This is a genomic window from Serratia sp. CY55921, assembly GCF_052167655.1.
GTDB classification, from domain to species: Bacteria; Pseudomonadota; Gammaproteobacteria; order Enterobacterales; family Enterobacteriaceae; genus Serratia; species Serratia ureilytica.
Genome location: NZ_JBJNMU010000002.1, coordinates 450784 through 505869, shown reverse-complemented (window position 1 = coordinate 505869; position 55086 = coordinate 450784). Strand labels below are relative to the sequence as shown.

Here is a 55086-nt window from a genome sequence, read left to right as displayed (position 1 = left end):
ATCGCCGCGCGAATGGCGCAGCCGGGATCGGTATCGTGGCGGCAGTCGCGGAATTTGCAACCGCCTAAATAATCACGGAATTCGACAAAACCGCGGGTGATTTGTTCCGGCTCCAGGTGCCACAGGCCAAACTCGCGCACCCCTGGGGAGTCGATCACGTCGCCGCCGTGCTGGAAATGGTACAGCCGCGCGGCGGTGGTGGTATGTTGCCCGAGGCCCGAGACGTCGGAAACCTGATTTACCAGAATTTGCTCTTCAGACGGCGGCAGCAGCGCGTTCAGCAAGCTGGACTTGCCGACCCCGGACTGACCGGCGAAGATGCTGATGCGCCCGGCCAGCGCCTGTTCGAACTCCGCCATGCCTTCCCGCGTTTGGCTGGAGACTTCCAGCACCCGGTAGCCAATCTTGCGATAGATATCCATCATGCCGTCGACCAGCTTGCGCGCTTCGGCGTCCAGCAGGTCAATTTTGTTGAGCACGATCAGCGGCTCGACTTCGAGCGTTTCGCAGGCCACCAGATAACGGTCGATGATGTTCAGTGACAGCTCGGGCAGGATCGCCGACACGATGACGATCTGATTGATATTGGCGGCGATCGGCTTCACGCCGTCATAGAAGTCCGGGCGCGTCAGCACCGAGGTGCGTTCGTGCACCGCTTCCACAATGCCTTTTACCCCTTCATGGGCGCCCAGGCCGGGGCGCCACACCACGCGATCGCCGGTCACCAGCGAACGCAGCGTGCGGCGGATGTTGCAGCGGTGCTGAGTGCCATCCGGCGCCTCAACGTCGGCGTGCATGCCGAAACGGCTGATGACGACGCCTTCCTGCGGCTCGCCCAGCTGGGAATCATCCGGTTCCGGTTTGTTATCGGCGCGCTTCAGACGGCGCTGATGGTTCGCCTGCACGCGGCGTTGCTGACCTTTGGACAGTTTGTTCTTACTCACTGCGCCTCACTTGAATCGGTTTTATACCTTTACGTATACGCACAGCCGCGGCGGGGGACTTGCCCCGGGCGCAGCCTTGAACCCGTCAGGGTATATGTCGCCCATGGCGACCAAAAAGACTATGATACACGCTATTTTATATTAAATAACCGTTGTTAGCCGCCGGCTGCGGCGTGTCGCCATCGGCGGCGGCCGTCGTCTCGTCCGCACAGCGTTTTTCTCTCGGCTTTTAGGCAGGAAACATCATGACAGCAAACGAAAATAACCTGATTTGGATCGATTTGGAGATGACCGGGCTGGATCCCGAGCGTGACCGCATTATCGAGATCGCCACGCTGGTCACCGACGCCAATCTGAACATCCTGGCGGAAGGGCCGGTGATCGCCGTGCACCAATCCGACGAGCAGCTGGCCTTGATGGACGAGTGGAACGTGCGCACCCATACCGGCAGCGGGCTGGTGGAGCGGGTGAAAGCCAGCCGGCAGGACGATCGCGCCGCCGAGCTGGAAACCATCGCCTTCCTGCAGCAATGGGTGCCGGCCGGCAAATCACCGATCTGCGGCAACAGCGTGGGCCAGGATCGCCGTTTCCTGTTCCGCTACATGCCGGAGCTGGAGGCCTACTTCCATTACCGCTACCTGGACGTCAGCACGCTGAAAGAACTGGCGCGCCGTTGGAAGCCGGAAATTCTCGGCGGCTTTAAGAAGCAGGGCACCCATCAGGCGCTGGATGACATCCGCGAATCGGTGGCCGAACTGGCTTATTACCGCGAACATTTCATTCAGCTTTAAGGCGATGGCGGCCTCTGCGGGGAAAAAACGCCGTTTTTAGCCGCTTAATTCGCCAATCTGGCGCTTTAATCGGCAATCAAACAAAAATCGCGTTTTTTTGCTTTCAGGGGCTTGCGACAAAAAGGATTTCTCGTATAATGCGCACCCCGTACCGATGAAGAATTTCGTAACGTTCCACCATCGATACGCCGGGCGGGAATAGCTCAGTTGGTAGAGCACGACCTTGCCAAGGTCGGGGTCGCGAGTTCGAGTCTCGTTTCCCGCTCCAAATTCAACAATGTCGCGATGCGGCATGATGAATAAATAAAGCAGTATCAAGCAGTACCTATGCGACGCGGGAATAGCTCAGTTGGTAGAGCGCAACCTTGCCAAGGTTGAGGTCGCGAGTTCGAGCCTCGTTTCCCGCTCCAAAAATTCAAAGGTCACGCCAGTGTTTGGTGACCGGATGCCAAAAGCATCTCAATGCGGGAATAGCTCAGTTGGTAGAGCACGACCTTGCCAAGGTCGGGGTCGCGAGTTCGAGTCTCGTTTCCCGCTCCAATTTTCTCTTCGTTTCAAACTCAAATCCAACGCCTTCTCCGGCGCGGGTTTTTGTCCCGTTTTACACACCTGCTAAAAACGTTGTGAACAGAGTTATCCACAGCCTCTGTACATAAACCCGCCAGCCTGAAAAATCAACGTCATACAAATTAAATATTTATATATTTGATTTATAAGCTTATTTATTTATCCCAAAACGTTATGCCGATCACTTGCTCTTTTTGTTGCAGTTGAAAGACAACGTGTTTTTATTTTTATGCACAAATCCACAGAGTGAGATTTCGGGCGATACGCCCGCGCGGCGCACCCCGTCAGGCATCCCTTGGCAAACCTTTTTCCACAGCCCGTATCAACCGTTTTTTCTGCGCCGTTTGCACCTCGATGCCCTGTGCTTCACGACGAGCGAGCTGTTGCGCCAGTGCCCAGTGGATATGTTCGTCCAGCATGGCGTCCTGGCCCAAACGCGTGCGCAGCGCGAGCACGATGCTGTCCTCATAAGGCGCATTGCCCAGCGCCACGGCGATATTGCGCAGCCAGCGCAGGTGACCGATGCGGCGTATCGCCGAGCCTTCGGTGATGCGCAGGAATTTTTCTTCCGTCCAACTGAACAGATCGATCAGCTGCGGCGCATGCAGCGCGGCACGCGGGCTGAAATCGTCTTCGTCGGTGAGTTGCGAAAATCGGTTCCACGGGCAGATCAGCTGGCAGTCGTCGCAGCCGTAGATACGGTTGCCGAGCAGCGGCCGGAATTCCTCCGGGATCGCGCCTTCCAGTTCGATGGTCAGATAGGAAATGCAGCGCCGGGCATCGACGGTGTAGGGCGCGACGATGGCCCCGGTCGGGCAAGTGGTGATGCAGGCGACGCAGCGGCCGCACTGCTCTTCCTGCGGCTGATCCACCGGCAGCGGCAGGTCGATCAGCAGTTCGCCGAGGAAAAACCAGGATCCGGCTTCGCGGTTAAGAATTAGTGAGTGTTTACCAACCCAGCCGATGCCCGCCTTGGCGGCCAGCGCGCGCTCCATGACCGGCGCCGAGTCGACAAAGGGGCGGAAATTCAGTTCGCCGCAGTAGGCCTGGATCTGATCGCCCAACTTTTTCAGGCGCTGACGCAACAGCTTGTGATAATCGCGCCCCAGCGCATAGCGGCTGACGTAGCCCAATTGCGGGTTCTGCAGGGTGCTGGCGAACGCCGCCTTGGCCGGCAGATAGTTCATGCGCACGCTGATCACCCGCAGCGTGCCTGGCAACAGCTCGTGAGGGCGTGCGCGCAGCATGCCGTGGCGCGCCATCCACTCCATCTCGCCGTGGTACTGTTTGTCGAGCCAGGCCTGCAGCTTCGGCTCCTCCAGGCTGAGATCGGTATCGCAGATGCCAACCTGCTGGAATCCTAGCGATTGCCCCCATTGCTTGATATGTTGGGCGAGTTGATGGAGATCGAGGGGGTGCGTCATGACGGGCCACAGTGAAAAAGCATACGCTGACAGTTTACCACACTCTGTCTGGCCTGCGGATTGGATCCGTCGTTCGGAACCTGCGGCGGCGGCCTCGCTCGGTCTTTCTCTTTACGATTTAATGCTGCGCGCCGGTCAGGCGACCTACGTACTGGCGCGCGACACTTATCCCTCCTGCAACCACTGGCTGGTGCTCTGTGGCCACGGCAACAACGGCGGCGACGGCTATGTGGTGGCGCGTTTGGCGAAGGCGGCGGGCGTGCAGGTGACGGTGATCGCCTGCGAAGGCGCACGCCCTTTGCCGCCGGAGGCCGCAGCGGCCCGCGAGGCCTGGCTGGCCGCTGGCGGCGATATTCTGCCGGCGAACAGCCGCTGGCCGGCGTCCGTCTCTCTTATTATCGACGGTCTGTTAGGCACCGGCCTGGGCAGTGCGCCGCGCGCGCCTTACGATGCGCTGATCGAGGCCGCCAACCGCCATTCGGCGCCGGTGGTGGCGCTCGATATTCCGTCCGGGCTGCTGGCGGAAAGCGGCGCGGCGCCGGGCGCGGTCGTGCGTGCCGCGCATACCGTCACGTTCATTGGCCTCAAGCCGGGTTTGCTGACCGGGCAGGCGCGCGACTGGGTCGGGCAACTTCATCAGAATACGCTAGGCTTATCGGATTGGTTGGCGAAGCAACCGGAACAGATTCAGCGGCTTACCGCCGAGGCGTTGCCGCGCTGGCTGCATCCGCGGCGCCCCTGCGCCCATAAGGGCGAGCATGGCCGTCTGCTGCTGGTGGGCGGCGACCGCGGATTCGGCGGCGCCATTCGCATGGCGGCGGAAGCGGCGCTGCGCAGCGGGGCTGGATTGGTGCGAGTGCTTACTCACATTGAGCACGTCGCGCCGCTGCTGGCGGCCAGGCCGGAGTTGATGGCGCAGGCGCTGGACGAGACGACCTTGCGGCAGGCGATGCAATGGGCGGACGTGCTGGTGATTGGCCCGGGGCTGGGCCAGGCTGAGTGGGGCAAAAACGCCTTGAACGTGCTGCAAACCAGCGATAAACCGGCCTTGTGGGACGCCGATGCGCTGAACTTGCTGGCATTAAATCCCGAGAAACGGCAGAATCGCGTGATGACTCCGCATCCCGGAGAGGCGGCGCGGCTGTTGAGCTGCAGCACTGCCGACATCGAGAGTGATCGCTTACTTGCCGTGCGTAACCTGACGGCGCGCTACGGCGGCGTGGCGGTGCTGAAAGGCGCCGGCACGCTGATCGCCGATGAGCAGGGCCAGATGGCGATCGCCGACGTCGGCAACGCCGGCATGGCCTCCGGCGGCATGGGCGATGTGCTGTCGGGCATCATCGGCGGTTTGCTGGCGCAAAAGCTCTCGCTGTATGATGCCGCCTGTGCGGGCTGCGTCGTACACGGCGCGGCCGGCGATCGCGTAGCGGAAAGACAAGGAACAAGAGGCATGTTGGCGACCGATTTACTGCCGGACATCCTTCATTTCGTTAACCCTGAGTGGGCAAAATAGACTTTATCGAATGAAAGAACTCGTTTTACCTCTGCCGGACGAGGCAGCGACTGTCGCTTTGGGCACCACTTTGGCCAAGGCCTGCGATCGCGCCAGCGTCATCTATCTCTACGGCGACCTGGGCGCCGGTAAAACCACCTTCAGCCGTGGCTTCCTGCAGGCGTTGGGGCATCAGGGCAATGTCAAAAGCCCGACCTACACGCTGGTGGAGCCCTATGCCTTGCAGCCCTTGGCGGTATATCACTTCGATCTGTATCGCCTGGCCGATCCGGAAGAGCTTGAATTTATGGGCATTCGCGATTACTTCGCGCAAGACGCCATCTGCCTGGTCGAATGGCCGCAGCAGGGCACCGGCGTGCTGCCGGAGCCGGATCTGGCGCTGCACCTCAGCTATCAGGGCGAGGGGCGAGAGGCGAAGATCGAGGCGATTTCTGCTTACGGCAGCCAGCTGTTAGACCGTATTCATGGATCACAGGGATGATGCTGCAATGACGCATGCGTTGAAAAAATTTGCGGTCATCATGCTGATCGCCGTGCTGGGGCCGCTCGGCGCGTTGAACGCGCTGGCGGCGTCCTCGCTGTCCGATATCAAAGTGTCCAACGCCCAGCGCGAAGCGACGGTGTCGGTGAGCTTCAATGGCCCGCCGGACTACGCGTTTTTCCCGCTGCACGGCCCGGAGCGCGTGGTGCTGGACGTCAACCAGAAAGGCAAGGTCGGCGGGCTGCCGCTCAATTTCAGCGGCCAAAACCTGGTGAAAAGCATTCGCTCCAGCGCGCCGAAAGACGCTCAGAGCGTGCGCCTGGTGTTTGATCTGACTCAGCGCGCTAAAACCCGCGTCTCCACCCGCCAGAACGGCGGCGTGCACACCGTGGTATTCACCCTTACGGCCGAAGGCGGCGTCAATACCGTGGCGCGTAAAGCGCCGGTCCAAACGCCTGCGCCGGTCGCCGTCAGCCAACCGCCGCGTCAGGCGCCGGTCGCGGTGCGTGAAGCGCCGGAGCCGCCGCTGCGCAAAGCGCCGACGGGATCGAATCCCTTTACCAATAAACAGAGCGTTGTCGCGGGCACCGCCACTGAGGTGACGCCGCGCAGCAGCCGCGTTTCCGCCGGTTCCGGCGATCGGGTGGTGGTGGCTATCGACGCCGGCCACGGCGGCCAGGATCCGGGCGCCATCGGCCCGAGCGGGTTGAAGGAGAAGAATGTCACTATCGCCATCGCGCGTCGCCTGCAGGCGATGCTGGACGCCGATCCGCAGTTCAAGCCGGTGCTGACACGTAACGGCGACTATTTTATTTCGGTGATGGGGCGTTCCGACGTTGCGCGTAAACAGGGCGCCAACGTGCTGGTCTCCATCCACGCCGACGCCGCGCCAAACCGCAGCGCCAGCGGGGCTTCCGTCTGGGTGCTGTCCAATCGCCGCGCCAACAGCGAAATGGCCGGTTGGCTCGAACAGCATGAGAAGCAGTCCGAGCTGCTCGGCGGCGCCGGCGACTTGCTGGCCAACAGCCAGGCCGATCCTTATCTGAGCCAGGCGGTGCTGGATCTGCAGTTCGGCCACTCGCAGCGCGTTGGCTACGATGTGGCGGTGAAGGTGCTGCAGCAGCTGCAGAGCGTCGGATCGTTGCATAAACGCCGGCCGGAACACGCCAGCCTGGGCGTGCTGCGTTCGCCGGATATTCCATCGCTGCTGGTGGAAACAGGATTTATCAGTAATAGCACGGAGGAGCGGCTGCTGGGCAGTAGCGCGTATCAGGAGAAGATTGCCAAGGCCATTCATAACGGCCTGCGCAGCTACTTCCTGGCGCATCCGCTGCAAGCCGACCCAAAGGTGGAAAACCGACCGCTGGACGTCGCAGCGGCGGTTAACACCTCAACACCAGACGTGCGCCAGCCTGAGCCTATCGTCAGCTCGGCCGGCGCGAGCCGCAGCGTAAGCGGCAAGACCCAGATCCACGTGGTGAAACGGGCGGAGACGCTGTCCGGCATCGCCGACAGCTACGGCACGACCATGGCGGCGCTGCGGGATCTGAACAAACTGAAGAAAGACGGCGTGTGGGTCGGGCAACGCCTGAAGGTGCCGGCGGGGAAAACCGCCGCCGTCACCGCCGTCGCCAAAGCGAAAACGCCGGCGAAGAAGCCGTCTAAACATAAAGTGGCCCGCGGGGACACGCTGTCCTCCATCGCTTCTCGCTACGGGGTCAGCGTCGGCGATTTGAAACGGGTCAATAATCTGAAGTCGGACGTCGCGCCGCTGGATCGGACGCTGACCATTCCGCAGGCCTAGCGCCACCGCTACAGGAGTCAGCATGCCTATCCAGGTGTTACCGCCACAGCTCGCCAACCAGATCGCCGCCGGAGAGGTGGTCGAACGCCCCGCGTCGGTCGTCAAAGAGCTGGTGGAAAACAGCCTGGACGCCGGTGCGACGCGCATCGATATCGATATCGAACGCGGCGGCGCCAAGTTGATCCGCATTCGCGACAACGGCTGCGGCATCGGCAAGGACGATCTGGCGCTGGCGCTGGCGCGGCACGCCACCAGTAAAATCAGCACGCTCGACGACCTGGAAGCGATCGTCAGCCTCGGTTTTCGCGGCGAAGCGCTGGCCAGCATCAGCTCGGTTTCCCGTTTGGCCCTGACGTCGCGCACCGCAGACCAGAGCGAAGCGTGGCAAGCCTATGCCGAAGGGCGCGAACAGGCGGTGACGGTCAAACCCGCCGCGCACCCGGTCGGCAGCACGCTGGAAGTGCTGGATCTGTTTTACAACACCCCGGCGCGCCGCAAATTCATGCGCACCGAGAAAACCGAATTCGGCCATATCGATGAAGTGGTGCGGCGCATCGCGCTGGCGCGCTTCGATGTGGCGATCAACCTCAGCCACAACGGCAAACTGATCCGCCAATATCGGGCGGCGAAGGAAGAAAGCCAGCACGAGCGCCGTTTGGGCAGCATCTGCGGCCCGGCGTTTTTGCAGCATGCGCTGAACATCGACTGGCAGCATGGCGATCTGAGCATCCGCGGTTGGGTGGCGGATCCGGACGGGGCGCGCCAGCTGGGTGAAATGCAGTATTGCTACGTCAACAGCCGCATGATGCGCGATCGCTTGATCAACCACGCCATTCGTCAGGCCTATCAGGATCAGCTGAAAGACGATCAGCAGCCCGCTTACGTGTTGTATCTGGAGGTGGATCCGCACCAGGTGGACGTCAACGTTCATCCCGCCAAGCACGAGGTGCGTTTCCATCAGGCGCGGCTGGTGCACGATTTTATCTACCAGGCGGTGACCACGGTGCTGCAACAGGCCGGGCAGACGCCGTCGCTGCCGCTGGCGGAAGCGCCTGACGAGGCGCCTGCGCCGGTCTGGCAGCAGGAAAACCGCGTCGCCGCCGGCGGCAACCATTTTTCACAGCCGGCGCCGCGTCGCGAAACGCCGCCACCGGCCGGCGCTGCCCGCGAGCGCGCGCCGCAGCCCGGTTGGCAAACGGCGGGCGGTTACCAGAAACGCGAAGGCGAGCTGTACGGCAAACTGATGCGGCCTGCCGCCGAGCCGCAGGCTGAGGCCGCGCCGGAAGCCCCGAGTCGGCCGCCGCTGTTCCCACCGGTGAAAGCCGCCGTGGAAACGCCGTTGGCGAGCGGGCAACACAGCTTTGGCCGGGTGCTTATGATCCATCCGCCGTGCTACGCGCTGATTGAACAGCGCCAGCAGCCGGCGTTGCTCAACCTGACGGTGGCCGAGCGCTGGCTGCGCCAGGCGCAGCTCAATCCGCCGACGGAAGGGCTGCGGCCGCAGCCGCTGCTGATCCCAGTCAAGCTGACGTTGGACAAGAACGAAGCGGCGGCCATCGCGCGGCATCAGGCGCTGCTGACGATGATGGGGCTGGATTTGCAGACGGATCACGGCCGTGTGACGCTGCGCGCAGTGCCTTTACCATTACGCCAACAAAATTTACAAAAACTGATACCCGAACTGTTAGGCTATCTGGCCGAGCATCAGGAGATGTCGCCCGCGGTGTTGGCCACCTGGCTCGCTCGCCGTCTCGGCAGCGAACATGAACAGTGGAACACCTCGCAAGCGATACAATTGCTGACCGACGTTGAACGACTTTGCCCGCAGCTGGTCAAATCGCCACCGAGCGGACTTTTACAACCCGTTGATTTACAGGCCGCACTGGCGGCCCTCAAGCATGACTGAAACTGAAATGACATCACGTCCCCCGGCTATTTTCATTATGGGGCCGACCGCCTCGGGCAAGACCGCGCTGGCGATCGCGCTGCGCGAGCGCCTGCCGGTGGAACTGATCAGCGTCGATTCCGCGCTGATTTATCGCGGCATGGATATCGGCACCGCCAAGCCGAGCGCCGAAGAATTGGCGCAGGCGCCGCATCGGCTGATCGATATTCGCGATCCCGCCGAAGCTTACTCGGCTGCGGAGTTCCGCGCCGATGCGCTGAAAGAGATGGCCGATATCACCGCCGCCGGCCGCATTCCGCTGTTGGTGGGCGGCACCATGTTGTATTTCAAGGCGTTGCTGGAAGGATTGTCGCCGTTGCCGTCCGCCGATCCCGCGGTGCGCGAGCGCATCGAACGGCAAGCGGCGGAGCAGGGCTGGGAGGCGTTGCACCGTCAGTTACAGGCGATCGATCCGGTCGCGGCAGTGAGAATTCATCCGAATGATCCGCAGAGACTGTCCAGAGCACTGGAAGTTTTTTTTATTTCGGGTAAAACTTTAACGGAACTGACTAAAATTTCGGGTGAATCGTTACCGTATCAAGTTCACCAATTTGCGATAGCGCCGACCAGCCGTGAGTTGATCCATCAACGCATCGAGCTGCGGTACCATCAAATGTTGGCGGCGGGTTTTGAGACGGAAGCGCGTGCACTTTTCGCACGGGGTGATTTGCATACGGACTTGCCCTCCATTCGCTGTGTCGGTTACCGCCAGATGTGGTCATACTTGTCTGGTGAAATTAGTTACGATGAGATGGTTTATCGTGGTATTTGCGCAACACGTCAGTTGGCTAAACGCCAGATGACCTGGTTACGGGGTTGGGAGTCGGTCCATTGGTTGGACAGTGAAAAGCCGGGAGAGGCTTTGGACTCGGTGACACAGGTTGTTAGTGCATAGGTTGGGTGATTGTGTACAATTGCTGAGTATTCAGCGCGCAAATTTTTTACGTCGTTTATTTTAGAGCCGACAGGTTCTTAGTTACAAACAACAAGCAAATAAGGAAAAGATAGAATGGCTAAGGGGCAATCTTTGCAAGATCCGTTCCTGAACGCATTGCGTCGTGAACGTGTTCCGGTTTCTATTTATTTGGTGAATGGTATTAAGCTGCAAGGCCAGATTGAGTCTTTTGACCAGTTTGTCATCCTGTTGAAGAACACGGTTAGCCAGATGGTGTACAAGCACGCTATCTCTACCGTTGTCCCGTCACGCCCGGTCTCGCATCACAGCAACAATCCGAGCGGCGGTTCAAGCAACTATCACCATGGTAACAATCCGTCTGCGCAGCAACAGCCGCAGCAGGAAAGCGATGACGCTGAATAAAGCGCGTTGCAAGTCAACCATGACGGGGAGCATAAGCAGCCGCGTGCTGTTTATGTCCCCCAAACTCACGGTGAGTGTCCGTTTGAGAGGTTGCACGCTTGTTTGACCGTTATGAAGCCGGTGAGCAGGCCGTACTGGTTCATATCTATTTCTCGCAAGACAAAGATACGGAAGATCTCAGCGAGTTCGAATCGCTGGTCTCCTCAGCCGGTGTCGAAGCTTTGCAAGTGGTGACTGGTAGCCGCAAAGCCCCGCATCCGAAGTACTTTGTCGGCGAAGGAAAGGCCGAAGAAATTGCAGATGCGGTGAAAGCCAGCGGCGCGTCTGTTGTCCTGTTTGATCATTCCCTTTCCCCGGCGCAGGAAAGAAACCTCGAGCGCCTGTGCGAATGCCGGGTGATCGATCGCACCGGGCTGATTTTAGACATTTTCGCCCAGCGTGCCCGCACCCATGAAGGTAAGCTGCAGGTGGAGCTGGCGCAGCTGCGTCACATCGCCACGCGTCTGGTACGCGGCTGGACGCACCTGGAGCGGCAAAAAGGGGGGATAGGCCTGCGCGGGCCGGGGGAAACCCAGCTTGAGACCGACCGTCGCCTGTTACGCGATCGCATCAGCTTGATTCTGCGCCGCCTGGAGCGGGTAGAGAAGCAGCGTGAACAAGGCCGACGTGCGCGGACCCGCGCCGATGTGCCGACCGTATCGCTGGTGGGCTATACCAACGCCGGCAAATCCACCCTGTTTAACCGAATAACGTCTGCCGAGGTGTATGCGGCGGACCAGCTATTTGCCACCCTGGATCCTACGTTGCGGCGCATTGATGTGCCGGACGTGGGGGATACCGTGTTGGCGGATACCGTAGGCTTTATCCGGCACCTGCCGCACGATCTGGTGGCCGCCTTCAAGGCGACGCTGCAGGAGACGCGCCAGGCCTCTTTGCTGCTGCACGTCATCGACGCGGCGGATCCGCGCGTCGACGAGAACATCGACGCGGTGAACACCGTGCTGGCGGAGATAGACTCGGATGAAATCCCTACACTGTTAGTGATGAACAAAATAGATATGCTGGACGATTTTGTGCCGCGTATCGACCGCAACGATGAAAACCTGCCGATCCGGGTGTGGCTGTCCGCCGCCAGCGGAGAGGGTATTCCGTTGCTGTATCAGGCGTTGACGGAGCGCTTATCGGGGGAGATCGCGCATTACGAATTGCGCTTACCGCCACGGGCAGGCCGTCTTCGCAGCCGTTTTTACCAGCTTCAGGCGATTGAAAAAGAGTGGAACGAAGAGGACGGCAGCATTGGCGTGGTGGTGCGAATGCCGATCGTCGAATGGCGTCGTCTCTGCAAGCAAGAACAGGACCTGATTGACTTTATCGTATGATCATATCCTGTTACATTTATGCTTCGCGAAAGCCTGAAGTACCCAATCACAGAATATGGAGCTAAAACATGGCGTGGAATCAGCCCGGTAATAACGGACAGGACCGCGACCCGTGGGGGAGCAGCAATAACAATGGCGGCAACTCTGGCGGTAACAACAAAGGCGGTCGTGATCAAGGGCCACCTGATTTGGATGATATCTTCCGCAAACTGAGCAAGAAATTGAGCGGTTTTGGCGGGGGCAAAGGCTCCAACAGCAATAGCGGCGGCACCGGGGCCTCCGGTCCGGGCTTCAGCGGCCGCATTATCGGTATCGCGGCGGTTGCCGTGGTGGTGATCTGGGCCGCCAGCGGCTTCTACACCATCAAGGAAGCCGAGCGCGGCGTTGTGACGCGTTTCGGTAAGTTCAGCCACCTGGTGCAGCCGGGCCTGAACTGGAAGCCGACCTTCATCGACGACGTGCGTCCGGTGAACGTGGAGTCCGTGCGTGAGCTGGCGGCGTCCGGCGTGATGCTGACCTCCGATGAAAACGTGGTGCGCGTGGAAATGAACGTGCAGTACCGCGTGACCAACCCGGAAGCGTACCTGTTCAGCGTCGTCAATGCCGACGACAGCCTGAGCCAGGCGACCGACAGCGCCCTGCGCGGCGTGATCGGCAAATACTCGATGGATCGCATCCTGACCGAAGGCCGTACCGTGGTGCGTAACGATACGCAGCGCATGCTGGAAGAGACCATTCGTCCTTACAACATGGGCATCACGCTGCTGGACGTCAACTTCCAGGCGGCGCGTCCGCCGGAAGAGGTGAAGGCGTCGTTCGACGATGCGATCGCCGCGCGTGAGAACGAGCAGCAATACATCCGTGAAGCGGAAGCTTACGCCAACGAAGTTCAGCCGCGTGCGAACGGCCAGGCGCAGCGTCTGCTGGAAGACTCCAAGGCTTATAAAGACCGCACCGTCCTGGAAGCTCAGGGTGAGGTGGCGCGCTTTGCCAAGCTGTTGCCGGAATACAAGTCCGCCCCGCAGATCACCCGCGAGCGTCTGTATATCGAAACCATGGAAAAAGTGCTGGGCCATACCCGTAAGGTGTTGGTGAGCGACAAAGGCAACAACCTGATGGTGCTGCCGCTGGATCAGATGCTGCGCGGCCAAGGCGCGGCGACGGAGAGCGGCAACAAGGATACCAGCCTGATTCGCCTCAATCCGAATCCAGCACCGGCTGCCAACAGCAGCACCCCGCGCACCAGCAGCGGATCGGTTATGGATCAGCGCCGGGCGAATGCGCAGCGTGACGACACCACTCGCGTAGGGAGAGAGTAATCAATGCGTAAGTCTTTTGTAGTTATTGTCCTCGCGGTGCTGGTGGTGCTGTACGCTTCGCTGTTCGTGGTGCAGGAAGGCCAGCGCGGCATTGTGCTGCGCTTCGGCAAAGTGCTGCGCGACGGCGAAAACAAGCCGCTGGTGTATGCGCCGGGTCTGCACCTCAAGATCCCGTTCATTGAGACCGTGAAGAACCTGGATGCGCGTATCCAGACCATGGACAACCAGGCCGATCGCTTCGTGACCAGCGAGAAGAAAGACCTGATCGTTGACTCCTATCTGAAGTGGCGCATCAGCGACTTCAGCCGCTACTATCTGGCGACCGGCGGCGGCGACGTCTCCCAGGCCGAAGTGCTGCTGAAGCGTAAGTTCAGCGACCGTCTGCGTTCCGAAATCGGCCGCCTGGACGTGAAAGACATCGTGACCGACTCGCGCGGCAAGCTGATGTCTGACGTGCGTGACGCGCTGAACACCGGCACCGTGGGTGACGGCGAAGAAGTGGCGACCACCGAAGCCGATGACGCTATCGCCTCTGCGGCGGCGCGCGTTGAGCGGGAAACCACCGGCAAACAGCCGCAGGTGAACCCGAACAGCATGGCGGCGTTGGGCATCGAAGTGATCGACGTGCGTATCAAGCAGATCAACCTGCCGGCCGAAGTCTCCGACGCCATCTACCAGCGTATGCGCGCCGAGCGTGAAGCGGTAGCCCGTCGCCTGCGCTCGCAGGGCCAGGAAGAAGCCGAGAAACTGCGCGCCAGCGCGGACTACGAAGTGACCCGTACCCTGGCGGAAGCCGAGCGTCAGGCGCGTATCACCCGTGGTGAAGGCGATGCTGAAGCAGCCAAGCTGTTCGCCAATGCGTTCAGCCAGGATCCGGACTTCTATGCCTTTATCCGCAGCCTGCGTGCCTATGAAGCCAGCTTCAAGGACAACCAGGACGTGCTGGTACTGAGCCCGGACAGCGATTTCTTCCGCTACATGAAGTCGCCTGATACCCTGCGCAAATAAGCGCGGCAGGCAATCTGATCGAGGGCCCGTTTTCGCGGGCCCTTTCTCGTTTTTGGGGGATGCATGAACTCAACGATTTGGCTGGCGCTCGGGCTGGTCCTGGTGCTGGAAGGATTGGGGCCGATGCTGTTTCCGCAGGCCTGGCGCAAAATGATTGTGGCGATGTCGCAGTTGCCGGACGCGACGCTGCGGCGATTTGGCGGTGGAATAGTGGTTGCGGGCTGCGTGATCTACTACATGTTGAGCGGCCGCACGGGTCTTTAAAGTCTAGCCCAAAATTTATGCAATCGTATGCTAAAAGTGCTGAAAATCGAAAATTACGGTGGTAGAATCCATTTTTAAGCAATCGGTGATTTTGAAAAATGGGTAAGAACGTCGTCGTACTGGGCACCCAATGGGGTGACGAAGGTAAAGGCAAGGTTGTAGACCTGCTGACTGAACGGGCTCAATATGTTGTGCGCTACCAAGGTGGCCATAACGCTGGCCACACTCTGGTAATCAACGGTGAAAAAACCGTTCTTCATTTAATTCCTTCAGGCATTCTGCGTGAAAACGTCACCAGCATCATCGGCAACGGTGTTGTTCTGGCGCCGGACGCGTTGATGAAAGAAATGGGTGAACTCGAAGCGCGTGGCATCCCGGTACGCGAACGTCTGTTACTCTCTGAAGCTTGCCCGTTGATCCTGCCTTACCACGTTGCGTTGGATAACGCGCGTGAGAAAGCGCGCGGCGCGAAAGCGATCGGCACCACCGGTCGCGGCATCGGCCCGGCTTACGAAGATAAAGTGGCTCGTCGCGGTCTGCGCGTCGGCGATCTGTTCAACAAAGAAACCTTCGCCGTTAAGCTGAAAGAGATCGTCGATTACCACAACTTCCAACTGGTCAACTACTACAAAGTTGAAGCCGTCGATTATCAGGCGACGCTGGACTACGTGCTGTCTATCGCCGATATCCTGACCGCGATGGTGGTTGACGTTTCCGAACTGCTGGACGGCGCGCGCAAGCGTGGCGATCTGATCATGTTCGAAGGCGCTCAGGGCACCCTGCTGGATATCGACCACGGTACTTACCCGTACGTGACCTCTTCCAACACCACCGCCGGCGGCGTGGCTACCGGTTCCGGCATCGGCCCGCGTTATGTGGACTACGTGCTGGGCATCGTGAAAGCCTACTCCACTCGCGTGGGTGCAGGCCCGTTCCCAACCGAACTGTTCGATGAAACCGGCGAGTACCTGTGCAAGCAGGGTAACGAGTTCGGCGCCACCACCGGCCGTCGTCGTCGTACCGGCTGGCTGGACGCGGTAGCGGTGCGTCGCGCGGTGCAGATCAACTCCCTGTCCGGCTTCTGCCTGACCAAACTGGACGTCCTGGACGGCCTGAAAGAAGTGAAGATCTGCGTGGGTTACCGCATGCCGGACGGCCGTGAAGTGGACACCACTCCGCTGGCGGCTGAAGGCTGGGAAGGCATTGAGCCTATCTACGAAACCATGCCGGGCTGGAGCGAAACCACCTTTGGCGTGAAAGAGCACAGCAAGCTGCCTCAGGCTGCGCTGAACTACATCAAGCGCATCGAAGAAGTGACCGGCGTACCGGTAGACATCATCTCTACCGGCCCGGATCGCAGCGAAACCATGATCCTGCGCGACCCGTTCGACGCATAATCAGGCTTTGCGGCATTAAACAAACCGGGCGCGTCCCGGTTTGTTTTTATCCTGACTCCCCCCGATTGCGGTTTCACGTCAAAAAATCCTTTCATAAACCCGCCTTAGGGCGCGGGATTCGCTAAATAATTAGCGACGAACTCTCCGGCTGGTTTATTATCCAATGAGTAATCTTTTGAATAGCGCCGAAAAGCGGCGTATCAGACGGGTAAAGTCATACCCAGAGGTAAGATGTGCAGTTAACAAGTTTTACTGATTATGGTCTGCGGGCGTTGATCTACATGGCCTCGTTGCCGCAGGACAAGATGACCAGTATCTCGGAAGTGACCGAGGTGTATGGCGTGTCTCGCAACCATATGGTGAAGATCATCAATCAGTTGAGCCGGGTCGGTTTTGTCACGGCGGTGCGCGGCAAGCATGGCGGCATCCGTTTGGGCAAACCGGCCGAGAGCATTCGCCTCGGCGATGTCGTGCGGGCGCTGGAGCCGCTTGCGCTGGTTAACTGCAGCAGCGAGTTTTGCCACATCACCCCTGCCTGCCGATTGAAGCAGGTGCTCCAACAGGGCGTACAGAATTTCCTTGAAGAGCTGGATAAGCATACGTTGGCCGACATGGTCGAAGACAATCCGCCGCTCTACAAGCTATTGCTTGTCGAATAAAACGACGTTGAGAAGACAAGGCTCAACGTCATCCTGCTGATGACAACGGAGGAACCGCAATGTCACAAGATCCATTCCTGGAACGAGAAGCAGAAAAATACGAATCTCCCATCCCCAGCCGTGAATATATCCTGGCCCATTTGGCGAAACGAGAAACGCCGGCCAGCCGCGAAGAACTGGGCAACGAATTGGGCCTCAGCGGCGAAGAACAGCTGGAAGCGCTGCGCCGCCGCCTGCGCGCCATGGAGCGCGATGGCCAGTTAGTGTTTACCCGCCGCCAGTGCTACGCGCTGCCGGAACGTTTGGACCTGCTGCGCGGCACGGTGATTGGCCACCGCGACGGCTACGGCTTCCTGCGCGTTGAAGGCAGCAAAGACGATCTGTACCTGTCCGCCGAACAGATGAAAATGGCGATCCACGGTGACGTGGTGCTGGCGCAGGCGCTGGGCGCGGATCGCAAAGGGCGTCGCGAAGCGCGCATTGTGCGCGTGCTGGTGCCGAAAACCAGCCAGATCGTCGGCCGCTTCTTCATGGATGCCGGTACCGGCTTCGTAGTACCGGACGACAGCCGTCTGAGCTTCGATATTCTGATCCCGGCGGACAGCGTCAGCGGCGCGCGCATGGGCTACATGGTGGTGGTGGAGCTGACTCAGCGCCCAACCCGCCGCACCAAAGCGGTCGGCAAGATCGTCGAGATCCTCGGCGACAAAATGGGCACCAGCATGGCGGTGGATATCGCGCTGCGCACCCATGAGATCCCGCATACTTGGCCGCCGCAGGTGGAAAAGCAGGTGGCCGATCTCAGCGAACAGGTGCCGGAAGCGGCCAAGAAGGGCCGCGTCGATCTGCGCAAGCTGCCGTTGGTCACCATCGACGGTGAAGACGCGCGCGACTTCGATGATGCCGTGTACTGCGAGAAAAAACGCGGCGGCGGCTGGCGCCTGTGGGTAGCGATCGCCGACGTCAGCTACTATGTGCGTCCACGCACCGCGCTGGACGACGAAGCGCGCAGCCGCGGCAACTCGGTGTATTTCCCGTCGCAGGTGATCCCGATGCTGCCGGAAGTGCTGTCCAACGGGCTGTGCTCCCTGAACCCGCAGGTCGATCGCCTGTGCATGGTGTGCGAGATGACCATCTCCGCCCAGGGGCGCCTGTCCACGGCCAAGTTCTACGAGGCGGTGATGAGCTCCCACGCCCGCCTGACCTACAACAAGGTGTGGCACATTCTGCAGGGCGATCAGGAGCTGCGCGAGCATTACCACCCGCTGGTCAAGCACCTGGAAGAGCTGCACGCCATGTACAAGGTGCTGGATAAGGCGCGCGCCGAGCGCGGCGGCATCGCGTTTGAAACCGAAGAAGCCAAATTCATCTTCAACGCCGAACGCCGCATCGAGCGCGTGGAGCCGACGGTGCGCAACGACGCCCACAAGCTGATCGAAGAGTGCATGATCATGGCCAACGTGGCGGCCGCGCGCTTCGTCGAGAAACGCAACGAGCCGGCGCTGTACCGCGTGCACGATCGTCCGAGCGACGACCACATCTCTGCGCTGCGCAGCGTGCTGAGCGAGCTGGGGCTGACGCTGGGCGGCGGCAACAAGCCGCAGCCGAAGGACTATGCGGTGCTGATGGATGAAGTGTCCGAGCGCCCTGACCACGAAATGCTGCAAACCATGCTGCTGCGCTCGATGAAACAGGCGATTTACGATCCGGAAAACCGCGGTCACTTCGGCCTGGCGCTGGCGTCTTACGGCCACTTCACCTCGCCGATCCGCCGTTATCCGGATCTGGCGCTGCACCGTGCGATCAAATACCAGCTGGCTAAAGAACACGGCGAGCCGAAAGAGCGCTGGACGCCGACCGGCGGCTGGCACAGCGAATTCGAAGAGATGCTGCAGCTGGGCGAACACTGTTCGATGACCGAGCGCCGCGCGGACGAAGCGACGCGCAACGTCGCCGACTGGCTGAAGTGCGACTTCATGCAGGATCACGTCGGTGAAGTGTTCAGCGGCATCATCTCCAGCGTGACCGGCTTCGGCTTCTTCGTGCGCCTGAACGATCTGTTCATCGACGGGCTGGTGCACGTATCAACGCTGGATAATGATTACTATCGCTACGATAATATCGGCCAGCGCCTGATCGGCGAGTCTTCCGGCACGGTCTATCGCCTGGGGGATACGGTGGAGATCCGCGTGGATGCGGTGCATATGGACGAGCGCAAGATCGACTTCGCGCTGGTGTCCAGCACCCGCAAAGCGCGCGGTGAAGGCAAAACCGAGCGCGATCGCGCCAAGAAGGGCGGCCAGCGCACGCTGCGCGACAGCGGCAATGCGGGGCGCGGCAAGCGCCGCGGCGGCAAACCGCCGGCCAACTTCGAGCCGGACAGCGCCTTCCGCAAGCAGGATGACGCCAAGCCCGCGGACAACGTGAAGAAGGCGAAAAAGAAAGCCAAGAAAGCGTCCGACAAAACGCGGAAAATCGCGGCGGCGACCAAAGCCAAACGCGCAGCCAAGAAGAAAGGTGCCGAGCAGGCTTAACCTGCCGCACATCGTTACCATCGGCCGGTTATCGCCGGCCGCACGACTTTAAAAGAGCATAATGAGCGAAATTATTTACGGCATCCACGCCGTCAAAGCCCTGTTAGAGCGCGATCCGCAACGCTTCCTGGAAGTGTTTATCCTGAAAGGCCGCGAAGATCGCCGCCTGCAGCCGCTGATCGCCGAGCTGGAAGCGACCGGCATCGTGATCCAGGTGGCGAACCGCCAATGGCTGGATGACAAGGTTGAAGGCGCGGTGCACCAGGGGATCATCGCCCGGGTGCGCGAAGGGCGTCAGTATCAGGAGAACGATCTGCCGGGCCTGTTGGAGAGCGTGGAAACGCCATTCCTGCTGGTGCTGGACGGCGTGACCGACCCGCATAACCTCGGCGCCTGCCTGCGCAGCGCCGATGCGGCCGGCGTGCACGCGGTGATCGTGCCCCGCGATCGTTCCGCCCAGTTGAACGCCACTGCCAAGAAAGTGGCCTGCGGCGCCGCCGAAAACGTGCCGTTGATCCGCGTGACCAATCTGGCGCGCACGCTGCGTCTGCTGCAAGAGATGAATGTCTGGGTCGTCGGCACCGCTGGCGAAGCCGACCATACGCTGTATCAAAGCAAAATGACCGGCCCGATGGCGCTGGTGATGGGCGCGGAAGGCGAAGGCATGCGCCGCCTGACCCGCGAACACTGCGATGAGCTGATCAGCATCCCGATGGCCGGTACCGTCTCTTCACTGAACGTGTCGGTCGCCACCGGCATCTGCCTGTTCGAAGCGGTGCGCCAGCGCGGCTGATTCTTCTGACGGGGGCGCCGTGCTCCCGTTAATTCCCCCTCTTGTGATCCCGCCTGCGGCAGAAATCTCTGCGCCGACCATACTTACCCCTGACGCTTTTTTCAGGGAGCACTCTCATGGTCTGGACTACGCACACCGTTTTTAACCAACCCAAGCCGCTGGGCAACAGCAACCTGTTTCTCTCCGATACGCCGCTGCGCGAAGCGTTGCAGCGCGAGCAAGGCGGTTGGGACGCCGAGGTATTGGCTTCGCTGGGCCAGCAGCTCGGCACGCAGGAGTCGCTGGAGCTGGGGCGGCTGGCCAACGCCAACCCGCCGGAGCTGCTGCGCTACGATGCCACCGGCCAGCGGCTGGACGACGTTCGCTTTCACCCGGCCTGGCATATCCTGATGCAGGGGCTGATCGCCAACCGGGTGCACAACCTGCCCTGGCAGGAGGATGCGCGCATCGGTTCCTTCGTGGCGCGCGCCGCGCGCTTTATGCTGCATGCGCAGGTCGAGGCCGGCACGCTCTGCCCGGTGACCATGACCTTCGGCGCCACGCCGCTGCTGCTGCAGGCGTTACCGGCCGAGTTTCGCGCCTGGCTGACGCCGCTGCTGTCGGATCGTTATGACGCTCATCTGCTGCCGGGCGGGCAAAAGCGCGGCCTGCTGATCGGCATGGGCATGACAGAGAAGCAGGGCGGCTCCGATGTCTTGAGCAATACCACCACCGCCACGCCGCTCGGCGCGCGCGGGCCGGGCGAAGCCTACCGGCTGGTGGGGCACAAGTGGTTTTTCTCGGTGCCGCAAAGCGATGCGCACCTGGTGCTGGCGCAGGCCGAAGGCGGGCTGTCCTGTTTCTTCCTGCCGCGCATTTTGCCGGACGGCAGCCGCAACGCCATTCGCCTTGAGCGGTTGAAAGACAAGCTGGGCAACCGCTCCAATGCCAGCAGCGAGGTGGAGTTTCAGGACGCCACTGCCTGGCTGCTGGGCGATGAGGGCGACGGGGTGCGGCATATCCTGAAGATGGGCGGCCTGACCCGTTTCGACTGTTCGCTGGGCAGCCACGGCCTGATGCGCCGCGGGCTGTCGGTGGCGCTGTATCATGCGCTGCAGCGGCAGGCGTTCGGCAAGTTGTTGATAGAACAACCGCTGATGCGCCAGGTCTTGGCGCGCATGGCGCTGCGGCTGGAAGGGCATACCGCGTTGCTGTTCCGGCTGGCCCGCGCCTGGGAGAGCCGCAGCAATGAAGGCGAACTGATCTACAGCCGGCTGCTGACCCCGGCGGCCAAATACAGCATTTGCCGTCAGGGCATGCCGTTCATCGCCGAGGCGATGGAGGTGCTGGGCGGCATCGGTTACTGCGAGGAGAGCGAGCTGCCGCGCCTGTACCGTGAAATGCCGGTGAACAGCATCTGGGAGGGCTCCGGCAACATCATGTGTCTGGACGTGTTGCGCAGTCTGCATAAACTGCCGGGCGCGCTCGAGATGTTGCAGTTCGAGCTGCAGCCGGTGCGCGGCCAGAATCGGTTGTTCGATCACGCCTGGCGGCAGTGGCAGCAGCGTGCCCGGCAACCGAGCGAGGAGATGGGGCGGCTGCTGACTCAACAGCTGTTCGACCTGTGCTGCGCCGCGCAGCTGCTGCAGCACGCCAGCCCGCAGATCGCCGACGCCTGGTGCCACCTGACGCTGGATCACCGCGGCGATAGCCTGCTGTCGGCCGAGGCGTGCGAACTGCTGCTGAACCGCGCCATCGGCGGTTAGGGAAAAGGGTGGCGCCCGGCGGCGAAAACCTTTTTAATTCAGCCTCACTCTGACAGGAAAATGCACATGGATATTCTCAGCGCGTTGGCGGCGTTCGCCTCTTACTTCTTCAGCGGCTTCGCCATGATTTTGGTGTTTCTGTTCGTCTATACCCGCATCACCCCGCACGACGAATGGGCGCTGATCAAGGCCGATAATCAATCCGCCGCCTTCGCTTTTATCGGCGCTTGCCTGGGATATGTGATCCCGCTGGCCAGCGCGGCGATCAACTCGATCAGCCTGCTGGATTACCTGCTGTGGGGCGTGGTGGCGCTGGTGGTGCAACTGCTGCTGTTCGCCGCCGTGAAGATCTACATGCCGCGCATCAGCGACAAGATAGAAGCGAATCACCTGGCCGCCGGGATTTTCCTGGGGGGCGTCTCCGTCAGCGGCGGGGTGTTGAATGCGGCTTGCATGAGCTACTAAAGGTATAAGATGGCCGAGGCGCGCCAGCCAAGCGGGTGCGCCTGCTCTTCCATCCGCAGGATGCGGTAATAGCTGGCTCCGTGTTGGTCGGCGGTGCGGGCGATGGCCAGTTCCGCCTCCTGCGGTGAGCCGGGCAAATCGTTGAAGGTGATCTCGGCGATTTCACTGAGCGGCGTCACGCGATCGGCGGGCGCCAGCTCGGCGGACTGTGCGCCGGTGCTGAGCAATCCCATGGAAAGCAAGAGGGAGGTGAGTGCGGTGGAGCGTTTCATGGCGTTCCCCTTCGTCAGATCCTGAATCGACACCCGCAACATGCGGCATGCTGTCCCTCAGTGTGCAACACCCTTCTTCAGCCAGTGCAAAGCCAGTGTAAAGCTGCTTAAAAAATCCCCGCCTTAACGATACAGGATCGCCTGGGAATACCATTGGCCCGGCACGACGGTTTCGCTGTTCATGATGATCACGTAATAACGGGCACCGGCGGCGGTGGCCTTGCGTTGGATCTCCGCTTCCACGTCCATCGGGCTGCCGCGCACCACGGCGGTGACGGTGCCCATTTTCACCAGCTCGGCGGTCTGCGCGCGGACGATCTCCTGCGCCTGAGCGGTGGGGGGCGGCGGCGGTTTCGGCGTAGTGGTCATGATGCCGCAGGCGGAAAGCTGTGCGGCCAGCGTCAGGGTAATGAGTGTGCGGGCAATCGTCATGGTGACCTCGTAAGCGCCGGTGCGATGGCTTCAGTGTAACGCAATATAAGCTGTAACAGATTGAGCTAACGCTGCTTCGCGCAAGTTTGTCATGATGAATGCCAACAGGTGAGTTGAGGATGAACGGATGATCGAAATTCATGACGAGCGGGTTGGCGATATCGCGGTGATCCATGCTGTGCCGGCGGGGCAGTATCATCGGCCGCTGCCGACGGTGTTCTTCTGCCATGGCTATACCTCGTCGAAAGAGGTGTACGCTTATTTCGCCTATGCGCTGGCGCGCGCCGGTTTTCGGGCGGTGTTGCCGGATGCCGATCGGCACGGCGAGCGATTCGACGGCGATGAGGCGCGGCGCCTGGCGTCATTCTGGGAGATCCTGCGCAGCAATATCGATGAATTGCCGCAGATCAACGCGCATTTTGAGCGGCTTGGCCTGATCGCCGACGGCCGCATCGGCGTCGCCGGCGCCTCAATGGGCGGCATGACCGCGCTTGGCGCCTTCGCGCGCTTTCCGTGGATCCGTGCGGCCGCCAGCCTGATGGGTTCCGGCTATTACCGTGCGCTGGCGCAAACGCTGTATCCGCCGTTGGGCGAGACGGGCGAGGCGCTCTCGCCGACGGCGTTTGCGGCGCGCACCGCCGTGCTGGCGGAGTATGAGCTGGAAGGACGTTTGGCGCAGATTGCAGGGCGGCCGCTGCTGCTGTGGCACGGCGAGACGGACGACGTGGTGCCGGCGGCGGACAGCCTGCGTTTGGCGGCTGAACTGCGGCAGCAAGGTGCGGACGGCCGTTTGACATCGCTCGTCGAGCCGGGCGTGAAGCATCGCATCACGCCGCTGGCGCTGTCCGCCACCACCGATTTCTTTCGCCGCGAATTGTAATGCGCCTCCGGGCGCGATGCGTGGAATTGCGGTGCTCTCTGTAGGCTGTTTCGGTCATTGTTTGACGCATGGCGGAGGAGAATGTCAGCGTGAATTCTTTCAGGGGCGGCAAGGAGCGGAGAGCATGATAAAGGGTATCAGCAATACGGCCGAGACAGCGCGCGGGCTGGCGGGAACGATGAAAGCGCGCGCCGATCTTAACTCAATGGCCTTCAGTGAGATGCTGGGGGCAGCCGACGGCAAGGCGCGGCAAAACAAGGCAAATCCGCTGTCGCGCATCACCGCGCATACGGTGCAAAACATGACGGCGCTGTTCGCCTCCGCGCCGAAAGCGGCGGCCGCGCAAACCGCGAAGGCCGGCTCGCTCTCCTTCGAGCAGCGGGCGACGCTGGAGGAAAGCGCCGAACTGCTGCAGGTACGGACAAACTATATGCGGATGGCGCTGCAATTGCACAATCCGGGCAAGGCGTTCAGCGCGCCGACGTTGCTCAAACTGTGATGGGTGAGGAAGTGGAGCGCCCGACAGGCGGCGCTCCGATGCGGACTGAACGGGCTTTCTGATGAAGCCCTGGGGATTTCCCTGGCGTGGCGCGTCTTTTTAACGGTACAGCTCGGCGCTAACGTGCATCGTGCTGTTGTCGCCCGGTTCATGCAGGGCGATGATGCGATAAGAGCTTGCACCGCGTTGATCGGCGATTTTACTGACCTGGCTGCTGGCGTCATCCGGCGAGACCACGTTCTGGTTCAGGGTGACGAAGCCAACGCTCTGGCGTTGATCGGCCTGGTGCGAGGAGATCTCCGTCGCGGCCATCACGTTGGCGGAGAACAGGGCGGCAAGCGCCGTCGCTAGAATGATGCGTTTCATAGTGCCTCTCTTACTTTTTGCCGTTACGGCCTGACAGCGAGTGTCGCTGCGGCAAAAAGTCATTTATCTGCATTGAATAACCTGGAATCTTTTTCGTCGCGCTGTCTGCGGCGGATAAGGTTAATTTTAGTCGGTTGCGGCGGATTAAAAAGCGGGGCGTTTTGATGGCCTTTTTCAAAAAAAATGAAATAGATTTGTGACTCAGCGCTGATTTCATTGAAAGATTTTTGAAACTGATGGATCGGCGTACATAGGTTCACCCGCGAGCAAATCGTGCTATTTCCCATACCCCCTCTCAATAACGCGAATAAAACCCACGCAGTCCTTGAGTTTCCCGCCCTGCGTCAGTATGATTACGCGTCATTTTTCAGCCGCACACTAAACACGTTCCTTGCTTCCATGGGCCGCGGTTGACCCTGACAGGAGGCTGAATAATCCGTAAGGAGCAATTCGATGCGTCATTACGAAATCGTTTTTATGGTCCATCCTGACCAAAGCGAACAGGTTCCGGGCATGATCGAGCGTTACAGTGCTACCATCACTAACGCGCAAGGTCAGATTCACCGTCTGGAAGACTGGGGCCGCCGTCAGCTGGCTTATCCGATCAACAAACTGCACAAAGCTCACTACGTTCTGCTGAACGTTGAAGCGCCGCAGGAAGCGATCGATGAGCTGGAAACTAACTTCCGCTTCAACGACGCCGTTATCCGCAGCATGGTTATGCGCGTTAAGCACGCGGTAACTGAAGCATCTCCGATGGTTAAAGCGAAAGACGAACGTCGTGGCGATCGCCGCGAAGACTTCGCTAACGAAACCGCAGATGATGCAGATGCTGGGGATTCTGAAGAGTAATTGCCGCCGTGACGGCTAATCGTCTGGTTTTGTCGGGCACTGTGTGCAAGGCGCCGGTTCGAAAAGTGAGTCCTTCCGGGATACCGCACTGCCAATTTGTGCTAGAGCACCGTTCGCAGCAGATGGAAGCCGGATTCAGCAGACAAGCATGGTGCCGAATGCCCGTGGTTGTCAGCGGACAACAGTCACAAGCACTAACTCAAAGATTAACGGTCGGCAGTCAGATTACCGTGCAAGGCTTTGTAAGCTGCCATCAAGGGCGCAACGGGCTGAGCAAATTGGTTCTGCATGCCGAGCAGATTGAATTGATAGATTCTGGAGACTAGCCAAATGGCACGTTATTTCCGTCGTCGCAAGTTCTGCCGTTTCACCGCGGAAGGCGTTCAAGAGATTGACTATAAAGACATCGCTACGCTGAAAAACTACATCACCGAAAGTGGTAAAATTGTACCGAGCCGTATCACCGGTACTCGTGCAAAATATCAGCGCCAGCTGGCCCGTGCTATCAAGCGCGCGCGCTACCTGTCTTTGTTGCCGTACACTGATCGTCATCAGTAATCGGCCACTGTCCATTAACGACTTTGAGAGGATAAGGTAATGCAAGTTATTCTGCTTGATAAAGTAGCAAACCTGGGCAGCCTGGGTGATCAAGTTAACGTTAAAGCGGGCTACGCTCGTAACTTCCTGGTACCACAGGGCAAAGCTGTTCCTGCTACCAAGAAAAACGTTGAGTTCTTCGAAGCACGCCGTGCTGAACTGGAAGCCAAACTGGCTGACGTTCTGGCTGCTGCTGAAGCTCGCGCAACCAAGATCAACGAACTGGGTTCAGTGACCATCGCTTCCAAATCTGGCGACGAAGGTAAACTGTTCGGCTCTATCGGCACCCGCGACATCGCTGACGCAGTGACTGCGGCAGGCGTTGAAGTTGCCAAGAGCGAAGTTCGTCTGCCGAACGGCGTTCTGCGTACCACTGGTGAGCACGAAGTGCACTTCCAGGTACACAGCGACGTGTTCGCACAGCTGAATGTAGTAGTGGTTGCAGAAGCGTAATTTACGCTGCTGTTAACCCGGTTAAAACGCCAGCCTCGCGCTGGCGTTTTGCTTTTCTGCGCCCGGCAAAACGCGCTACGCTAGAAGACGGGATGAAAAGGGAGAGCGTGTGATGGCAACGATTACGCTACAGCGGGTTTACGACTTCAGCGCGCCGGCGCCGGCGCATTGCTATCTGATAGACAGGCTATGGCCGCGCGGCATCAGCAAGGAGAGGCTGGCGGGCGTGCAGTGGTTGAAACAGGTGGCGCCGGATGACGAGCTGCGCAAGTGGTTCCATCAGCATACCGACCAGTGGGAAGCCTTCGAGGCGCGTTACCGCCAACAGCTGGCGGCCAACGACGCCTGGCAGCCGCTGGTGGCGCTGTTGCGGCAGGGGGAGGCGCTGACGCTGCTGTATGGCAGCAAAGATACCGCGCACAACCAGGGCGTAGTGCTGCGCGAGTTTCTGCTGGCGCAGCTTTAGCGATTAACGTTCCCGGCGGTAGCTGCCGTCGGCCTGGCGGCGGAACAGCGCCTGGCTGTTGTCCACGGTGGTGACCGATAGCGCGTTAATCACGCCGTTGGCGTCGCGTTCGATGCGCACTTCCTGACCGGCTTTCATGTTGCTCAGCGGCTTGTCGCCGCCTTCCACCTGCGCCATGGCGAACACCTCATTCACCGGCAGATTGTTGTCGCGAAACAGCTGGGCCAGCGTCTGGCCGGGCTGGATCTGATAACGCTGCCAGTTGCCCGCCGGCGTCGGTTCGTTGGCCGGCGTGGCGGCGCCACCGCCGTTTTGCAGCTCAGCCTGCAGCGGCACGCTGGTTTCCTGCTGAGAGACCGGGAACGGCTGTCTTTCGGGCGAGTAGGGCCACAGCAACGCCAGCAGCAGGATGATGCCGAAGATCAGCACCCAGCGGCGGTGAAAGTAGGGCAGTGGTTCCATCCAATGGAAACCGTCCGGCAGATGCCAGACTTTGGCCAGCAGCGCTTTGACCCGCTGCATCTTGTCGTTGGCCGACGGCGGTTCCGATGGCGACTCCGCGTCTTCCTGCGTGGGTGCGGCGCCGGGTTTCAGGCGCTGGCTGATGTTCAGCCAGGTGCGCAGCAGCGGCTGGTAGATGCGGGTGGTTTTCCTTTTCCTGGGCGCGATTCTGCCCATGGTGACCTCTCTTCGACGGCGTAATAATAAGCGCGGCGCGGCAAGCGCGTCGCCTGCCCGATATCCTGCTTTCAGTATAGTCCGCTAACTGATTGAAGTGAAAGGCGGCTGAGCGGCAGGGCCGGGGTTTGCGGCTGCGGGCGTTAACAGAAGGTTATTGTTTCTTTTTCTACGACAAAAGTCATCATTCTCCACACAAGATTTTACCCGGCATTGACGCGCTGTTATGCTGCGCTTTCGACTTTTTACAGACTTAAGGAAAACCCCATGACAACCCCTTCTTTTGACAGCGTTGAAGCGCAAGCAAGTTACGGGATTGGTTTACAGGTCGGCCAGCAGCTGCAAGAGTCCGGGCTGGAAGGTTTGCAACCGGAAGCTTTGCTGGCGGGTCTGCGCGACGCGCTGGAAGGGAATGCCCCGGCGGTTCCGGTAGACGTGGTGCACCGTGCGCTGCGTGAAATCCACGAGCGTGCGGATGCGGTGCGCCGCGAGCGCCAGCAGGCGATGGCCGTTGAAGGCCAGAAATTCCTGGACGACAACGCCAAGCGCGACGACGTGACGCTGACCGAGTCAGGCCTGCAGTTCTCCGTACTGGAGCAGGGCAACGGCCCAATCCCGTCCCGTCAGGATCGCGTGCGTGTGCACTACACCGGCCGTCTGATCAACGGCGACGTGTTCGACAGCTCGGTTGAACGCGGCCAGCCGGCAGAATTCCCGGTCAGCGGCGTGATCCCAGGCTGGATCGAAGCGCTGACCCTGATGCCGGTCGGTTCCAAATGGCAGCTGTATATCCCGCACAACCTGGCCTACGGCGAGCGTGGCGCAGGCGCGTCCATCCCGCCGTTCAGCGCGCTGGTGTTCGACGTCGAGCTGCTGGAAATCCTGTAATCCCACCGAGGATTACTCTGGGCGCCTTCGTGGCGCCCTTATTTTATGCGCCTCGCAGACGGGCGATGAATGGCCGGGCGAGCCGGCCAGTGACAGTGAGTTACTTACCGCTTAAATCGATGCGATAAACCGCGAAGCCGATGCTGTCGCTGCCTGCGGCGCTCATCGGGTATTGGGCGTGCTCTTTGATAAACTTCGTCGCTTTGTCCGAAGGCGAGGTCTCGAAGCGGATATCCAGCGGCTGCTTGCTGCTGAAGTTAGCCAAACGCCAATTGTTGTCCGCCTGCGGGCGCACCGCGCCATGCCGCTGGGTTTCGGCGGTGATGTAGGCCGCCAGCACCGAGCGGTTTTCATCCGGCGAAGCGAAGGCGATATGTTTGTCGCCGGTGCCGGCAAACTTGCCGCCGTAGGCGCGGTAGTTGTTGGTGGCAACCAGGAAGGTGGCGTTCGGATCGATCGGCTTGCCGTTGAAGGTCAGCTGCTTGATGCGCTCCGCCTTAGCGTTGATCAGCTGGCATTCGCCGTCGTAGCGCGCCGGTTGGCTGACGTCGATCTGGTAGTTGACGCCGTCGATCACGTCGAAGTTATAGGTGCGGAAGCCGTCCCAGTTGATCAAGCCTTGCGGCTTGGCGCTGTTGACGTCGATCTGGTTGAACTGGCCGGCGGAGCACTCCAGCCACTCTTTCACCTCTTTGCCGCTGGCCTTCACCACTACCAGCGTATTGGGATAGAGATAGAGATCGGCGGCGTTGCGGAAGGTGAGCTGGCCTTTTTCCACTTCGACGAAGCTGGCGGGGTCGTTCTTGCGGCCGCCGACCTTGAACGGGGCCGCCGCGGACAGCACCGGCAGATCGGCCAGGTCCGGGTCGCCCTGGATGTAATGTTCGACGTAGGCCTTCTGCGCATTGTTGACGATCTGCACCGTCGGATCGTCCTGCACCAGCGCCAGGTAGCTGTACATGTTGCCGTCGGATTTACCGATCGGCTGGCTGACGAACTCGCGCGTGCCTTTGTGATCGTCCGCCAACACCTTCACCAGCGCGGCATCTTCCGCCGCCAGCGATTTCTTGTTCTCTTTGTCGTAGATCGGCCGCGCTTCCGCTTTGGCGGCGGTCACTTTCCAACTGCCGCCATCGTTGTTGAGCTGCAGATCGACCACGCCGAGATGGTCGCCCCATTGGCCCGGCATCACCGCCGGTACGCCATTCAGCAGGCCTTTGTCGATATCCGCGCCTTTGATGTTGGCGAAGTCCTTGCTCGGGAACACCGCGTGGGCGTGGCCGAACATGATGGCGTCGATGCCGGGCACCTGGCTGAGGTAATAGACCGAGTTTTCCGCCATCGCCTTGTAAGGCTCGCTGGACAACCCGGAATGCGGGATCGCCACCACCAGATCGGCGCCCTGTTTACGCATCTGCGGCACGTAGCGCTTGGCGGTGGCGGTGATGTCGTCCACCGTCACTTTGCCCTGCAGGTTGGCTTTGTCCCACACCAGGATCTGCGGCGGCACGAAGCCGATGTAGCCGATGCGCAGCGTATGCGCCTTGCCATCGCGATCCTTCACCGGGGTATCGACGATGATGTATGGCGTGAACAGCGGTTTTTGCGTTTTGGCGTCGATGACGTTGGCGTTGATGTACGGGAATTTGGCGCCGGCGATGGCGTTCTTCAGGTAGTCCAGCCCGTAGTTGAACTCATGGTTGCCGATGTTGCCGACCACATAGTCCAGCGTGTTCATCGCCTTATAGACCGGGTGCACGTCGCCCGGTTTCAGCCCCTTGGCCGCCATGTAATCCCCGAGCGGGCTGCCCTGAATGATGTCGCCGTTATCCACCAACACCGCGTTGGCGGCCTGCTGGCGCGCCTGTTGGATCAGGCTGGCGGTGCGCACCAGGCCGAACTTGTCGGTCGGCGTGTCCTTGTAATAATCGAAGTCCATCATGTTGCTGTGCAGGTCGGTGGTTTCCAGCACGCGCAGGTCGACGGTGGCCGCCTGCGCCGAGGCGCATACCAGCAGCGCAAGCGCGGACAGCGTCAGGGGATGCTTCATCATTTTGGGCTCTCTCCATTCCATTATTCGAGTGTTATCGCAGAGGGAAATGTAATTAACATTGCTTGCCACAGCAAACTGTGAAGTGTGGCAGAAAACGGCGGCAGGTAACGCGGGGAAGTTCACAGTTGTGCCCAACAAGATCTGAGGAATTCCCGGGGGTTAGCCGGTTGAGATGGATATTCGGCGTAAAAAAAACTAGTCTGCTAGCAGAGACAGAGGGAAATTTCCCACGGAGATGCAGAGTTGAGGTGCATGATGTTAGAGCGAATTTGCCAACTGTCCCGCGAGGCGGGGGCGGCGATCATGGCGGTGTACGACGGTGAACAACCGCTTGACGTCGCACAGAAAAAAGATGATTCACCGGTGACGGCGGCCGATCTGGCGGCGCATCACATCATCAAGCGCGGCCTGGCGGCGTTGACGCCGGAGGTGCCGCTGCTGTCGGAAGAGGATCCGCCGGCGTGGGAAGAGCGCCGCAACTGGACGCGCTACTGGCTGGTCGATCCGCTGGACGGCACCAAAGAGTTCTTGCACCGCAACGGCGAGTTCACGGTCAATATCGCCCTGATTGAAGACGGGCAGGCGGTGATGGGCGTGGTGTACGCCCCGGCGATCGACGTGTTGTATCTGGCGGAGCGCGGCAAGGCCTGGAAAGAAGAGAAGGGCGTGCGGCAGGCGATCGGCGTCAGCAACGCGCATCCGCCGCTGGTGGTGGTAAGCCGCTCGCATATCGACGACGAGCTGAAAGACTATCTGCAGCAGCTGGGCGAGCACCAGACCGTGTCCGTCGGTTCCTCACTGAAGTTCTGCCTGGTGGCGGAAGGTAAGGCGCAGCTTTATCCGCGCTTCGGGCCAACCAACATTTGGGATACCGCTGCAGGACACGCGGTGGCGGTGGCCGCCGGGGCGCAAATTCACGATTGGCAGGGCAAGCCGTTGCTCTATACCCCGCGTGAATCTTTCCTCAACCCCGGCTTCCGGGTGTCGCTGTTCTGAATCAGTTCGCCAACAGCTGGTGCAGTTTGGACATCACCTGCTGCACCTCTTCCGGCGTCAGCGCGCCGTCTTTAGCAAACTGAATGCGCCCTTGTTTATCCAGCACCACGATGGCGGAGCCTTTCGGCTGCAGATCCCAGGCCTTACGCACATTGCCGTCGCTATCGACGATAAACTGCGACCACGGGAACTCTTTCTTGCTGTCTTCGATACTGCTGCGCACGAACATCGCGGTGCCCATCAGGGCATCGTCGGTGTTGACGATTGTCGTCGTTTGGTAACGATCGTGTGGTAGCTTCGCCTTCTTGATCGCTTCAATCAGTGGGTCGTTCATGTCTTTGGCGGAGCTGCGACCGGCAATATGTTGTATCACCCGCACTTTTCCACTGAGCTGCGCGCTGTTCCAGTTTTGGTAGCTAAAATTACCGTCAGCGTAGTTGAGCTCTCCTTTGTCGCTGACGCCGACCGGCGCCACGCGCTGCTGGAGCTGGAAGTTGTGCGCGGAAGCGAAAAGCGGGGCGAGCAGCAGGGATACCATCAGCATGCGACTTGTTTTCATGCTTTCTCCTTGTAATGGGGGGAATTTGTGCGACAGCACTTCGACAGCCTAAAGCATAGGATGTGATAAGAGGTCTGTCCTGTTAACCGGATCGCAGATTTTCCCTTGGTTCGCTAATCATCAGATTTTGAAGGGATATCCTGAAAACGTTATAAATTATCATATACAATTCTGTCAAAAAGTGTAAATCCAGCGTAGATATCCGGGCAGAAGTGAACGTTCTGGTCTTTACTGGGTCTACTACATGCAATCAAGTTGCGTTCTGAATTTCGAGGCTGCCACCTTTGGCGGCTCGCTGAGCGCATGGATCAACGGGAGGAGCGTAAAAGAATGAGAATCTTCCAGCGTTATAACCCTTTGAAAGTGGCAAAGTACGTTAAGACCCTGTTTCGCGGAAGGCTGTATATCAAGGACGTAGGCGCATTTGAATTCGACGAGGGGAAAATCCTGCCGCCGAAGATTCGTGACAAGCGCCATTTCAGCGTGATGTCTGAAGTGAACCGTCAGGTGCTGCTGTTGCAGACCGAGATGGGGTGAACACCTCGCTGACAGCGGTAAAAAAATGCGGCCCCGATGGGGCCGCTGATGTTTTTGTCCTTCGCGCCGTCAGGCCGCCGGAGTGTCGTCCGGCGCTTTCGGCAGCACCGCCGCCGGTTTGTCGCTCAGTCGGGTGACCAGCAGCTGGTCTATCTTGTAGCTGTCGATATCCACCACTTCGAACTTGTAGCCGGCGTATTTGACGAAATCGGTGCGTTTCGGGATCTTGCGCAGCATATACATCATAAAGCCGCCGATGGTCTCGTAGTTGCCCGCCTGCGGGAACTCGTCGATATCCAGCACGCGCATCACGTCGTCGATCGGCGTGCCGCCTTCAATCAACCATGAGCTTTCGTCGCGCGCCACGATCTGCTCTTCCTGGCCCTGGCCGACCAGATCGCCCATCAGCGTGGTCATCACGTCGTTAAGGGTGATGATGCCCACCACCAACGCATATTCATTGAGGATCACCGCGAAGTCTTCGCCGGCGGTTTTGAAGCTTTCCAGCGCTTCGGACAGCGTCAACGTGTCCGGCACAATCAGCGCCGAGCGGATCTGCACGCCGCTGCTCAGCACCAGGCTCTGGTTGCCCAGCACGCGGTTCAGCAGGTCTTTGGAATCGACGTAACCCACCACCTGATCGATATGGCCGTCGCACACCAGGAACTTGGAGTGCGGATGGGTCGAGACCTTCTCCTTGATGCTCTCTTCGCTTTCGCGCAGATCGAAGTACACCACGCTTTCGCGCGAGGTCATCGAAGACGGCACGGTGCGCGATTCCAGTTCGAACACGTTTTCAATCAGCTCGTGCTCCTGCTTGCGCAGCACGCCCGCCAGGGCACCGGCTTCCACCACCGCGTAGATGTCATCGGAGGTGATGTCGTCTTTACGCACCATCGGCAGCTTGAACATGCGGAAGATCAGGTTGGCCATGCCGTTGAAGAACCACACCAGCGGGCGGAAGATCATGATGGAGAAACGCATCGGGTTGATGATCCGGACGGCGACCGTCTCTGGTGCAATCATACCGATGCGCTTCGGGGTCAAATCGGCGAACAGGATAAACAGGCTGGTCACCAGCACGAAGGAGCAGATGAAGCTGACCTGTTCCGCCAGTTCGGGCGACAGGAAGCGAATAAAGAACTGTTGGAAGGTGCCGGAAAACGCCGCGTCGCCGACGATACCGCCGAGGATGGCCACGGCGTTCAGGCCGATCTGCACCACGGTGAAGAAGATGCCTGGGGTTTCTTGCAGTTTAAGCACTCTGGCGGCGTTGATGTTGCCTTCGTCCGCCATCAGCTTCAGTTTGATCTTGCGCGAGGCGGCCAGAGAGATTTCCGACAGTGAGAAAAACGCACTCACCGCGATCAGAAAAAGAATCAGTAAAATACTGTTTAACATAATCTATCCATACGTGCCGACGGGATGCCGGCGCTCTTGAGGAAGGGTAGTACATAGTAAAAAAAGCAGCGATAACAACCAGAAGGGAAGCTATCGGGCCGCAGAAGCGGCCCGCACAGTATAGCAGTTGCCCCACAGGGGCCGCCAGCGGTTAAAAAAGTGCCGCCGGCCGGCATCGGATCAGCCCTGCGGCGGCAGGCAAACGCCGATGCCGCCCAGCCCGCAGTAACCTTCCGGGTTTTTGAACAGGTACTGCTGGTGATCGTCTTCCGCATAATAGAACGGCAGCGCCGGCGCGATCTCGGTGGTGATGACGCGCTTGTCGCCCGCCGCCGCCATCGCCTGCTGGAAGCGTTGCAGGCTGCTTTCCGCCTCGGCCTGCTGCTCTGGGCTCAGCGTGTAAATCGCCGAGCGGTACTGCGTGCCGACGTCACCGCCCTGGCGCATGCCCTGCGCCGGATCGTGATTTTCCCAGAACACCTGCAGCAGCTGCTTGTAGCTGACGACCTGCGGATCGAACACCACGCGCACCACTTCGGCGTGGCCGGTCTGGCCGCTGCACACTTCGCGGTAGGTCGGGTTCGGCGTGTAGCCGCCGCTGTAGCCGGCGGCGGTGCTGTAGACGCCCGGCTGTTGCCAGAACAGACGCTCAACGCCCCAGAAACAGCCCATGGCGAAGATCGCCACTTCCATGCCGGCCGGCACCTGAGTCATCGAGTGTTCGGTGACGACGTTGAGCGTTGCGACAGGCATTGGCGTGGTGCGGCCAGGCAGCGCGCTTGCCTTATCGACGGTTTGTGATTTATCAAAAAATGGCACCACGGTTGACTCCTGTTGTCACAGTAAGAATTGACCCTACATGGCGGCGGTTCGGTTGTATCTCACCGCGTCTTTGCCCACAATAAGCGGCAAGTGGGATTTTGTATAAGCTTAACGCAGTATTTTGAGCGCCAAAAGTGAAGAATTCGCCTGTTGCGCGGCGGCAAAGCGCGGCGGGCGGCGTCCGGAAGAAGGTTGAAGAGGGCTGCCGTCATGATAGCGCGGAGTCTGCCCTGGCCCCGGAGCGAACACCATAACAGGAAAGTAAAATCAATAAGGAGAACACGTGCCAAAGTACCCGGTCATGTGCTTGATATCTGTGTTGCTTGCGGCACCTGCAGCCTATGCGGCCAACGTGCGGCTGCAGGTGGAGGGGTTAAGCGGAGAGTTGGAAAAAAACGTCCGGGTGCGGCTGTCGTCGATCACGCCTGAAGAGGTCGGCACCGACGGTCGCTTCCGCGCACGGGTGGATGAGGCGGTGCGCCAGGGGCTGCGCGCGCTCGGCTATTACCAGCCGACCATCGAGTTTACGCTGGACGATCGGCCGGGGATGTCGCGTCCGGTGCTGCATGCCAAGGTCAATCCGGGCGAACCGGTGCGCATCGCCGGCGCCAACATCGTGCTGGAAGGCGGCGCGAAGACCGATGAGGACTACCTGGCGCTGGTAAAGAAGGATCGGCCGACCATCGGCGAGATCCTCAACCACGGCAAGTATGACAGTTTCAAAGGCTCGCTGACCGGCCTGGCGCTGCGCAAAGGTTACTTCGACGCCGATATGACCAAAAGCCAACTCGGCGTGGCAGAAGATCTGCACAAGGCGTTTTGGGATATCGATTTCAACAGCGGCGAACGTTACCGCTTCGGCAAGGTGAAATTCACCGGTTCGCAAATCCGCGAAGACTATCTGCAAAATCTGGTGCCCTTTCATCAGGGGGATTACTACAGTTCGGAGGATTTGGCCGAGCTGAACCGCCGTTTGTCCGCCACCAACTGGTTCAACTCGGTGGTGGTGTCCCCTGATTTCAACGATGCCAAAGAGAACAAGATTTTGCCGTTGGACGCGCTGGTAACGCCGCGTACGCGCAATACCATCGAAACCGGTATCGGTTACTCCACCGACGTCGGCCCGCGGGTGAAAGGCACCTGGAAAAAGCCCTGGCTCAACGATCGCGGCCACAGCCTGGAAACCAGCGCCAGCGTGTCGGCGCCGGAGCAGCAGCTGGATCTGACCTATAAGATCCCGCTGCTGAAGAATCCGCTGGAGCAGTATTACCTGCTGCAGGGCGGGCTCAAGAATGTCGACCTTAACGACACCAAATCCGTGACCTCCAAAGTGGTGGCCTCGCGCAACTGGGATCTCTCCAGCGGCTGGCAGCGGGCGATCAACCTGACCTGGCGCTGGGATAACTTTACCCAGGGCAACGTCAGCAACACCACCATGCTGCTGTACCCCGGCGTCAGCTTCAACCGCACCCGCTCGCGCGGCGGCCTGATGCCGACCTGGGGCGACAGCCAGCGCTACTCCATCGACGTATCCGACACCACCTGGGGCTCGGGCGTGGACTTCGCGCTGATGCAGGCGCAGAACGTCTGGATCCGCACGCTTGCCGACAAGCATCGTTTCGTGGCGCGCGGGCAGGTGGGATGGATAGAAACCAACGACTTCGACAAGGTGCCGCCGGATTTGCGCTTCTTCGCCGGCGGTGACCGCAGCATTCGCGGCTACAAGTACAAAGACATTTCTCCGCGCGGCGACGACGGCAAGCTGACCGGCGCCTCCAAGATGCTGACCGGCTCGCTGGAGTATCAATACAACGTGACCGGCAAATGGTGGGGGGCGATGTTCGTCGATTCCGGTGAAGCGGTGAACGATATCAAGCAGAGCAACTTCAAGACCGGCGCCGGCGTAGGCGTGCGCTGGCAGTCGCCGGTGGGGCCGGTGAAGCTGGATATCGCCGCGCCCGTGGGAGACAAGGACACTCACGGGATGCAGTTCTACATCGGTTTGGGGCCTGAACTATGAGCCTGGTTAAAAAGATTTGTCTCGGATTTCTGGTCGTTCTGCTGCTGCTGATCGGCGGACTGGCCTTTCTGGTGGGGACCACCACCGGTTTGCATATGGTCATCAACGGCGCGGCGCGCTGGGTGCCGGGGCTGGAGATCGCCGGCGTCAGCGGCGGCTGGCGCGATCTGACGCTGAAGGGCGTGAAGTATCAGATGCCGGGCGTGACGGTCAACGCCGGGCAATTCCATCTGTCCCTCGATCTCTCCTGCTTTAAACGCAGCTCGCTGTGCGTCAACGCCTTGACTGCTCAGGACGTGGACGTGGCGGTGAACACCAAAGAGATGGCGCCCTCCGCGCCGGTGGAGGAGAGCAGCGAGCCGACCACCAATCTCAGTACGCCTTATCCGATCACCCTGCGCCTGTTGGCGCTGAACAACGTCAAGGTCACCGTCGACGACACCGCCATTTCTCTGGCCGAGTTCCGCACCGGCGCACAGTGGCAAGAGCGCGCGCTGACGCTGATGCCGACCAAGATCGGCTCGTTGCTGATCGCCTTGCCGAAAACGCCGCAAAATCCGTTGCCGGAAGCGGTGCAACCGGCGGTCGAGGTGGCGAAAAAGGTCGGTGAGCAGGTTACCGACGCGGCGAAACCGGCGCCGCAGCCGGAAGAGAAGCCGCTTGGCGAAACGCTGAAGGAACTGTTCGCCAAACCGCTGTTGCCGGATCTGCCGGACATCCGCCTGCCGCTGGATATCACCGTGAAAGAGATCAGCGGCGAACAGCTGCGCTTGACCGGCGATACCGACGTGCTGATCACGAGTCTGTTGCTGCAGGCCAGCACGCAGGATCAGCATATCCAGCTGGACAACTTCGACGTGAAGTCGCCGCAGGGTACGCTGTCGGTGCAGGGGCAGGCGACCCTGACCGGCGATTGGCCGGTGGCCCTGACCGCCAACAGCGCGTTGAACATCGACCCGTTGAAGGGCGAGAAGGTGAAGCTGAACATCGGCGGCGGGTTGCGTGATGAGCTGAAGGTCGCGCTGAACCTGTCCGGCCCGGTCGGCGCCCAGCTCGATGTGCAAACCCGGCTGGCCGAAGCCGGCCTGCCGCTGGCGCTGACGCTGCAGAGCAAACAGCTGAAATGGCCGCTGAGCGGCGAGGCGCAGTACCAGGTTAACGATTTCCGCCTGCGCTTTAACGGCAAGGCGACCGACTATGCGTTGTCGACGCGCGCTAATCTGAAAGGTCAGGATCTGCCGCCGGCGGTGCTGACGCTGGACGGCAAAGGCAACGTCGAGCAGTTCAAGCTGGAGCGTCTGCGGCTGGCGGCGCTGCAGGGCAATACCGATCTCACCGCGCTGGTGGACTGGAGCAAGGCCATCAGCTGGAACTCGCAATTGACGCTGAGCGGCATCAATACCGCCAAGCAGTGGCCGGAATGGCCGGCGAAACTCGACGGCAAGATCACCACGCGCGGCAGCCTGCACGGCGGCAGCTGGCAGCTGCAGGTGCCGGTGCTGCAGCTGGACGGCAACGTGAAGCAGAACAAGGTCACGGCGCGCGGCACGCTGAGCGGCAACGCCGCCGGGCAGTGGAAAATCCCCGGCATCGATCTGACGTTGGGGCGCAACCAGCTGAACGTCAAAGGACAGCTGGACGAGAAGAGCTGGAACCTGGACGCCAACATCGACGCGCCGCGTCTGGACGGCGCGCTGCCGGGCCTGGGCGGCACCGCCAAAGGGCTGCTGAAGCTGCGCGGCAATCTGCAGGCACCTCAGCTGCTGGCGGATTTGACCGCCTCCGGTTTGCAGTGGCAGGCGCTGCGCATCAACCGGGTGAAGATCGACGGTGACGTGCGCTCCACGGATCAGATCCAGGGGCAGTTGGCGGTTCGCGTCGAGCAGCTGAAGCAGGACGCGCTGGAAGTCAGCCTGCTGACCCTGGACGCCAAAGGCAGCGAGAAGCAGCATCAGCTGCAGTTGAAGATCGACGGTAAGCCGGTCTCCGGCCAGCTGGCGCTGCAGGGCAGCTTCGATCGTCAGCAGCAGCGCTGGCGCGGCAATCTGAACAATACCCGCTTCGATACGCCGGTGGGGGAGTGGCGCCTGACGCGCGCCATCGCGCTGGACTACCTGAACACCGCGCAGAAAATCAGCATCGGGCCGCACTGTTGGCAGAACCCGAATGCCGAGCTGTGCGTGCCGAAGACCATCGAAGCCGGCCAGAGCGGCCAGGCCAGCGTGGTGCTCAACCGGTTCGATCTGGCGATGATCAAGCCGTTCCTCGGCCCGGAGACCGCCCTGAGCGGCGTGTTCACCGGCCGGGCCGACGTCAGCTGGAAACCGGGCGGCGCGCTGCCGGAGGCGAAGGTCACGTTGGCCGGCAACGGCGTCAAGGTGGTGCAGCAGGTGCAGGGCAACGCGCTGCCGATCGCCTTCGATACGCTGACCCTCAACGCTGGTCTGAACAACGGCCGCGCGCAGGCCGACTGGCGGATCAAACTGACCAACAACGGCCAGTTCGACGGCAATATCCAGGTGGCGGATCCGCAGGTGCGGCGCACCATCAGCGGCAACGTCAATATCACCAACATTTCGTTGGCGCTGATTAACCCGGCGCTGATGAAGGGCGAAAGCGCGGCGGGCATGCTGAACGCCAACCTGCGTCTGGGCGGCAGCGCGCAGAAGCCGCTGGTGTTCGGGCGTCTGGCGTTGGATCGGGCGAAGGTGCAGGGCCACTGGATGCCGTTCGATATGACCGACGCGCGGCTGGCGGTGAATTTCAATGGCATGACCTCGACGCTGGAAGGGCTGCTCAGCACCACGCGCGGCCAGCTGAATCTGGCGGGCGATGCCGACTGGCGTGACATCAACGCCTGGCGTGCGCGCATTGCCGCCAAGGGCGACAAACTGCGGGTGACGGTGCCGCCGATGATCCGCATCGACGTGTCGCCGGATCTGGTGTTCGAAGCCACGCCGCAGCTGTTCTCGCTCAACGGCAAGGTCGACATCCCTTGGGCGCGCATCACGGTGCAGGAGCTGCCGGAAAGCGCGGTGGGCGTCTCTTCCGACGAAGTGATGCTGGACGACCAGCTGAAGCCGATTCAACCGAAGACCGCCTCGATTCCGATCAACAGCAACCTGATGATCCACGTCGGCAATGACGTGCGGCTGGACGCCTTCGGCCTCAAAGCCCGCCTGAAGGGTGATTTGAAAGTGGTGCAGGACAAGAAAGGGCTGGGCCTCAATGGCCAGATTGACATCCCTTCCGGTCGCTTCCATGCTTATGGTCAGGATTTGATCGTGCGTAAAGGGCAGCTGATGTTCTCCGGCCCGCCGGATCAGCCGCTGCTCAATATCGAAGCGATCCGCAACCCGGAATCCACCGAGGACGACGTGACCGCCGGCGTGCGCGTGACCGGCCTGGCGGATGCGCCGAAGCTGGAAGTGTTCTCCGATCCGGCCAAATCGCAACAGGAAGCCTTGTCTTATCTGCTGCGCGGCCAGGGCTTGAACAGCTCAGGCGCCGACGGCAACGCCATGACGTCGATGTTAATCGGCATGGGGGTTGCACAAAGTGGTCAACTTGTGGGTAAAATCGGCGAGGCATTCGGCGTGAGTAATTTGGCTCTGGACACTCAAGGGGTTGGCGACAATTCCCAGGTTGTCGTGAGCGGCTATGTCCTCCCAGGCTTACAAGTAAAATATGGGGTGGGCATTTTCGACTCGCTGGCCACGCTGACGTTGCGTTATCGCCTGATGCCTAAGTTGTATCTTGAAGCGGTGTCTGGTCTCGACCAGGCATTAGATTTGCTCTATCAGTTTGAGTTTTAGCGATGCGAATAATTGTCTACGGCAGTTTACGACGCAAACAGGGAAACAGCCATTGGATGACCAACGCCCAATGGCTCGGCGAGCACGAGCTCGAAGGCTATCAGATTTACAATCTGGGCCATTACCCGGCGGCGATCCCTGGAGAGGGCACGATACATTGCGAGGTGTATCGTATTAACTCATCGATTCTGGCAGAGCTGGACGAACTGAAAAGCAACACCAAGGACTATAAGCGCGAGCTGATTCAGACGCCTTATGGGAGTGCGTGGATCTACCTGTACAAACACAGCGTGGACGGTTACCCGCGAATTACCAGCGGTGACTGGCTGAAGCGTCTCGAAGAACAGTAAGAAAAAAAACACCGCTCAATGAGCGGTGTTTTTTCATCGGACGGCGGCTGGAATTACTTCTTGGCAGCGCGTTCGAAGGAGGCGATGATTTCCGCTTTAGCCGCGGCAGCGTCTGCCCAGCCTTCCACTTTCACCCATTTGCCTTTTTCCAGATCTTTGTAGTGCTCGAAGAAGTGAGCGATCTGGGCTTTCAGCAGTTCCGGCAGGTCGTTCACGTCTTTCACGTGATCGTACTCTTTGGTCAGCTTGCTGTGCGGCACCGCAACCAGCTTGGCGTCTTCACCGGCTTCGTCGGTCATTTTCAGCACGCCAACCGGACGGCAGCGGATCACGGAGCCCGGCTGCAGCGGGTATGGGGTTGGAACCAGCACGTCAACCGGGTCACCGTCCAGAGAGAGGGTGTGGTTGATGTAGCCGTAGTTGCACGGGTAGAACATCGCGGTGGACATGAAACGGTCAACGAACAGCGCGCCGGTTTCTTTGTCGATTTCGTATTTGATTGGATCGGCGTTGGCCGGGATTTCGATTACTACGTAGATGTCTTCCGGCAGGTCTTTGCCAGCAGGGACCAGATTCAAGCTCATGTCGGTTTCCTTTAATCATCAAACCAGAAATGGAGTGGCGGCTATTATAGCGGACTCTTTTGCGATTTCCTGCCCTTTTCATCGTCGAAAACCCCGCGCGCCGACGCAGGGATAATTTCCAGATTAATCCCGCCGCGGCATGAAGTTTTGCCTCCGCCTGCCGATAACTTCAACAAACAATAATGAGCCAGCAAAGCTGGCTCCGCGTTTTGCCACCCCTACTACGTCTGATCTCACTATTCTGAAGCCGGGAAGAACTCATGCTAAAAAAGATTACGGTGAAGGCTGGGCTGATCGCCCTGCTGAGCCTGATGACCATGCTGCTGATCATGGTCAGCGTTATTGGCGTCAACGCGATTAACGAAGGATCGCGCTCGATCCATACCTTGAACCAGATCCTCGGCGAAGAGCTGGGCTCGCTGGCCAACAGTTCCAACCTGACGCTGCGCGCCCGAACCGCCGCCTCGCTGGCGGTGCGCCAACGGGAGATCGGTCAGATCGATGTCTCTGACGCCACCGTGGGCCGCATCTACGGCTACCTCGAGCAGTCGAACAAGGAAATGGCGCGCTTTGTCGGCGTCGGCACCGTGACCGAGCGCGGCCGCGAACTCTCCAGCCGCCTGCAAAACAGCTATCGCGCCTATCTGGAGCAGGGCGTGAAGCCGATGGCCGCCGCCATCAAGGCCGGCAAGATCGATGAGTATTACCATATCCAGGAGACGCGCATTTCCGCCTTGAGCATCGCGTTTGAAAAGGATCTCACCGATTTCCGCAGCTTCGCCATGAAGCTCGGCGAGAAGCAGGTGTATGAGGCGGAAAGCAACGCCAGCACCAAGATCTCGCTGATCGTGGTGGCGGGCCTGCTCAGCGTGCTGTTGGCGTTGCTGGCCTGGTTCGCGCTGCGCGTGATCATTTTGCGTCCGCTGGATGAGTCCATCGCGCAGCTGGAACACATCGCCGGCGGCGATCTGACCCACGAGATCCGCGGCGAGGGCGATACCGAGATGGGGCGCCTGGTGCGGGCGATGCAGCGCATGCAGCAGGCGCTGGCCAGTTCGGTCAGCAAAGTGCGCGACGCCAGCAGCCAGATCGACACCGGTTCGCGCGAACTGGCGGCCGGCAACCTGCATCTGGCGCAGCGCACCGAAGAATCGGCCGCGTCGCTGGAAGAGACCGCCGCCAGCATGGAACAGCTGACCTCGACGGTGAAAATGAACGCCGAGAACTGTGAACAGGCCAACCAGCTGGCGCTGAGCGTGTCCGATATCGCCAACCAGGGCAGTGAGGTGGTCAGCCAGGTGATGAGCAAGATGCAGGCGATCACCGACAGCTCGCGCCGCATCGCCGATATCATCAGCGTGATGGACGGCATCGCCTTCCAGACCAACATCCTGGCGCTGAACGCGGCGGTGGAAGCCGCGCGCGCCGGCGAACAGGGCCGCGGTTTCGCGGTGGTGGCCGGTGAAGTGCGCAACCTGGCGCAGCGCAGCGCCCAGTCGGCGAAAGAGATCAAAGGGCTGATCGAAGCGTCGCAAAACCGGGTGCAGGAAGGCGAACAGATGGTGGAGTCGGCGGCGCAGACCATGAGCGGCATCACCGGTGAAGTGGGCCGGGTGACGGCGTTGATGCGTGAGATCTCGGCGGCGACGCGCGAACAAAGCAGCGGTATCGAACAGGTGAACCTGGCGGTGGCGCAGATGGATCAGGTGGCGCAACAGAATGCGGCGCTGGTGGAGGAGTCTGCGGCGGCGACGCGCTCGCTGGAAGATCAGGCTCAGCTGCTGGCGCAGAGCATGGCGGCGTTCAAGCTGTAAGGCAATAAGGGTTCGGCAAGGCGCCGAACCCTGGCAAAGAACGCGTTACTCGTCCGGGTTTTCGGCGATGAAGCGTTCTGCGTCTTCCACCATCGACTTGGTGCCGACGAAGAATGGCGCGCGCTGGTGCAGTTTCACCGGCGTGATGTCCAGAATGCGGTTTTTGCCGTCGCTGGCCTTGCCGCCGGCCTGTTCGGCCAGGAACGCCATCGGGTTGCATTCGTACAGCAGGCGCAGCTTGCCTTGCGGGTGGCTGGCGGTGCTTGGGTAGATGTAGATGCCGCCTTTCAGCAGGTTGCGGTGGAAGTCCGCCACCAGAGAACCGATGTAGCGCGAGGTGTAAGGGCGCTGTGTCGCTTCATCCTGCTCCTGGCAGTACTTGATGTATTTCTTCACGCCGAGAGGGAACTTGATGTAGTTGCCTTCGTTGATGGAATACATGTTGCCGCTCGCCGGGAAACGCACTTTCTCGTGAGAGAGACAGAACACGCCCAGAGACGGATCGTACGTGAAGGCGTGGACGCCGTAACCGGTGGTGTACACCAGCATGGTGGACGAACCGTAAACCACGTAACCCGCTGCGACCTGGGCGCTGCCCGGCTGCAGGAAGTCTTCTTCGGTCACCGGCGTGCCGACCGGCGTGATGCGACGATAGATAGAGAAAATCGTACCGACCGAGACGTTGACATCGATGTTGGACGAACCGTCCAACGGATCCATCAATACGACATACTTGGCATTTTCAGCTCGCTCGCCGTCGAATATCACGATTTCATCTTCTTCTTCGGAAGCGATACCCGCAACTTCACCACGCGCTTTCAACGCCGCTTTCAGTTTTTCGTTCGCGTACAGGTCCAGTTTCATCTGAACTTCGCCCTGTACGTTGGACACCCCGCTGGTCCCCAGAATATCAACCAGGCCGGCCTTGTTGATGTCGCGGTGAATGATTTTGGCGCCCAGTTTAATGGCAGAAAGTAACGCGGTCAGCTCGCCGGTGGCGTGCGAGAAGTCGTGCTGTTTCTCGACGATAAATTCGCCTAACGTTTTCATGACACAATCCCTGAATCTACGGATGGATAGCGGCCTGTTAACAAACCGCCAACGTTTTCGCGAGCAGTGTAGCCCAAAGATGCGCGCCATTCATAGGCAAATCCATTTCTTCTGGACGATTCTGAGCGTTAGAATATGCCGACATTCGATGCACTCACATGAGAAACCTATGCGCATTCACATTCTTGGGATCTGTGGCACCTTTATGGGCGGGCTGGCGATGCTGGCGCGCTCACTGGGGCATGACGTCACCGGTTCGGACGCCAACGTCTATCCGCCGATGAGCACGCTGCTGGAGAACCAGGGGATCGATCTTATTCAGGGTTATGATCCGGCCCAGCTGGATCCGGCGCCGGATCTGGTGATCATCGGCAACGCCATGACGCGCGGCAACCCGTGCGTGGAGGTGGTGCTGGAGCGTGGTATCCCTTACGTTTCCGGCCCGCAGTGGCTGCACGACGCCGTGTTGCGCGATCGCTGGGTACTGGCGGTCGCCGGCACCCACGGCAAAACCACCACCGCCGGCATGGCGACCTGGATCCTCGAAGCCTGCGGCTACCAGCCGGGCTTCGTCATCGGCGGCGTGCCGGGCAACTTCGACGTCTCGGCTCGCCTCGGCGGCAGCCCGTTCTTCGTGATCGAGGCCGACGAGTATGACTGCGCGTTCTTCGACAAGCGCTCCAAGTTCGTGCACTACAGCCCGCGCACGCTGATCATGAACAACCTGGAGTTCGACCACGCCGATATTTTCGACGATCTGAAAGCCATTCAGAAACAATTCCACCACCTGGTGCGCCTGGTGCCGGGCAAAGGCAAGATCATCCTGCCGGACAACGACAGCCACCTGAAGCAGGTGATGGCGATGGGCTGCTGGAGCGAACAGGAGCTGGTGGGCGAAGAGGGCACCTGGCGCGCGCAGAAGCTGACGCCGGACGCCAGTCATTACGCGGTGTTCCTCGACGGCGAGCAGGTTGGCGAAGTGAACTGGGCGCTGGTGGGCGAGCACAACATGCATAACGGCCTGATGGCCATCGCGGCGACCCGTCACGTTGGCGTGCAGCCGGCGGACGCCTGCCGCGCCTTGGGCGACTTCATCAACGCCCGTCGCCGCCTGGAGCTGCGTGGCGAAGCCAACGGCGTCACGGTCTACGACGATTTCGCGCACCACCCGACGGCGATCCTGGCCACTCTGGCCGCGCTGCGCGGCAAGGTAGGCGGCACGGCGCGCATTCTGGCGGTGCTGGAGCCGCGATCCAACACCATGAAAATGGGCATCAGCAAAAACGATCTGGCGCCTTCGCTCGGCCGTGCCGATGAAGTGTTCCTGTTCCAGCCGCATCACATCCCGTGGCAGGTTGCGGAAGTGGCGGATGCCTGCGTGCAGCCAGCGCACTGGAGCGCGGATCTCGACACGCTGGTGGAGATGGTGGTGAAAACCGCACAGCCGGGCGACCACATTCTGGTGATGAGCAACGGCGGTTTCGGCGGCATTCACGATCGCCTGTTGGACGCGTTGGCGAAAAAGCAGGAACCGAAGGTGACCTACTGATTGTTCAGCCGCATAAGCCAACCTAAGGGCCGCATTCGCGGCCTTTTTTACGCCCATAAAAAAGCCCTCGCGAGCGAGGGCAACGGGGTTCGTCGGATAGGACGACGAGAGGGTCTCTGGGAAATCGGCGTTTGCGTCAGAACTCGGCAGTGGCAGTGACGAGGGTAATCAGCTCTGCAAAGCCGTTCCCAGAGTTGTTATTTGTAAATCTCGGCGGTGGCGTGGTAGTTGCCTTCGTTACGCGCTTCGATCACGCGGTAGGCGGTCGCGCCTTTAGCATCGGCTTTCTCCGACAGCGCCTGGCGAATGTCGGTCGGTGCGCCGTCGATACCGCTGACGGTAATGGTGCCGATAGATTGCAGATTGGCGGTCTGATCGTTAGTCACCAACTGGGCGGCAGACGCGCCAAAGGAGATGACAGACAGCAAACCGAGTGCAGCGAGAGTAGTTTTCATGTTCATGATAGCGATCCTTGGTCATAACAGCCTGGAAGGGCTTGGCAGCGATTTTTATTCTTGAAGGCCGTTATGACAGCGTTTGATTCCAGAGATGTATTGCCCGTTGCCGGGTAATGCCGGTACTTATTTGTAGATTTCAGCGGTCGCGTGGAAGTTGCCGTCGTTGCGCGCTTCGATCACGCGGTAAGCGGTTGCCCCTTTGGCGTCGGCTTTATCGGACAGCGCCTGACGAATGTCGGAAGGCGCAGCGGCGACGCCGCTCACGGTGATCACACCGGCGGGCTGCAGTTTTGCGGCCTGGGTTGCGTCAACAGATTGTGCTGCGAATGCGCCAAAGGAAAGCATGGACAGAACGCTCAGGGTTGCAACGGTAGCTTTAATTTTCATCATCTCACCTCATCGTATTCTTTTATCAGTTCCAACGAACTGTGATTCAGTTCACGGAAATGAGTATACAGCTAGTAACGTGAAAAATTAATAGTTCGCTAACAGTTGCTAGTGAAACTTTAAACCGATGAACCTTATTTTTTATAACTACAAGGAATAAAAAACGCTCATAAAACGATCTTTCGATGTTAAATTTATGTAATTTCAATAAGGTAAGTGCTTTTGACCAAAAGTGCGGAAGATCACAGTGGGTACTGCTGGTTACATGGATATGTCATGGAAATGTGTTGTTGCGGGATAAAAAAGCAGTGTTAAACGCGGTTGAAGGCTGAAAAGGTAACGCGAGGGTTAAAGAAGCGCTAACAAAATGCGGGCGGTAGCCGCACTTTGTTAGCGCCAGGTTTCACAGCTCTTGCTCGAACACGCCCAGGATCGCTTCATGCAGCTTCTGAGCGGTAAAGCCGCTGGACGGCGTGACGAAAATCGTGTCGTCGCCGGCGATAGTGCCGAGGATGCCCTGGGATTTGCCCAAGGAGTCAAGCAGGCGGGCGATCAGCTGTGCGGCGCCCGGACTGGTGTGGATCACCACGACGGCGTCGTTATGGTCGACGTCCAGCACCAGGTTCTTCAGCGGGCTGGTGGTGGTCGGCACGCCGAGTTCGGCAGGAAGGCAATACACCATTTCCATTTTGGCATTGCGCGTACGTACCGCACCGAACTTGGTCAGCATGCGCGATACTTTGGATTGGTTAATGTTTTCGAAGCCTTCTTCTTGCAGCGCCAAAACGATCTCGCCTTGAGAACTGAATTTTTCTTCTTTCAATAACGCTTTGAACGTCTTGATCAGATCTTCCTGTTTTGCGGGATTACGCATTTTGCACCGTGGAATGTTGATAATGGAAGTCATGATTATGCATATAGATGAATTTTTATGCAACAAAGGCCGACCCAAAGAAAATAAACATGACCGGGCGGCGAGGAAAGGGCGGCATTTTAACAAAATCCGGCCGTGATGAATATGCCCTTTTGACGTCGGAAAATCGGCCTGCGCTGGTAAATAAAATGTTATTAAAATGATGTTGTTCTGATGTTGCGTAAGGGTGTAATGTAACGGCCGGTTAACTTGCTCGTGAATAACCTCGCACTATTTTTGATTAGTGTGCGCTATGCCCTTCATGCGTAAGCGATTTAATCTAAAATGGGCGCGACAGCGGTCATTTTATTGCACCTGCAGGCAACAATTAGCTAATTTATTGTTTTTAAAGGTGTAATAATTTAAGGTCCGTCACCAACACATTCACGGCGCTTTATATATTTAAGACAATAAAGGAGTATAGGATGAAAGTTGCAGTTCTCGGTGCTGCTGGCGGTATCGGCCAGGCCCTCGCCCTTCTACTCAAAACCCAGCTTCCTTCAGGTTCTGAACTCTCTCTCTACGACATTGCCCCCGTTACCCCAGGCGTTGCCGTCGACTTAAGCCACATCCCAACCGCAGTTAAAATCAAAGGCTTCAGCGGCGAAGACGCGACCCCGGCTCTGCAGGGTGCGGACGTGGTGCTGATTTCCGCCGGCGTGGCCCGTAAGCCAGGCATGGATCGCTCTGACCTGTTCAACGTTAACGCCGGCATCGTGCGTAACCTGATTGAGCAAGTGGCGAAAACCTGCCCGAAAGCCTGCATCGGCATCATCACCAACCCGGTTAACACCACGGTCGCCATCGCGGCGGAAGTGTTGAAAAAAGCCGGCGTTTACGACAAGAACAAACTGTTCGGCGTGACTTCGCTGGATATCATCCGTTCCAACACCTTCGTGGCCGAGCTGAAAGGCAAGCAGCCGGAAGAGTTGAACGTGCCGGTCATCGGCGGCCACTCTGGCGTGACTATCCTGCCTCTGCTGTCGCAGATCCCTGGCGTGAGCTTCACCGATCAGGAAGTGGCGGATCTGACCAAACGCATTCAGAACGCCGGCACCGAAGTGGTGGAAGCCAAAGCCGGTGGCGGGTCTGCTACGCTGTCCATGGGCCAGGCGGCCGCGCGTTTCGGTCTGTCTCTGGTGCGCGCACTGCAGGGCGAGAAAGGCGTTGTGGAATGCGCTTACGTTGAAGGCGACGGCAAATACGCTCGCTTCTTCGCACAGCCGCTGGTGCTGGGTAAAAACGGCGTTGAAGAACGCAAGGATATCGGCACGCTAAGCGCCTTCGAACAGAAAGCGCTGAATGAGATGCTGGACGTGCTGCACAAAGATATCGAACTGGGCGAGAAGTTCATCAATAACTGATCGTCGCCGATAGTCAGCCGATAAACGCCGCCGGACGCTGTTCCGGCGGTTTTTTTTTGCCCCGCGTTCACGATTTGATGCGGGCTTTTCGATCCAGCAGGCAATCGCTGTGCGGATCATAATAGCGGCTTGGCCAGATCTCCGATGGGTGGATGCCGATTGCTTCGGCGATCAGCCATTCCCCCTTCGGCCAGGGACGCGATAGCGCGTTGGCCAGCGTTGATGAGCTTAATCCGGCCTTGCGCGACACCGCCGCCAGCGTGGTGCCCTGTTTGCGTAACGCCGCGATGATATCTGCCGGATGCCAATCTGGGTTCCTTGAATTCATGTTTACATTCCTTTTCTGATTAGCCAAAGTTGCGTTAGTGGTATAACTAACGGATCAGGGTTAGGCGTTTGAACAACGTGAAACGCTTATTCGGAAACAAGAATACCATTAAATTTCCTAAAAAATACCCAAGTAATTTCCAAAAATGACTTTGCCCACTATTGCCCAGAGATGATGGCTATGAAAAACGAGTGGTTTGCCGCCAAGGAACTGACAGGCATCGCAGGATTACCTTCCTCACCACAGGGAATCAATCTGATGGCCCGGCGCGAAGGCTGGATAAGCCGCAGGCGTAAAGGCGTGCAGGGAAAAGCGTTGGAGTATCATATCGACAGCCTGCCGCCTGGCGCGCGCAACCTGCTGATGCTGAAAGAAGATGGGGCGGCGTATGACGTAGAACGCCAGGATCCGTTAGCGGTATGGATCGAGTATTACTACCATTTGACGGAGAGCGAGCGCGAGAAAATGGTGGCTTTCCTGATGCGGGAAGGGATAGGCGGCCTGCTGGCGCGCATTGACGAAGAGAATAATACCTAGACAGGCCCGCCTCAGCGGGCCTGATAAGAACGTTAAGAAACTTTTGTTTCTTAAAAGTCGCGTTGCACTGCCAGATGCGCCAGGCCTTCCAGCGCCGTGCGGTGCTCCGAGGCCGGCAAGACCTGCAGCGCGGCGATCGCCTTGTCGGCTTCTTCCTCGGCGCGTTGGCGAGTGTATTCCAGCGAACCGCATTGTTGCATCGCCTGCAATACCGGCTCCAGCAGATGACGACCGTTGCCTTGCTCAATCGCGCCGCGGATCATCTCACGCTGTGCGTCGTCGCCGTTGTGCATCGCGTGCAGCAGCGGCAGGGTCGGTTTCCCTTCATTCAGATCGTCACCGGTGTTTTTGCCCAGGGTGCTGCCGTCGGCGCTGTAGTCGAGCAGATCGTCGATCAGCTGGAAAGCGGTGCCGAGGTAGCGGCCATAATCTTGCAGCGCCTTCTCTTGCTCGGCGTTGGCGCCGGACAGGATCGCCGACGATTGCGCCGCCGCCTCAAACAGACGGGCGGTTTTGCTGTAGATCACCCGCATATAGCTTTCTTCGCTGATGTCAGGATCGTGCACGTTCATCAACTGCAGCACTTCGCCTTCGGCGATGACGTTGACCGCCTCCGACATCAGCGCCAGCACGCGCAGCGATTCCAGGCTGGTCATCATCTGGAAGGCGCGGGTATAGATAAAGTCGCCGACCAGCACGCTGGCGGCGTTGCCGAACGCGGCGTTGGCGGTGGCTTTGCCGCGGCGCATGTCCGATTCGTCGACGACGTCGTCATGCAGCAGCGTGGCGGTATGGATGAATTCGATCAGGGCGGCGACGGTGACGTGCTTGTTGCCTTCATAGCCCAACGCTCGCGCCGCCAGGACGGCGATCATCGGCCGGATGCGTTTACCGCCACCGCTGATAATGTAATAGCCAAGCTGATTGATGAGCGTGACATCGGAATTCAGCTGTTCGAGAATTGTTGCGTTCACGGCCGCCATATCTTGCGCGGTTAACTCGGTAATTTGCTCTAGGTTCATTGTGTTTTTTTCAGCTGTGTTTCTCTTCACCGCGTTGAGATCGCTGCTCACATCGGTACATGGCGGTAACTGTCCCTATGATTGTACTTGAAAAACGGTTCAGATAAACGCCACGAAAGAAACTGTGTTTTTTTTCTTCTTTTTTGTACATCTGGTCTTATTCTGCTCTTGTCATGCGCCGCTTTTTTGCGTAGAATTCGCGCCCTATTGTGAATATTTATAGCGCGCTCTGAACTAACACAGTCGGGCACGCGGAAAGCGGAGTTTTATATGTACGCGGTTTTCCAAAGTGGTGGTAAACAACACCGAGTAAGCGAAGGTCAGACCGTTCGCTTGGAAAAGCTGGACATCGCAACTGGTGAAGCGGTTGAGTTTGACCAGATTCTGATGATCGCTAATGGCGAAGATATCAAAATCGGCGTTCCTTTCGTCGATGGCGGCAAGATCAAAGCTGAAGTCGTTGCTCACGGTCGTGGCGAGAAAATTAAAATTGTTAAGTTTCGTCGTCGTAAACACCACCGTAAGCAGCAGGGCCACCGTCAGTGGTTCACTGACGTTAAAATCACCGGCATCAGCGCTTAAGTTAGGAGAGCGGATTAATGGCACACAAAAAGGCTGGCGGCTCGACTCGTAACGGTCGCGATTCAGAAGCTAAACGTCTGGGCGTAAAACGCTTTGGCGGCGAAGCAGTACTGGCAGGCAGCATCATCGTTCGTCAGCGCGGCACCAAATTCCACGCTGGTACCAACGTGGGTTGCGGCAAAGACCACACTCTGTTTGCTTTGAAAGACGGTAAAGTCAAATTCGAAGTTAAAGGCCCGAGCAATCGTAAATTCATCAGCATCGAAGCTGAATAATTTTTCGAGCCTTACGAAATAGATGTAAGCCCCGCAATTCGTTGCGGGGCTTTTTACATTTATGGGTTGCCTGCGGGCAGCCCTGTCAGCGTTGGCGAAGGTAATATGGATACGAAGCAGCAGGTCGGCGTGGGTATTTCCCTGGCGTTAACCACGGCGGTTTGCTGGGGCGCGTTGCCGATCGCGATGAAAGAAGTGTTGGCGGTGATGGAGCCGTTTACCATCGTTTGGTATCGCTTTACCATGGCCGCCATCGGTTTGGGCGTGATCCTCGCGGTGCGCGGCAAGCTGCCGCCGCTGAAGATGTTCCGTCAACCGCGTTGGCTGCTACTGTTGGCGATCGCCACGGCGGGGCTGTTGGGCAACTTTGTGTTCTTCAGTTCCTCGCTGCAATACCTGAGCCCGACGGCGTCGCAGGTGATTGGCCAGCTGTCGCCGGTGGGCATGATGTTCGCCAGCGTGCTGATTTTAAAAGAGCGCATGCGCATCACCCAGGTCATTGGCGCCTTGATGCTGATTTGTGGACTGATGTTGTTTTTCAACGTCAGTCTGATAGAGATCTTTACCCGGCTGACGGACTACACGCTGGGCGTCATGCTGGGCGTGTGTGCGGCGATGGTCTGGGTGAGCTACGGCGTGGCGCAGAAGGTATTGCTGCGACGGCTGGCTTCGCCGCAGATCCTGGTTATGTTGTACACTTTATGTGCGATGGCGTTGTTCCCTCTGGCCAAACCCGAGGTGATTTTCCAGCTTAGCGGCTGGCAATTGGCGTGCCTGCTGTTTTGCGGCGCCAACACGTTGATCGGCTATGGCGCGCTGGCGGAAGCGATGGCGCGCTGGCAGGCGGCGCAGGTGAGTGCGTTGGTGACGCTGACCCCGCTGTTTACCCTGCTGTTTTCTGATTTATTGGCGCTGGCCTGGCCCCAGGCGTTCGCCGCGCCGACGTTAAATCTCGTCGGCTATGTTGGCGCGTTTGTGGTCGTGGCGGGCGCTATGTTTTCCGCAATTGGTCACCGGTGGTGGCCGCGACGGGCAGAACCCCCCCAGGTTGCTCCTTTGAAGCAGCCCGGTGAATGATTTACGGAGACGGTAAATGAAGTTTGTAGATGAAGCAGCGATTCTGGTCGTTGCAGGCGATGGCGGCAACGGATGCGTCAGCTTCCGCCGCGAAAAATATATCCCTAACGGTGGGCCTGACGGCGGCGACGGCGGCGACGGCGGCGACGTCTACCTGCTGGCGGACGAGAACCTCAATACCCTGATCGACTACCGCTTTGAGAAGTCTTTCCGCGCCGAGCGCGGTCAGAATGGCCAGAGTCGCGACTGTACCGGTAAACGCGGTAAAGACGTCATCATCAAGGTGCCGGTCGGCACGCGCGTGAAGGATCAGGGCACCGGCGAGATCCTCGGCGACATGACCCGTCACGAGCAGAAACTGATGGTCGCCAAAGGCGGCTGGCACGGTCTGGGTAACACCCGTTTCAAATCGTCGGTCAACCGTGCGCCGCGTCAGAAGACGCTGGGCACCGCCGGCGAAGCGCGCGATCTGTTGCTGGAGCTGTTGCTGCTGGCCGATGTGGGCATGCTGGGGCTGCCGAACGCCGGCAAATCGACCTTCATCCGCGCGGTGTCCGCCGCCAAGCCGAAGGTGGCCGATTATCCGTTTACCACGCTGGTGCCAAGCCTGGGCGTGGTGCGCATGGACCACGAGCAGAGCTTTGTGGTCGCCGACATTCCGGGGCTGATCGAGGGCGCCTCCGAAGGCGCGGGCCTGGGCATTCGCTTCCTGAAACACCTGGAGCGTTGCCGCGTGCTGTTGCACCTGGTGGACATTGCGCCGATCGACGAATCCGATCCGGTGGAAAACGCCAAAGTCATCATCAACGAGTTGAACCAATACAGCGAAAATCTGGCACAGAAGCCACGCTGGCTGGTGTTCAACAAAATTGATGTGATTGGTGAGGAAGAAGCTGCCGAACGCGCCAAGGCGATTGTGGAAGGCATGGGCTGGGAAGGAAAGTACTACATGATCTCCGCCGCCAACCGCGAAGGCGTCAACGCGCTGTGCTGGGACGTGATGAACTTCATCAATACCCAGCCGAAAGCGATGGCGATCGAAGAAAGCGCGCCGGAAAAAGTCGAATTCATGTGGGACGACTATCACCGCGAACAGCTGGCGGAGATGGAATCGGAAGCGGATGACGACTGGGATGACGACTGGGACGAAGACGACGACGAAGGCGTCGAAATCATTTACCAGAAGTAATTCGGTGATAAAGGGCTCAGCAACGCTGGGCCCTTATTATTTGAGCGCCTTTTCCGGCAGCCAACACTGGGCATTCAGGCCGCGCGCATCGCGGCGGTTTTCCAGCCTCAAGCGCCCCTGGTGCAGCTGCACGATGCGGATCACGATATTCAAGCCCAGTCCGCTGCCGCCGTAGCGTTGATCCATGCGGCGAAACGCCTGCGTCAGCTCCCCGACCATCTCTTCCTTGATCCCCGGGCCATCGTCGATGACCTGCAGCAGATAACCGCGGTCTTGCGGCGTTAACCGCACCTGTATCGCGCCGCCTTCCGGGCCGTATCGGTGGGCGTTTTCGACCAGGTTGCGCAGCAGCAGCCGCAGCAGCACCGGATCGCCGTTCACCGCGGCGGCGGCCGGCAATTGCCAGGCCAGCGTTTGCCCGCGTTGGGCGGTCATTTCGTCGAGCTCTTCACGCAGCGGCTGGATCACATCGGCTACCCAATCGAAATGCTGGTAATGGCCGCTGGCAAAGTCTTGCCCGGCGCGCGACAGCATCAGCAGTTGCTCGACGGTGTGCATCAGTTGATCGATGCGGGCGATCAGCGCCTGGCTGCCCTTGACGCCCTGTTTTTCCATCAGTTCCAGATGCAGACGGATGCCGGCCAGCGGCGTGCGCAGCTCGTGGGCGGCGT

57 protein-coding genes and 3 tRNA genes (2 of these 60 cut by a window edge) are annotated in these 55086 nt (G+C 59.5%); 41 read left to right on the top strand and 19 right to left on the bottom strand.

The features are described 5' to 3' along the window. Positions 1 to 944: the 5' portion of a small ribosomal subunit biogenesis GTPase RsgA gene (rsgA, locus tag ACJ8M3_RS16240; RefSeq protein ID WP_033641617.1), read on the bottom strand. The gene continues 106 nt to the left of window position 1, outside the view; the window shows 944 of its 1050 coding nt (coding positions 1–944); the start codon lies at positions 942 to 944; the stop codon falls past the left edge of the window. Between the two features lie 245 nt (positions 945 to 1189). Here rsgA and orn point away from each other — a divergent pair, with 245 nt between their 5' ends. From orn to ACJ8M3_RS16220, 4 genes are all read left to right on the top strand, one after another. Further along, a complete protein-coding gene (orn, locus tag ACJ8M3_RS16235; RefSeq protein WP_033641618.1) occupies positions 1190 to 1735 on the top strand; it encodes an oligoribonuclease in 546 nt (181 codons plus the stop codon). 192 nt (positions 1736 to 1927) lie between these two features. Then, positions 1928 to 2003: transfer RNA gene (locus ACJ8M3_RS16230), tRNA-Gly, on the top strand. Between the two features lie 66 nt (positions 2004 to 2069). Further along, positions 2070 to 2145, top strand: a tRNA-Gly gene (locus tag ACJ8M3_RS16225). Positions 2146 to 2199: 54 nt separating this feature from the next. Then, positions 2200 to 2275, top strand: a tRNA-Gly gene (locus tag ACJ8M3_RS16220). A gap of 311 nt (positions 2276 to 2586) precedes the next feature. Here ACJ8M3_RS16220 and queG read toward each other — a convergent pair. Next, a complete protein-coding gene (queG, locus tag ACJ8M3_RS16215; RefSeq protein ID WP_046688096.1) occupies positions 2587 to 3726 on the bottom strand; it encodes a tRNA epoxyqueuosine(34) reductase QueG in 1140 nt (379 codons plus the stop codon). Here queG and nnr point away from each other — a divergent pair. From nnr to ACJ8M3_RS16135, 16 genes are all read left to right on the top strand, one after another. Continuing rightward, positions 3725 to 5239: a bifunctional ADP-dependent NAD(P)H-hydrate dehydratase/NAD(P)H-hydrate epimerase gene (gene nnr / locus ACJ8M3_RS16210; RefSeq protein WP_089197606.1), complete on the top strand. Its 1515-nt coding sequence runs from the start codon at positions 3725 to 3727 to the stop codon at positions 5237 to 5239. The two genes, queG and nnr, sit on opposite strands and share 2 nt — an antisense overlap. 10 nt (positions 5240 to 5249) lie before the next feature. Continuing rightward, positions 5250 to 5720 carry a tRNA (adenosine(37)-N6)-threonylcarbamoyltransferase complex ATPase subunit type 1 TsaE gene (gene tsaE / locus ACJ8M3_RS16205; RefSeq protein WP_025305017.1) on the top strand — a complete coding sequence of 157 codons (471 nt, stop codon included), beginning with the start codon at positions 5250 to 5252 and terminating at the stop codon, positions 5718 to 5720. Between the two features lie 7 nt (positions 5721 to 5727). Beyond that, a complete protein-coding gene (gene amiB / locus ACJ8M3_RS16200; RefSeq protein ID WP_033651497.1) occupies positions 5728 to 7524 on the top strand; it encodes an N-acetylmuramoyl-L-alanine amidase AmiB in 1797 nt (598 codons plus the stop codon). Positions 7525 to 7546: 22 nt separating this feature from the next. Further along, complete coding sequence (gene mutL / locus ACJ8M3_RS16195; protein WP_089197607.1) at positions 7547 to 9430, top strand: DNA mismatch repair endonuclease MutL; 1884 nt, start codon at positions 7547 to 7549, stop codon at positions 9428 to 9430. Beyond that, positions 9423 to 10364 carry a tRNA (adenosine(37)-N6)-dimethylallyltransferase MiaA gene (gene miaA, locus ACJ8M3_RS16190; protein ID WP_047025079.1) on the top strand — a complete coding sequence of 314 codons (942 nt, stop codon included), beginning with the start codon at positions 9423 to 9425 and terminating at the stop codon, positions 10362 to 10364. Before mutL ends, miaA begins: the two co-directional genes overlap by 8 nt. A gap of 114 nt (positions 10365 to 10478) precedes the next feature. Continuing rightward, complete coding sequence (hfq, locus tag ACJ8M3_RS16185) at positions 10479 to 10787, top strand: RNA chaperone Hfq (RefSeq protein ID WP_004933678.1); 309 nt, start codon at positions 10479 to 10481, stop codon at positions 10785 to 10787. A gap of 98 nt (positions 10788 to 10885) precedes the next feature. Then, positions 10886 to 12166 (top strand): ribosome rescue GTPase HflX, encoded by a 1281-nt coding sequence (hflX, locus tag ACJ8M3_RS16180; protein WP_033641625.1) that lies wholly within the window; start codon positions 10886 to 10888, stop codon positions 12164 to 12166. Positions 12167 to 12234: 68 nt separating this feature from the next. Continuing rightward, entirely contained in the window at positions 12235 to 13485 is a 1251-nt protein-coding gene (gene hflK, locus ACJ8M3_RS16175) for an FtsH protease activity modulator HflK (RefSeq protein WP_033641626.1), read from the top strand. Between the two features lie 3 nt (positions 13486 to 13488). After that, positions 13489 to 14493 (top strand): protease modulator HflC, encoded by a 1005-nt coding sequence (gene hflC / locus ACJ8M3_RS16170; protein ID WP_004933669.1) that lies wholly within the window; start codon positions 13489 to 13491, stop codon positions 14491 to 14493. A 63-nt stretch (positions 14494 to 14556) separates the two neighbouring features. Continuing rightward, positions 14557 to 14757 (top strand): DUF2065 domain-containing protein, encoded by a 201-nt coding sequence (locus ACJ8M3_RS16165; protein WP_004933666.1) that lies wholly within the window; start codon positions 14557 to 14559, stop codon positions 14755 to 14757. 98 nt (positions 14758 to 14855) lie between these two features. Next, positions 14856 to 16154 (top strand): adenylosuccinate synthase, encoded by a 1299-nt coding sequence (locus ACJ8M3_RS16160; protein ID WP_025159583.1) that lies wholly within the window; start codon positions 14856 to 14858, stop codon positions 16152 to 16154. 233 nt (positions 16155 to 16387) lie between these two features. Further along, positions 16388 to 16813 carry a nitric oxide-sensing transcriptional repressor NsrR gene (gene nsrR / locus ACJ8M3_RS16155; protein ID WP_015376391.1) on the top strand — a complete coding sequence of 142 codons (426 nt, stop codon included), beginning with the start codon at positions 16388 to 16390 and terminating at the stop codon, positions 16811 to 16813. Between the two features lie 59 nt (positions 16814 to 16872). Continuing rightward, entirely contained in the window at positions 16873 to 19347 is a 2475-nt protein-coding gene (gene rnr / locus ACJ8M3_RS16150; RefSeq protein WP_033651494.1) for a ribonuclease R, read from the top strand. Between the two features lie 61 nt (positions 19348 to 19408). Then, positions 19409 to 20140 (top strand): 23S rRNA (guanosine(2251)-2'-O)-methyltransferase RlmB, encoded by a 732-nt coding sequence (rlmB, locus tag ACJ8M3_RS16145; protein WP_004933653.1) that lies wholly within the window; start codon positions 19409 to 19411, stop codon positions 20138 to 20140. A 116-nt stretch (positions 20141 to 20256) separates the two neighbouring features. Next, entirely contained in the window at positions 20257 to 21885 is a 1629-nt protein-coding gene (locus ACJ8M3_RS16140; RefSeq protein WP_089195386.1) for an isovaleryl-CoA dehydrogenase, read from the top strand. A 66-nt stretch (positions 21886 to 21951) separates the two neighbouring features. Beyond that, positions 21952 to 22350 (top strand): DUF350 domain-containing protein, encoded by a 399-nt coding sequence (locus tag ACJ8M3_RS16135; protein ID WP_015376394.1) that lies wholly within the window; start codon positions 21952 to 21954, stop codon positions 22348 to 22350. Here the strand turns inward: ACJ8M3_RS16135 and ACJ8M3_RS16130 are convergent. Then, on the bottom strand, positions 22347 to 22622 hold the full coding sequence (locus tag ACJ8M3_RS16130) for a DUF1471 domain-containing protein (RefSeq protein WP_025305027.1): 276 nt from the start codon (positions 22620 to 22622) through the stop codon (positions 22347 to 22349). The two genes, ACJ8M3_RS16135 and ACJ8M3_RS16130, sit on opposite strands and share 4 nt — an antisense overlap. 123 nt (positions 22623 to 22745) lie before the next feature. Beyond that, positions 22746 to 23054 carry a biofilm peroxide resistance protein BsmA gene (gene bsmA, locus ACJ8M3_RS16125; protein ID WP_033651492.1) on the bottom strand — a complete coding sequence of 103 codons (309 nt, stop codon included), beginning with the start codon at positions 23052 to 23054 and terminating at the stop codon, positions 22746 to 22748. A gap of 127 nt (positions 23055 to 23181) precedes the next feature. Between bsmA and yjfP the strand changes: the two genes are divergently transcribed. Both yjfP and ACJ8M3_RS16115 read left to right on the top strand, forming a co-directional pair. Continuing rightward, on the top strand, positions 23182 to 23934 hold the full coding sequence (gene yjfP / locus ACJ8M3_RS16120; protein ID WP_033651491.1) for an esterase: 753 nt from the start codon (positions 23182 to 23184) through the stop codon (positions 23932 to 23934). Between the two features lie 124 nt (positions 23935 to 24058). Next, entirely contained in the window at positions 24059 to 24433 is a 375-nt protein-coding gene (locus tag ACJ8M3_RS16115; RefSeq protein WP_089197608.1) for a hypothetical protein, read from the top strand. Between the two features lie 99 nt (positions 24434 to 24532). Here the strand turns inward: ACJ8M3_RS16115 and ACJ8M3_RS16110 are convergent, their stop codons facing one another. Further along, entirely contained in the window at positions 24533 to 24799 is a 267-nt protein-coding gene (locus ACJ8M3_RS16110; protein WP_033638913.1) for a DUF1471 domain-containing protein, read from the bottom strand. 10 nt (positions 24800 to 24809) lie between these two features. Next, positions 24810 to 25016, bottom strand: coding sequence for a hypothetical protein (locus ACJ8M3_RS16105; protein WP_129993662.1), 207 nt, complete (start codon positions 25014 to 25016; stop codon positions 24810 to 24812). Positions 25017 to 25252: 236 nt separating this feature from the next. Here ACJ8M3_RS16105 and rpsF point away from each other — a divergent pair, with 236 nt between their 5' ends. The 5 genes from rpsF to ACJ8M3_RS16080 all read left to right on the top strand — a co-directional run bounded on the left by rpsF (position 25253) and on the right by ACJ8M3_RS16080 (position 27167). After that, entirely contained in the window at positions 25253 to 25651 is a 399-nt protein-coding gene (rpsF, locus tag ACJ8M3_RS16100; protein WP_004933634.1) for a 30S ribosomal protein S6, read from the top strand. A gap of 8 nt (positions 25652 to 25659) precedes the next feature. Continuing rightward, positions 25660 to 25977 (top strand): primosomal replication protein N, encoded by a 318-nt coding sequence (gene priB, locus ACJ8M3_RS16095; RefSeq protein WP_049233092.1) that lies wholly within the window; start codon positions 25660 to 25662, stop codon positions 25975 to 25977. Between the two features lie 4 nt (positions 25978 to 25981). Further along, positions 25982 to 26209 carry a 30S ribosomal protein S18 gene (gene rpsR, locus ACJ8M3_RS16090; RefSeq protein ID WP_000135199.1) on the top strand — a complete coding sequence of 76 codons (228 nt, stop codon included), beginning with the start codon at positions 25982 to 25984 and terminating at the stop codon, positions 26207 to 26209. Positions 26210 to 26248: 39 nt separating this feature from the next. Further along, positions 26249 to 26701 (top strand): 50S ribosomal protein L9, encoded by a 453-nt coding sequence (gene rplI / locus ACJ8M3_RS16085; protein ID WP_004933629.1) that lies wholly within the window; start codon positions 26249 to 26251, stop codon positions 26699 to 26701. A gap of 112 nt (positions 26702 to 26813) precedes the next feature. After that, positions 26814 to 27167 carry a DUF488 domain-containing protein gene (locus tag ACJ8M3_RS16080; protein WP_033641634.1) on the top strand — a complete coding sequence of 118 codons (354 nt, stop codon included), beginning with the start codon at positions 26814 to 26816 and terminating at the stop codon, positions 27165 to 27167. A 3-nt stretch (positions 27168 to 27170) separates the two neighbouring features. On the opposite strand, the gene ACJ8M3_RS16075 is transcribed toward ACJ8M3_RS16080, so the two are convergent. Next, a complete protein-coding gene (locus tag ACJ8M3_RS16075; RefSeq protein WP_046688104.1) occupies positions 27171 to 27845 on the bottom strand; it encodes an OapA family protein in 675 nt (224 codons plus the stop codon). A 267-nt stretch (positions 27846 to 28112) separates the two neighbouring features. Here ACJ8M3_RS16075 and fklB point away from each other — a divergent pair, with 267 nt between their 5' ends. Further along, on the top strand, positions 28113 to 28733 hold the full coding sequence (fklB, locus tag ACJ8M3_RS16070; RefSeq protein WP_004933618.1) for an FKBP-type peptidyl-prolyl cis-trans isomerase: 621 nt from the start codon (positions 28113 to 28115) through the stop codon (positions 28731 to 28733). Between the two features lie 100 nt (positions 28734 to 28833). On the opposite strand, the gene ACJ8M3_RS16065 is transcribed toward fklB, so the two are convergent. Further along, on the bottom strand, positions 28834 to 30786 hold the full coding sequence (locus tag ACJ8M3_RS16065; RefSeq protein WP_033651488.1) for a bifunctional 2',3'-cyclic-nucleotide 2'-phosphodiesterase/3'-nucleotidase: 1953 nt from the start codon (positions 30784 to 30786) through the stop codon (positions 28834 to 28836). A gap of 255 nt (positions 30787 to 31041) precedes the next feature. Between ACJ8M3_RS16065 and cysQ the strand changes: the two genes are divergently transcribed. Then, positions 31042 to 31782, top strand: coding sequence for a 3'(2'),5'-bisphosphate nucleotidase CysQ (gene cysQ, locus ACJ8M3_RS16060; protein ID WP_033644177.1), 741 nt, complete (start codon positions 31042 to 31044; stop codon positions 31780 to 31782). A gap of 1 nt (position 31783) precedes the next feature. On the opposite strand, the gene ACJ8M3_RS16055 is transcribed toward cysQ, so the two are convergent. Beyond that, entirely contained in the window at positions 31784 to 32341 is a 558-nt protein-coding gene (locus ACJ8M3_RS16055) for a YtfJ family protein (RefSeq protein WP_025159587.1), read from the bottom strand. Positions 32342 to 32671: 330 nt separating this feature from the next. On the opposite strand from ACJ8M3_RS16055, the gene ACJ8M3_RS16050 reads away from it, so the two are divergent. Further along, positions 32672 to 32878, top strand: coding sequence for a DUF1107 domain-containing protein (locus ACJ8M3_RS16050; RefSeq protein ID WP_004933604.1), 207 nt, complete (start codon positions 32672 to 32674; stop codon positions 32876 to 32878). A gap of 69 nt (positions 32879 to 32947) precedes the next feature. Here the strand turns inward: ACJ8M3_RS16050 and ACJ8M3_RS16045 are convergent, their stop codons facing one another. Next, positions 32948 to 34279, bottom strand: coding sequence for a hemolysin family protein (locus ACJ8M3_RS16045; protein WP_033641641.1), 1332 nt, complete (start codon positions 34277 to 34279; stop codon positions 32948 to 32950). Between the two features lie 180 nt (positions 34280 to 34459). Next, complete coding sequence (msrA, locus tag ACJ8M3_RS16040; protein ID WP_089195519.1) at positions 34460 to 35098, bottom strand: peptide-methionine (S)-S-oxide reductase MsrA; 639 nt, start codon at positions 35096 to 35098, stop codon at positions 34460 to 34462. A gap of 304 nt (positions 35099 to 35402) precedes the next feature. Here msrA and tamA point away from each other — a divergent pair, with 304 nt between their 5' ends. From tamA to ACJ8M3_RS16025, 3 genes are read left to right on the top strand one after another with little or no spacing between them, the layout of a single operon-like run. After that, positions 35403 to 37121: an autotransporter assembly complex protein TamA gene (tamA, locus tag ACJ8M3_RS16035; RefSeq protein ID WP_169539905.1), complete on the top strand. Its 1719-nt coding sequence runs from the start codon at positions 35403 to 35405 to the stop codon at positions 37119 to 37121. After that, on the top strand, positions 37118 to 40936 hold the full coding sequence (gene tamB, locus ACJ8M3_RS16030; protein ID WP_033641644.1) for an autotransporter assembly complex protein TamB: 3819 nt from the start codon (positions 37118 to 37120) through the stop codon (positions 40934 to 40936). Before tamA ends, tamB begins: the two co-directional genes overlap by 4 nt. Before the next feature lie 2 nt (positions 40937 to 40938). After that, positions 40939 to 41286: a gamma-glutamylcyclotransferase family protein gene (locus ACJ8M3_RS16025; RefSeq protein WP_025159589.1), complete on the top strand. Its 348-nt coding sequence runs from the start codon at positions 40939 to 40941 to the stop codon at positions 41284 to 41286. A gap of 53 nt (positions 41287 to 41339) precedes the next feature. Here the strand turns inward: ACJ8M3_RS16025 and ppa are convergent, their stop codons facing one another. Next, the gene (gene ppa, locus ACJ8M3_RS16020) at positions 41340 to 41870 is read right to left on the bottom strand and encodes an inorganic diphosphatase (protein ID WP_004933594.1); all 531 of its coding nucleotides are present in this window, start codon (positions 41868 to 41870) and stop codon (positions 41340 to 41342) included. Positions 41871 to 42130: 260 nt separating this feature from the next. On the opposite strand from ppa, the gene ACJ8M3_RS16015 reads away from it, so the two are divergent. Continuing rightward, complete coding sequence (locus ACJ8M3_RS16015) at positions 42131 to 43684, top strand: methyl-accepting chemotaxis protein (RefSeq protein ID WP_089197610.1); 1554 nt, start codon at positions 42131 to 42133, stop codon at positions 43682 to 43684. A gap of 45 nt (positions 43685 to 43729) precedes the next feature. Here ACJ8M3_RS16015 and fbp read toward each other — a convergent pair whose 3' ends face one another. After that, positions 43730 to 44734, bottom strand: coding sequence for a class 1 fructose-bisphosphatase (fbp, locus tag ACJ8M3_RS16010; RefSeq protein WP_004933587.1), 1005 nt, complete (start codon positions 44732 to 44734; stop codon positions 43730 to 43732). Between the two features lie 169 nt (positions 44735 to 44903). Between fbp and mpl the strand changes: the two genes are divergently transcribed. Then, positions 44904 to 46283 carry a UDP-N-acetylmuramate:L-alanyl-gamma-D-glutamyl-meso-diaminopimelate ligase gene (mpl, locus tag ACJ8M3_RS16005; protein ID WP_089197611.1) on the top strand — a complete coding sequence of 460 codons (1380 nt, stop codon included), beginning with the start codon at positions 44904 to 44906 and terminating at the stop codon, positions 46281 to 46283. 197 nt (positions 46284 to 46480) lie between these two features. Here the strand turns inward: mpl and yhcN (ACJ8M3_RS16000) are convergent, their stop codons facing one another. The 3 genes from yhcN (ACJ8M3_RS16000) to argR all read right to left on the bottom strand — a co-directional run bounded on the left by yhcN (ACJ8M3_RS16000) (position 46481) and on the right by argR (position 48002). After that, entirely contained in the window at positions 46481 to 46744 is a 264-nt protein-coding gene (yhcN, locus tag ACJ8M3_RS16000; protein WP_025305042.1) for a peroxide/acid stress response protein YhcN, read from the bottom strand. 120 nt (positions 46745 to 46864) lie between these two features. Then, entirely contained in the window at positions 46865 to 47128 is a 264-nt protein-coding gene (yhcN, locus tag ACJ8M3_RS15995; protein WP_004933574.1) for a peroxide/acid stress response protein YhcN, read from the bottom strand. A 403-nt stretch (positions 47129 to 47531) separates the two neighbouring features. Then, positions 47532 to 48002, bottom strand: a complete 471-nt coding sequence (gene argR, locus ACJ8M3_RS15990; RefSeq protein WP_016929335.1) for a transcriptional regulator ArgR — start codon at positions 48000 to 48002, stop codon at positions 47532 to 47534. Between the two features lie 464 nt (positions 48003 to 48466). Here argR and mdh point away from each other — a divergent pair, with 464 nt between their 5' ends. Continuing rightward, positions 48467 to 49405, top strand: a complete 939-nt coding sequence (gene mdh / locus ACJ8M3_RS15985; protein ID WP_033636811.1) for a malate dehydrogenase — start codon at positions 48467 to 48469, stop codon at positions 49403 to 49405. 67 nt (positions 49406 to 49472) lie between these two features. Here the strand turns inward: mdh and ACJ8M3_RS15980 are convergent, their stop codons facing one another. Then, complete coding sequence (locus ACJ8M3_RS15980) at positions 49473 to 49733, bottom strand: helix-turn-helix domain-containing protein (protein WP_004933567.1); 261 nt, start codon at positions 49731 to 49733, stop codon at positions 49473 to 49475. A gap of 180 nt (positions 49734 to 49913) precedes the next feature. Between ACJ8M3_RS15980 and ACJ8M3_RS15975 the strand changes: the two genes are divergently transcribed. After that, complete coding sequence (locus ACJ8M3_RS15975; protein WP_033651481.1) at positions 49914 to 50270, top strand: DNA-binding protein; 357 nt, start codon at positions 49914 to 49916, stop codon at positions 50268 to 50270. A gap of 50 nt (positions 50271 to 50320) precedes the next feature. On the opposite strand, the gene ispB is transcribed toward ACJ8M3_RS15975, so the two are convergent. Then, on the bottom strand, positions 50321 to 51292 hold the full coding sequence (gene ispB / locus ACJ8M3_RS15970) for an octaprenyl diphosphate synthase (protein ID WP_033641648.1): 972 nt from the start codon (positions 51290 to 51292) through the stop codon (positions 50321 to 50323). 270 nt (positions 51293 to 51562) lie between these two features. On the opposite strand from ispB, the gene rplU reads away from it, so the two are divergent. The 4 genes from rplU to cgtA all read left to right on the top strand — a co-directional run bounded on the left by rplU (position 51563) and on the right by cgtA (position 54415). After that, the gene (gene rplU, locus ACJ8M3_RS15965) at positions 51563 to 51874 is read left to right on the top strand and encodes a 50S ribosomal protein L21 (protein ID WP_004933561.1); all 312 of its coding nucleotides are present in this window, start codon (positions 51563 to 51565) and stop codon (positions 51872 to 51874) included. Positions 51875 to 51891: 17 nt separating this feature from the next. Next, positions 51892 to 52149: a 50S ribosomal protein L27 gene (gene rpmA / locus ACJ8M3_RS15960; RefSeq protein ID WP_004933559.1), complete on the top strand. Its 258-nt coding sequence runs from the start codon at positions 51892 to 51894 to the stop codon at positions 52147 to 52149. Positions 52150 to 52254: 105 nt separating this feature from the next. Beyond that, positions 52255 to 53226, top strand: a complete 972-nt coding sequence (locus tag ACJ8M3_RS15955) for a DMT family transporter (RefSeq protein ID WP_145957741.1) — start codon at positions 52255 to 52257, stop codon at positions 53224 to 53226. A gap of 16 nt (positions 53227 to 53242) precedes the next feature. Then, complete coding sequence (cgtA, locus tag ACJ8M3_RS15950; protein WP_033641651.1) at positions 53243 to 54415, top strand: Obg family GTPase CgtA; 1173 nt, start codon at positions 53243 to 53245, stop codon at positions 54413 to 54415. Between the two features lie 36 nt (positions 54416 to 54451). Here cgtA and pmrB read toward each other — a convergent pair whose 3' ends face one another. After that, positions 54452 to 55086 carry the 3' portion of a two-component system sensor histidine kinase PmrB gene (pmrB, locus tag ACJ8M3_RS15945; protein ID WP_122016935.1) on the bottom strand. The gene runs 427 nt beyond the window's last position, so the window shows 635 of its 1062 coding nt (coding positions 428–1062); its start codon lies beyond the right edge, outside the window — the gene reads right to left on this strand; it ends in the stop codon at positions 54452 to 54454.

Coding starts and splice junctions, on each gene's coding strand:
- bsmA (WP_033651492.1), bottom strand. CDS start 23,054: ATGACGATTGCCCGCACACTCATTACCCTGACGCTGGCCGCACAGCTT.
- rpmA (WP_004933559.1), top strand. CDS start 51,892: ATGGCACACAAAAAGGCTGGCGGCTCGACTCGTAACGGTCGCGATTCA.
- ACJ8M3_RS16115 (WP_089197608.1), top strand. CDS start 24,059: ATGATAAAGGGTATCAGCAATACGGCCGAGACAGCGCGCGGGCTGGCG.
- ACJ8M3_RS16105 (WP_129993662.1), bottom strand. CDS start 25,016: ATGAAATCAGCGCTGAGTCACAAATCTATTTCATTTTTTTTGAAAAAG.
- ACJ8M3_RS16015 (WP_089197610.1), top strand. CDS start 42,131: ATGCTAAAAAAGATTACGGTGAAGGCTGGGCTGATCGCCCTGCTGAGC.
- ACJ8M3_RS16065 (WP_033651488.1), bottom strand. CDS start 30,786: ATGATGAAGCATCCCCTGACGCTGTCCGCGCTTGCGCTGCTGGTATGC.
- orn (WP_033641618.1), top strand. CDS start 1,190: ATGACAGCAAACGAAAATAACCTGATTTGGATCGATTTGGAGATGACC.
- rplI (WP_004933629.1), top strand. CDS start 26,249: ATGCAAGTTATTCTGCTTGATAAAGTAGCAAACCTGGGCAGCCTGGGT.
- nnr (WP_089197606.1), top strand. CDS start 3,725: ATGACGGGCCACAGTGAAAAAGCATACGCTGACAGTTTACCACACTCT.
- mdh (WP_033636811.1), top strand. CDS start 48,467: ATGAAAGTTGCAGTTCTCGGTGCTGCTGGCGGTATCGGCCAGGCCCTC.
- tamB (WP_033641644.1), top strand. CDS start 37,118: ATGAGCCTGGTTAAAAAGATTTGTCTCGGATTTCTGGTCGTTCTGCTG.
- ACJ8M3_RS16110 (WP_033638913.1), bottom strand. CDS start 24,799: ATGAAACGCATCATTCTAGCGACGGCGCTTGCCGCCCTGTTCTCCGCC.
- ACJ8M3_RS15955 (WP_145957741.1), top strand. CDS start 52,255: ATGGATACGAAGCAGCAGGTCGGCGTGGGTATTTCCCTGGCGTTAACC.
- rpsF (WP_004933634.1), top strand. CDS start 25,253: ATGCGTCATTACGAAATCGTTTTTATGGTCCATCCTGACCAAAGCGAA.
- ispB (WP_033641648.1), bottom strand. CDS start 51,292: ATGAACCTAGAGCAAATTACCGAGTTAACCGCGCAAGATATGGCGGCC.
- hfq (WP_004933678.1), top strand. CDS start 10,479: ATGGCTAAGGGGCAATCTTTGCAAGATCCGTTCCTGAACGCATTGCGT.
- ppa (WP_004933594.1), bottom strand. CDS start 41,870: ATGAGCTTGAATCTGGTCCCTGCTGGCAAAGACCTGCCGGAAGACATC.
- ACJ8M3_RS16140 (WP_089195386.1), top strand. CDS start 20,257: ATGGTCTGGACTACGCACACCGTTTTTAACCAACCCAAGCCGCTGGGC.
- ACJ8M3_RS16045 (WP_033641641.1), bottom strand. CDS start 34,279: ATGTTAAACAGTATTTTACTGATTCTTTTTCTGATCGCGGTGAGTGCG.
- rpsR (WP_000135199.1), top strand. CDS start 25,982: ATGGCACGTTATTTCCGTCGTCGCAAGTTCTGCCGTTTCACCGCGGAA.
- tamA (WP_169539905.1), top strand. CDS start 35,403: ATGTGCTTGATATCTGTGTTGCTTGCGGCACCTGCAGCCTATGCGGCC.
- ACJ8M3_RS16075 (WP_046688104.1), bottom strand. CDS start 27,845: ATGGGCAGAATCGCGCCCAGGAAAAGGAAAACCACCCGCATCTACCAG.
- fklB (WP_004933618.1), top strand. CDS start 28,113: ATGACAACCCCTTCTTTTGACAGCGTTGAAGCGCAAGCAAGTTACGGG.
- rlmB (WP_004933653.1), top strand. CDS start 19,409: ATGAGCGAAATTATTTACGGCATCCACGCCGTCAAAGCCCTGTTAGAG.
- rnr (WP_033651494.1), top strand. CDS start 16,873: ATGTCACAAGATCCATTCCTGGAACGAGAAGCAGAAAAATACGAATCT.
- cgtA (WP_033641651.1), top strand. CDS start 53,243: ATGAAGTTTGTAGATGAAGCAGCGATTCTGGTCGTTGCAGGCGATGGC.
- ACJ8M3_RS16165 (WP_004933666.1), top strand. CDS start 14,557: ATGAACTCAACGATTTGGCTGGCGCTCGGGCTGGTCCTGGTGCTGGAA.
- ACJ8M3_RS16160 (WP_025159583.1), top strand. CDS start 14,856: ATGGGTAAGAACGTCGTCGTACTGGGCACCCAATGGGGTGACGAAGGT.
- amiB (WP_033651497.1), top strand. CDS start 5,728: ATGACGCATGCGTTGAAAAAATTTGCGGTCATCATGCTGATCGCCGTG.
- ACJ8M3_RS16050 (WP_004933604.1), top strand. CDS start 32,672: ATGAGAATCTTCCAGCGTTATAACCCTTTGAAAGTGGCAAAGTACGTT.
- ACJ8M3_RS16135 (WP_015376394.1), top strand. CDS start 21,952: ATGGATATTCTCAGCGCGTTGGCGGCGTTCGCCTCTTACTTCTTCAGC.
- yjfP (WP_033651491.1), top strand. CDS start 23,182: ATGATCGAAATTCATGACGAGCGGGTTGGCGATATCGCGGTGATCCAT.
- mutL (WP_089197607.1), top strand. CDS start 7,547: ATGCCTATCCAGGTGTTACCGCCACAGCTCGCCAACCAGATCGCCGCC.
- ACJ8M3_RS15980 (WP_004933567.1), bottom strand. CDS start 49,733: ATGAATTCAAGGAACCCAGATTGGCATCCGGCAGATATCATCGCGGCG.
- ACJ8M3_RS16130 (WP_025305027.1), bottom strand. CDS start 22,622: ATGAAACGCTCCACCGCACTCACCTCCCTCTTGCTTTCCATGGGATTG.
- yhcN (WP_025305042.1), bottom strand. CDS start 46,744: ATGAACATGAAAACTACTCTCGCTGCACTCGGTTTGCTGTCTGTCATC.
- ACJ8M3_RS16080 (WP_033641634.1), top strand. CDS start 26,814: ATGGCAACGATTACGCTACAGCGGGTTTACGACTTCAGCGCGCCGGCG.
- cysQ (WP_033644177.1), top strand. CDS start 31,042: ATGTTAGAGCGAATTTGCCAACTGTCCCGCGAGGCGGGGGCGGCGATC.
- rplU (WP_004933561.1), top strand. CDS start 51,563: ATGTACGCGGTTTTCCAAAGTGGTGGTAAACAACACCGAGTAAGCGAA.
- ACJ8M3_RS15975 (WP_033651481.1), top strand. CDS start 49,914: ATGAAAAACGAGTGGTTTGCCGCCAAGGAACTGACAGGCATCGCAGGA.
- hflC (WP_004933669.1), top strand. CDS start 13,489: ATGCGTAAGTCTTTTGTAGTTATTGTCCTCGCGGTGCTGGTGGTGCTG.
- fbp (WP_004933587.1), bottom strand. CDS start 44,734: ATGAAAACGTTAGGCGAATTTATCGTCGAGAAACAGCACGACTTCTCG.
- argR (WP_016929335.1), bottom strand. CDS start 48,002: ATGCGTAATCCCGCAAAACAGGAAGATCTGATCAAGACGTTCAAAGCG.
- hflK (WP_033641626.1), top strand. CDS start 12,235: ATGGCGTGGAATCAGCCCGGTAATAACGGACAGGACCGCGACCCGTGG.
- miaA (WP_047025079.1), top strand. CDS start 9,423: ATGACTGAAACTGAAATGACATCACGTCCCCCGGCTATTTTCATTATG.
- ACJ8M3_RS16055 (WP_025159587.1), bottom strand. CDS start 32,341: ATGAAAACAAGTCGCATGCTGATGGTATCCCTGCTGCTCGCCCCGCTT.
- ACJ8M3_RS16025 (WP_025159589.1), top strand. CDS start 40,939: ATGCGAATAATTGTCTACGGCAGTTTACGACGCAAACAGGGAAACAGC.
- queG (WP_046688096.1), bottom strand. CDS start 3,726: ATGACGCACCCCCTCGATCTCCATCAACTCGCCCAACATATCAAGCAA.
- yhcN (WP_004933574.1), bottom strand. CDS start 47,128: ATGAAAATTAAAGCTACCGTTGCAACCCTGAGCGTTCTGTCCATGCTT.
- tsaE (WP_025305017.1), top strand. CDS start 5,250: ATGAAAGAACTCGTTTTACCTCTGCCGGACGAGGCAGCGACTGTCGCT.
- mpl (WP_089197611.1), top strand. CDS start 44,904: ATGCGCATTCACATTCTTGGGATCTGTGGCACCTTTATGGGCGGGCTG.